This window comes from Colwellia echini, from assembly GCF_002843355.2.
Taxonomy (GTDB): Bacteria; Pseudomonadota; Gammaproteobacteria; order Enterobacterales; family Alteromonadaceae; genus Colwellia; species Colwellia echini.
On record NZ_PJAI02000002.1, the window covers coordinates 288,358 to 329,278 of the forward strand.

Genomic DNA, 40,921 nt, shown 5'->3' on the forward strand with positions numbered 1-40,921 from the left:
CTTTTGCGCACAGTAAAAAATTTATGGAACAAGAAGTCTACTTATCAGACTCATTTTAAAAGATATTAAACAATATCATTGTCAAATTTATCGCTCTGCCATCATTGTATTGGCATACTTAACTATATAAATAGCTAAACATTTACAGGAAGAAAAAGTTACTAATGTCATCACAATACAAATTTGAAATTAAGCGGATGGTACTCGTTGACTCAGCGGGATTTTGCTATGTTGAATTACCTGTAGACGAACACGCCATTTTACTTGCTGATGGTAATATTGGTAAATCGAGTATCTTAAACTCATTACGTTTATTTTTATTACCTGAAAATAACTTTAAAAATTCAAAAAATAAATTTGCTTTTAGCACGCCTAAAAATGATGGCTTTTATGATAACGAAGAAAGCTATAATCATTATTTCCCCAGCAAATACAGTTTTTTAATTTTGGAAGTAAGTCATCAACATGCAGGTAGTGTTTATAACCATTGTCAGATATTACACCCAAGTAGCGGCTATTTAACTTATAGTCGAATTTTTACCCCATTAGCGTTTGACGACATTCGTCATTTGTTCTGGCAACTTGATGGTGATGAAGACGGTATCGGCTTTCGCGCCGATAGTTTAAGCAGTAGTGAAGTTTTCAAACAACTTAAAGCTATTACCAAAGAAACAATATCGATTAAAGACACCACCAAACTCAAAGAATTATTATATGCAAATGAGCAACTTGTCCCGCAAAATATGCGCTACAGTGTTTTTCCGTTAGCCGAATGTGACGACGCTCGAATTGAATCGTTACGTACATTGGTTTTGTTATTATTTGAAATGAACTCTAGCAGTGGCGGCGTTGCTAAAGCCGTTGCCAATATTATTGAAGCAGATAAAAAGTTTACCAGCGATATTCTAGATTTTAATATCGATCAGTTTTTAGCAAAACATGATGAGCTAAAACAACAAGAACTTGAACTAACTAAAATTGCTAACTTAGAAACTAAGTACCAAAGCTTACAAGATAACTTTGTTCAGTACGCGCGTTTTCAATTAGCCGACAAAGACTTTGCAGGTTTTTATAAGTCGCTAACATTACAACTTAATGAACAAAAAATTCATCAACAAAAAGCGGCAGATGCAGTTACTGAAATTAGCAATGAGCTAACCGATCAAAAATCAATATTACAATCTATCAATGTCAGCTTAAAAGCCGAGCAAATTGAACAAAATAAACTTAATACAAAACAAACAAATTTAACCAAGGCGTTAGATAAAGCACAGTTATTATTAGCTGGCTATCCAGACAAACCCGTTACTGAAGTGATTGAATGGTTCAATGATGACATTGCCACCATGAAAGAGGATTTATCTGCGCACCAAGACAGCAACGCCAGTATCAACCGCATAGCTAAACTTGAGGCCAATATCCGTCGCAATGAAGCAGAGCAACAACGATTAATAACCCGAATTAACACCCAAGAATATTCTCTTAATAACCAATTACCTAAAACCACTTGGCAAGTTTATGCTGCGATAAATAAACGCTTAGCTTTAGCTAACCCAGGTGAAAACTTAACAGCACAACAATTAAGTGCTTTTACAAATTTCGCTGAGTTATTCACCGTAAAAAGTGATGCGGTGACTTTATTTGATGAATCCTTTTATCAGCAATCACAAGAACTTAATGATGATAGTCAATTGCGCTTAACAGATGTTGAAGCTGAACTTCGTAGTGATAAACAGTCACTGAATGCCTTAGTTGAGTCTCAACAAAATAGTGTAGCCAATGCTGGTGAAATAAAACGTTTAACACGTGATATAAAACTTGCCGAAGAAGAGTTAATCACGCTTAAAAACCTTGAATACAATAATAGGCATTTAGAGGAAGTTAAGCTAGATCTTGAAGGCGTTGAACGCCGTGTTGCGCAGATGCTTGCTGAGCAAAGTAAAGCACAAGAATATTTTGCCAGATGCCAGGAAACTACCGAGCAAGCCAAACAAAATAGACAAATTATTGCTAATCAAGTGAATGATTTAGTTCAATTACAAAAACAATCTGACAGCATTAAAACACGCTATCCTCGTTGTGTACAAGCTATCGAAAAAGGTATTTCATCAACACGAGAGTTTGAAATAACGCCAGTTGAATTAAATGAAATAGAACAACAACTTGCCTCATTAACTGAACTTAATTTACAGTTACAAAAGGGCTTATGTAATTTTGTATTAGAGCAAGTTATAGTTGATAAACAAGGGATTATGAACGAAGCGCCAAGTTTTTCAGTGGTACGAAAAACCTTTGAAGCGTTAAGTGATGTTTATACTAACCTAGCAGCACGTCAAACCATGTTAAACGAACAGATTTACGTTCATAATGAATCTGTACAAAGCTATATGAATTTACTCCAACAAAATTTTGATTATATTAAAGATTTTGAGACTGGTTTAAACCGTGATTTTGCTAAAATTAGCATTAATGATCTTGACGGTATAAGCGTACAAATTCATATTGATAAACGCTTTGAAAACCTAGTACAAGAATTACAACATGTAGATTTATATGCCGAACAATTAATCTCTGATAATTTTTATGCTAGGTTACGTGCCTTTGCCAACTCTGGTATATTCGCTAATGGTGCTAATTCAACGAGTAACCAGCGATTGACTATGGATAAAATCATTGAGAACTTATCCTATAAAACACGTAAAAAAGATCAAACGCAATGGCAAAGTAAACAGCAATCAAATTCAACTACGGCACTTATAAACCTCAAATTAGTACAAATTCTACTTAAACGCCTACGTGCTAGTGGTTATGATTTATTATTACCATTAGTACTTGATGAGATAGCAACCGTTGATATCAAACAATTTGACTGGTTACTTGACGATATTAAAGCCAGTGGTTTTAATTTATTTGCTGCATCTACACATAGTGCAAGTTCACAGCTCATATATAAAATTGGTCGTTATCATGAAATTGGCGCAATGCGCACCCAAAAGCCTTATTCAAAAGAACGTACTTTAGTTTACTGGGGCGGGGCTGAGTTGTTCAGCTCACTTGCAGATAATGGTGGAAATCAATTAGTTGGTAATCAAACTAACGAAGATCAACTTGGTTTATTAATGGGCTTAGAAGAAGGTGTATTTGAGGAAAGTGATAGTGCCTCAGAATAAAAATCAAAAGCCTCAATCGATAACAAAAATTGTGCAAAGCCCTGTAACAGCAAGCTTACATAAAAAACAGAGCGATAAAAAATTTAATACTATTGAAACGTTGCGCATTTTATTAGAGCATCCAAGTATTATGTTTAACGTTATTCGTATTATGGATAACAATAAAGTACGTTTTATAAATGAATCAACTTTAGCGCAAGAAATTTTACAATACTCAAGCAAACTCATTGATACCGAGAGACAGAGAATAACCTTAGCGTTTGATACTGATAATCTTTTGCAAAGTCATATTTTAATGGATAAAGACATTTATCAAGGAACATGTCGCTTAAGTTTTCAAGAAGGTATCATCAGTTTATTTCGTTTATGTGAAAACTCACTTTACCAAGAATTAACTGACACAAAATTAAAATCTCGACTTGCTTCGCTTTGGCGATTGCAAGAGCGAGTAAATAATGCCGAATTATCTTTTATTGATAATGATCCCGATTATTTAGAGTTTATTGATGATTTAGTTCAACAATTAAGTGAGTTATTAAGTTTATTAAAACAAAATATTGATCGTATGCAAGGACTAGGCAAAGATTTAGAAGCCATGTCGAGTCAAACGTTTACCGAATTATTAGCAAGTGATCAAAATTCTAATCAAAACGTGAATAATAATGGTGTGGATGGCTGGGATATTAAAACTAATCATCTTCTTGGTAATGAACATAAAGAAAAAATGCTAGCCCGTATTAGTCATTTATTTGAACGCCACATAAAGCCAACTCAAAATTTTTTAAACCACAGTACGCGTTTAGCCAAAGGCACAAATTTATTTGCTACTTTAAACAATTTTAAGCAAGCTTTTGCGAGTAATGATAAACATGCTCTAAGCTCACAAATGTTACGTTACAGTATGAGTTTTAGTAATATATTTGTGCCAATTACCGAAGTTGCTCACCAAGTTGACCAGTTTTTACGTAAAACACGCTCAGCATTATTGCAAAGTAATGCGATGGAACATTTTCATCAAAAACTTATGTCAGCTTATGATAAAACCTTAGATCGTAATTTAAACAAAACGAAAATTGATAATAACTTAGTAAAAGACTTTGATTTTATTAATAGTTTTAAGCGAGTTAACAAATTAAAAGATTTTAGAGTAGGGCATTCAACCAGCTATTTTAATAACTTATTTACAGAGTTATCACTACGCCTTGAAGCTTTAAATCTTGATGGATTATTAACAAGCAATAACGAAAATTTCAACTTAACCGCAGTTATTGATGATCGAGAATCAATAATATTAAAACGTGCTTTGGCCATGTTTGAACATTTAAATGTGATTAAACTTCGGGAAAGTAAAGACTTAACAGCTATGTTGCATTATCGATTAAGTGATAGTTTTAGCGATTATTGTTTAGCTGATTTAATTGGTGCGTGTCAGTTAATGCAAGAAAAGCAAAATAACTTCATATTGAAAACGGTAAACCAAAAAGCTTATTTGCGTTTTAACGATGAAATTTATATTTATCGCCGTAAAAAAGTAATTGCTAAGCAAAGCCAAGAGACAACAATATAATGAATATCGATCTTCAAAATACCAATGAGCACACTCAAAAATCAGATAACGATTCCGACAATATTGCGGAGCAAGATTTAACTGAGCAGAAAATATCAGAACAAGGCTTATCTGAACAGGATTTAGATGAGCAAGAAGATTTTGAAAATAAATTAAACAATCCAGTTCAACAATCCACAACAAGTTTTGACCTGGTAAACGCTCAACAAAGCGCGGCAATTTTTAGACAGTTCAATCAAGGTAAAGTAATTACCAAATTAGTGTTTGATGATATTAATGCTAAGAATATTGATAATGCGTTATTTACTTGTTTATTTAATTCATCACAACATTTTGAGTTGTTATATCAACATTTAGGTTACGAACTGTGTTTACACAGCGCGGGTGATTTTTATTATGTACGTGAACTTCGAGCAGACAGCAGCGATGAAGCTGATGATAATGCTTTAAAAGTACAGGCCATTTTATTACAGCTTGGTAGATATTACAGTCAAACTGGCCGTGAGCTTGAACAATTATGCCAAATACAATTTGGTTTTAATGAAACTGATTTAATGGTGTTATCAAAAGATGATGAATCTTTAGCTATATTAAAAGCCATAAAAATTGAGAATTGGTCTAAAGCGGTAGATTTTATTACGAGTAGAAACTTTGCTTATAAAACCGGTAGCAACAGTTGGTTTATTAGCTCAGCAGGAAAAGCATTCTTATTTAACTTAGTTGAACAATATAGTCAATTTGAGCAAGGTTAGTAGGAGTACTGAGTGGAACTCGTTCCCACGCTCTGCGTGGTAATGAATAGTTAGCTATAATAAGGATTAAAGCTAATACGAAGAGTAATTTATGGGCAGGGATCGCTACAAAGTTATACAAGAAAATACTCCACATTTCATTACGTTAACTGTACTGCATTGGATACCTGTTTTTACCAGGTCAGCTACTGTAGATATTATTTTTGATTCATTACGTTTTTTAATGAATCAAGGTTTAAAAGTTCACGCCTATGTAATTCTTGAAAACCATTTACACTTGGTTGTACAAAGTGAACAGATATCAAAAGATATCGCTCGTTTTAAGTCTTTTACTGCAAAGCAGTTAATTGCCTATTTAACTGAGAATAATGTTAAAACGATATTAGACCAATTAGCGTTTTATAAAAAAGCACATAAAAGTGATCGTAGTTATCAGTTTTGGCAAGAAGGTATGCATCCTGAATTTATTCAAAACGATGCGATGATGAGACAAAAAATAGAATATATCCATAATAATCCGGTTAAACGCGGTTATGTTGATAAAGCTGAGCATTGGCGTTATTCAAGTGCACGTGATTATGCTGGAGAAATTGGTTTACTGGATGTCTGTAAAGATTGGTAACTGATAAAACAATATGAATTACCACGCGGAGCGTGGGAACTAGAAAAGCTTCGCGATTTGAAATCCCGTCTACAGTAGTTTCATCTATTAAAGTACTTGAGGCTGGAACTTGTTAGCGCTTATTTTTTAGAACTCGTTCCCATGCTTTGCGTGGGAATGTATATCGGTAAAATAGATAAACGGTTAAGTTCTAACACAAATAAAATTGGTTTTGTTGTAATAGTCATAGTGCTATGAATTACCACGCGGAGCGTGGGAACTAGATTGAAGCTCAAGTTGTAAATTGGTGATCGGACGCCATTTAATGATTTTCATAATCTGGATAATGACAGGGACAACCACCCTTTAATAAAATACACTCACTATGTCCGATACTCTTCAGTATTGGACATAGTTGATATATTGATTTAAACTAGCTTTGTTCCTGTAATCATACTAATAATTTAAAATTAAGCTATTTCAAACTTTGACTTAAATTAGTATGTTTACAAGGTTAAAAACCCTTAATATAAATTTTTTACTTAACTCATGTTAATTATTTATTAAGTATTATATAAAGCTAACAAATACTCAGCAAAAATAATTATGATAACTTGGATAATATCTCTCAAATGCCATTAACTAAACCTGTTCCTTTATATCCTACTTATGTTGATCTGTGTGAATTCGATTTTGAAGATTATCCTGAGTTAACAAAGATATTCTCAGCTAACGAATCTTGGTGGCTTGAACAATTTAATTGGGGAAAATTATTTCTAGATTATATAGGTAGAAATAAATCATCGCATACTTATGAGCGCTTTCGAAATGACGTTGAACGTTTTTTGTTATGGTCGTTTATCGTTAAACAAAAACCAATTGACCAATTACGTAAATCAGATTTACTTGAGTATGCTGATTTTTGTTGGCAACCACCAGTAACTTGGATTGGCACTTCAAATCAAGAACGTTTTAAAATAACCAACGGCTATTCGGCTGCTAATGAACATTGGTTTCCATTTAAGATTCAAGCACCTAAAAGTTTAAAAGCTGATTTTGTTGTTGATAAGAAAAAATACCGACCATCTCAACAAACACTTTCATCAATGTTTACCGCTATTATCGTTTTCTATAATCATTTAATGGCTGAAGATATTTGTATTGGTAATCCAGCACAAATAGCTAAAAAAGATTGTCGCCACTTTATTATCGATTCACAAGTTAAAGAAATTAAACGTTTAACTGCTAGCCAATGGCAATACGTGCTAGATACTGCAGTAGAAATGGCAGATGAAAACCCTATGTTCGAGCGTAATTTATTTGTAATCGCAGCACTTAAAACCCTATTTTTAAGAATATCAGAGCTATCAGAACGTGAAACTTGGTCACCAACTATGGGACATTTTTGGCAAGATGACGATGAAAATTGGTGGTTGAAAGTGTTCGGAAAAAGCCGTAAATTACGTGATATTACCGTGCCAACTGACTTTTTGCCCTTTTTAGAGCGCTATCGTGCATCACGTAGTTTGTTAGGTTTACCTGCAAGTAATGAAAATTCTGTACTGGTTGAAAAAGTTCGCGGGCAAGGAGGAATGACTTCACGTCATTTACGTCGAATTGTTCAAAGTGTATTCGATCAAGCCTATGAAAATATGCGTATTTCTGAAGGTCCAAATAAAGCATTAAAACTTAAAGAAGCTTCTGCTCACTGGCTTAGACACACTGGCGCTAGTATGGAAATTGAACGTGGGCGCCCTCTTAAAGATATTTCTGAAGATCTTGGTCACGCTAGTATGGCAACAACAGACACCGTTTACGTGCAAAGTGAAAACAAAAAACGTGCTGAAAGTGGTAAAAAACGTAAGGTTGATTGATGTTTTTTATGTTAAAAAACAAAAAATCTAATTGAGCGCCCTGCTTATCAACTTTTTAGACTGCTACTAATATGAGCTATGATTTGAAATTAAGTAAACGTTTACAACAAATAAATGATTTAGCCGTACCTAGTTTTCAAGCAGACAACACGAGCTATGATCACATCTGGGATTGCTGTTGTGATCATGGCTTACTTGGCTTTTCATTATTATCATATACCACTAGTCAGAGCTCTATTAGTAAAGTTCACTTTGTCGATATTGTGCCTGAGCTTATGCAAAAGATTGAAGTAAAGCTACATCGATTTTATGCTAATTCTGATGATAAAAACAGCAAGGATAACCAACAATGGCAAGTACATTGTTTGGATGTCGCTAAACTTCCGCTGAATAATTACGCAGGTAAACATTTAGTTATTATTGCCGGTATTGGTGGCGATTTAATGATAAAATTTATTGAGGAAATTAATCAACAATACAAACATTTAACTATCGATTACTTACTTTGTCCTGTACATCATCAATATGCATTACGCGAGAAGTTAATTGCTCTCGATTTTAGTTTAAAAGATGAAGTTTTGGTTGAAGATAATCAGCGTTTTTATGAAATATTATTGTTGTCATCCTTATCCCCAGCGTCAATTTCAACGACAGCTCAAACATCAAATTCAATAGAAGGCAAAGTCTGTGCGGTAGGCGATAAAATTTGGCGTTTCGAATCAAATGAGCAAGCTGACATTACAAAAAGATACCTCACTAAAACACTTAACCATTACTTACGTATGCAACAGGGATTGCAAAAACGTGAGCAAGAAAGTCTATCAAAAAGAACAACGTCGAAAGAAACAGTGTTTGAAAAGACGTTAGAAAAATCAGTTTTAGAAAAGGAAATGGCAGAGACTACAAAAAACAACTTACGCGATGTTCAGCGTATTATCTCCGATTATAGGACTGTAAAACTATAATTTGTCACATTTTACGATGAAGTTATCGACAAATAACTTGTTCAAAGACAAATAAATATAGTGTTATTGTTGGTGTATTAATCCAGTATCTGCTCTTTCAAAACCATGACAGATATAATCAACATTAGGTCTTTTTTTCTTAGCCATTTGATGAAAGTGTTCAAAACCGACGGAAAAAGCAAATGGGTTGGCGTTATAATCGGCATAAGATTGATCATTTCCGTTCGCAGCTTCTCGAATACCTGAAGCGAAAGAGCTTAAGAAGTCATCACGGTTGTTGAGTAAAATAGTAATTTCATCGCCCTTTCCGTCGACTAATTCTAACGCCCCCAGATCAATATACTTATTAACCACCGCACGATTAAAAAAACCTCGGTATTGCTCAGTTTCAACGTCATAAAAAACAACTGAATTGTCACTCGCTTCCATTAGCGATACAAATAATTCTCTAACTTTTTTTGAAATCACAGGTACTCCTTGGTGTTTATTTTTACTTTATTTTTTCTTTTTTGAGATTTTTTTTAATGCATTAAACTTATCTGACATGAGTTGTAGATCATAACTTGGCGATAACAACTCTTCTATAAAGGCCGAGGGTTTATTAGGATCGGCAATAAGATAAACTTTTTTCTTTGCTCGAGTCAGCGCTACATAAAATAACCGGCGCTCTTCAGAGTGTTCAAAACCATCACTTATCGGCAGTAATGCTTCTAATATTGCATCTTCTTTATTCGTACTTGGAAAACCAGAATTACCACTAAATAATCCAACAATTATACAATAATCGGCTTCTAAACCTTTAGCACTGTGAAATGTCCAATAATGGATGTTATTGGAATTCTCGTGATTAAATTGATTTGACTGCTTTGGTTGATAGGGCTGATTTTTATCAACAAAATGCGAAGCCGACAATTCAGTTTTCGCATTATCAAGTAGATAACGATAACGCGCTAAAATAGCAATTTTTCCATCAGGGTCATTGTCTCGTATACGTTTAACAATTTGGCTAATGCGTGCATTTATACTTTTATCAATACCGTTATCACTAGCTTTACCTAAGTTTTTATTTTCACAGTCTATTAAGAAAACTTGTGATTGCTCAACCTTTGCGTGAGCATCTATCTGCTTAGTATATTGCTCAGGGTTTTGCATCACAAATTGCCCTGCTGTATCTGCAATACTGTTGTTATACCTAAAGGTTTTTTGAAGCGTTGTTAAACTATGGCTACCCATGTATTTTTCAAATTGAGTAATTAGATCTAACTTACCACCAGAAAAGCGATAGATAGATTGCCAATCATCACCAACCACTGTCAGTTTAGGTCGTGGCCCCTTATTAATGATTGCAGATAATAAGTGCATTCTTGCAGAAGAGATATCTTGAAATTCATCAACCAGAATATCACTCCACGGCGGAGTAAAGTGGCCATTATTTATCTGTGTAAACGCATTGCTGATCATATCGTCAAAATCAATCGCGCCTTGCTTGTTTAATTCTGAACTATAAGCTTGCACTAGAGCGTTGAGAAAATCAGCGGATTCAGTTATTTTTGCTTTGTTTACGTTATCTAAGCTAGCATTAGTATTACCATTACCATGAAATAATCGACTTTCTATTTGAGTTTTATCAAGTTGTTCAACTCTGATGGCTTGTAAATAGGTGAAACAGTTTTTAACTATTTTAGTTAATAAACCAGATGATTTTAATGCTTCGATGACTTGCTCACTACTTAAGTGAGCTCTTAAATAATCTCTAGCTAGTTCAATAACAAATTTGTCAGCCTTAAATAAAGTGGTTAAATTGAGTAAGCCTTCTAACGAACTTTCGTTTTGGCTTATAAGGTCTTCTAACCAATGAGAAAACCAACGTTCTAACAGCGCACTATCAGTAGCAAAACTTGATAATTTGGTGTTTTCATTTACCGCGTTTAATATTTTCAAGCCAAGTGCGTGAAAGGTTAAAATAGAAGGCGAATCACACCTTACGCCATAACTTGTTTTTCGTCTTTCTAATCTCTCTTTAAGCTCGCTCGCGGCAGCATTGTTATAGGCGAGGATCAAAACTTTATCTGCAGGGACTTTCAGATGAATAATTAAATGCAGCGCTTTAGCAACCATTACCGAGGTTTTACCGGTTCCTGCCGCGGCTAAAATAAGGTTGTAATCATTATTTCGTATCACGGCTAAGCGCTGCTCATTTGTCAGTGGATTAGCTTCGATACGATCAAAAAAGTCAGCATACTTACTCAATAATTTTCGTTCGTAACTTTGTCGATAACTTTCTACACTTTTGATATCGGGCAATCTTGAAATCACATCAATCTTAGATAATTGCTTTGCAGATAAAATACTTTGCCAACGTGTTTTAGAGGCTAGGTAGTTTGTAATACAAGGCGTTATTGAAAAATGTAATGCTGGAACCACTGAGTCTCGTAAGTATTGAGTCATCGCTTGTTGATGAAAAACGTCTGCATGGCGCTCTATATTATCGCTTATCTCTTTATATAAATTGAGTTTGGCTTGTTGATTAAATAAGTTAGCGCTGCGTGCATTAAGTCCCCATATTTTTGACACATGACTTTTAGTGCTTTGCTTTGAGTCCTTAGCTGAATATTTAACAGAGCTTAAATCAGCCGTTATCTTAGCTTTATCTGTAGCATAAGTACTGATAACAAGGGTTTTACCGAAAATAGTGGATTCAATAAAAGGAAAGTCTGTTAATTGGTTAACGGTGATGGTTTGAGAATTTTTATCGATATCAACTAAAGATATACCCGCTGCAGATACGGTAATACTTTTGGCTTTACCAAACCATTTACCCCAAAAATTACGGTATAAAATATATGACATCTTAAGAATACTGAACGCTGTTTAAGCGTATAGAAACGATATTACTATACCTGTAGCTGTTATAAGTATAAGAGTTAGGGTTAGGTCTGTTTTTGCTAATTAACTTGAGGTTTATTTTATGGAACATTAACTGGATCTGTATTTTATTCATCGATATGTCATTATACCTTTAAGACTGTATAAAATAACAGTACCACAATAAATTAGATTAATTACTTGAATTAGTATTCGTCTGGCGAGTAACTCACCGCTTTATTGGCAATAGTGTATGAAAACCCTTTAGAAATTAAATGCCTCATCGCTTTTTGTTTTAGTTTGATGTCTTCAATTGGCTCGTCACCAAACTTACGAATTTTGAGTATTAGTGCTTTCTCAAAATAATCGCTTTCACTAGTATTTAAAGTAGCCACACAGTCGTTAATAATTTGTGCACTAAACCCCTTTACATAAAGCTTTTCTTTGATTTTATTGACGCCGATATTTCTTTCTGACAAGCTTTCAGTTAAACGCTGCGCATAACGGCTATCATTAATAATATCACGCTCAATCAGGTAATTTAACGCGGCTTCGTTATACTGGGTGTCATCTTTAAACAGTAAATTAGCTTTTTGTAATAAAGTTTTTTCTGAGTAATCACCATAGCGCTCAATCATCCAAATCATGTAGCCTTTGACACGTTCAAATGAAATTTCTTGCGGTTTGGCATTTTGTTTTTTGTTATACATAACTTACTTTATATTGATAATAGTATTTTGATATACATATTTTAACAGTTCGTTTTGATACTTCTGTATTATTTACCAGTGCATTGGATCAACTTTATAGTAATTAGTAAGCTGATTATAAAGCTCTGGATGCTCTGTTGAGAATTGCTTCGCTTTTTCAAAAAAAACCTCACTCACAACAGCGAAAAACTCAGCTGGATTAGTTGCGCCATAGTAGTCAAATATTGATGGAATACCTAGCTGAGCTTGTTTTTGTAATAAAGTAAATTGGCTAGAAAATATTTCAGACCATGATTGATAGTTTTGCTCTTTACCTAATATAGGTGCACCATTTGCACTACCATCTTCTTGATCAAGTTGATGAGCAAACTCATGAATAACTACATTATGGCCATCATTAGGAAGCTCTGCACCATGAACACTATCCTGCCATGATAAAACTACTTTGCCAAAATCCCATGACTCGCCAGATAAAGTAATTGAATTACTTGATTGTGTGCCATCTGCTTCGCGTTGATTTTGCTGTTTAACAAACGCACTAGGGTACACTAAAATGGTTTTTAATTTAGGATAATAATTAGTTTTTCTGTTTAATAATAATAAACAAGCTTGCGCAGCAATCGTTACTCTTATTTCGTCGGTGATTTCAACACCATTACAGCCAATAAAGTTTTTTTCCGCGATAAATACCTGGATGTGTTGTTTAAGTTGTAGCTGTAAATCTGTAGGCATCTGCCTAAAATATGGCATACGTTTTTGAATAATTTGACGCCATTGTTTTGTAAAAGGTAGTTTCTTTAATTTGTCACGTTTACGCTCAAGCATGAATGGCTTGCTCATCAGATACATAATAATGCCTAAACCAACACAAATAGGAAGTAGAACAATCATGATAAAGCCTTGAATTATAATGGCGCATGTTAAGCGGATAAAAAGTTATTAATGATCTTGGTCTGTTGATGAAGTAATTCAAGTTAGATAAGAAAGTTATACACATAAATTATGTTAATATTGATAACACTTCTTCTTGTTAGCTAATAAATTATTTCCCCATATATGGCTTACTCATATACTTTTGAACATTTATCAATTAGCTTTATTTAATTAGAATTTATTAATTTAATTAAATAAAGCTAATTAAACAATGATATAGGCAAACAAAAGGCTAACTCAAATTGCTCATTTTCAGCTAAAAATTGATTTTTGCTGTAATGCACATAAGCGGGTGTTGATAACATTTTATAACCAGAATTTGGCAACCAATGCTCTAAAATATTGTTTAGCTGCGGTAATAATTCGCCGTACTTACCTTGTAGTTTAAATACCGCGTGTAAGCCTCCTGGAATGGTCATGCTATTAACAATACCGCGGCATAAAATGGGCGACTCTATTGAAATACACGCTACATAACGACATTGTTTAAGGTCTACCCAAGCAGGATTAGAATGATGCACACCAAATTGCTGCGAAAAATCACGCCCTTGTATATTTGCCCATGCTTGTAACGTTTGCCAAGCATTAGCAATTGACCGACCGTACCCTTGGTGCCTAACATAAGCAACATGGCGTTTAGGTAAAGTTACAATTTCACATTTAGGTACAGGCATATTTTGTAAACGTTCATAACAAGCCGCGATTTCACTGTCAGCCAAAAAAGGTTTGTTTTTGTGTTGTCGCTCGCTAATTCGCCATTGCCCCGGTGAGCGATCAAACATTGACTTAAATGCCCTACTGAATGAGGAAACGGATGAAAAACCAGATTTTGTAGCAATGTCTAATACTGAAGATTTTGCATCAAACATTAGTTGATTAGCTGCAAACTCCATACGTGCCCTGCGAATATAATGATGAACAGATTCGCCAACCACTGATTTAAATAAGCGATGAAAATGTTGCTCAGAATACGCTGCAATTCCCGCTAAATCTTTAGCTAATAATTCATGACTAATATCTTGATGAATATAATAAAGTACATCATTAATTCGTGATATTTGTTGGCTAGTATGAATATTGGGCATTAATAGGCTCTAAAAGCATAAATGGACAGTTATAACAGCATAAACGGACAAGAAATTAAATACAAGTTATCGTAATCTTTCCCCATCAAAAATGTGCGAATGTATTACCATGAAATTAGCTAAATCTTTACAAGAAATTCAACCATCATATATCCGAGAAATATTAAGTGCTGCGTGTGCTCCTGGTGTTATTTCATTAGCCGGTGGTTTGCCTGATGCAAAAACGTTCCCATTAGCATTAATGGCTAAATCATTAATTGATTTACCTAATCAACCTCAGTTGTTTCAATATGGTAATACCGCGGGTTATACGCCTTTACTTGAGCATTTTAGTAACTATTATCAATTACCAGCTTCACACAGCAGTATTATTTGTACCGGCTCACAACAAGGTTTAGATCTTATTGCCCGATCGTTTATTAACCCTGGTGACAGTATTGTAATGGAAGCTCCTAGTTATTTAGGCGCAATACAAGTATTTGGTCTTGCTCAAGCCAATATAGAAAGTATTTCTCAACGTGCTGATGGCCCCGATTTAGAAGAGCTAGAAAGCTGCTTTGCGACTAAAGATATTACCTTGTTTTATGCCGTACCTGATTTTCATAACCCTACAGGTGTATGTTGGTCTATTGACGTTCGTAAAAAAGTTGCGCAATTGTGCCAGCAATACAATGTTGCTTTTATTGAAGATGTGCCTTACCGTGAATTACGCTTTAAAGGTGAGTTTTTACCACTTGTTTCAAGCTTTTGCCCTGAGAACTCCTTAGTGTTACGTTCTTTTTCTAAAATTGCTACGCCAGGTATTAGACTGGGTTTAGTGACAGGTAGAAGTGATTGGATAGCGCCACTTAACAAAGTAAAACAAGCGGCTGATCTACATTCAAGTATACCAATGCAAGCGGTATTATTAAACTTATTACAGCATGATGGCTTTGAACAGCACCTTGAAGTATTGCGTGGTCTTTACAGCGAAAGATATAAAGCATTACTTGATAACATTGCTTTAAAGCTACCGGCAAGTTGTGAAGTTAATGAGGTTAACGGTGGGATGTTTATTTGGCTTTCATTGCCTGATTGTGATGTCAATGCATTAGCTCAAACTGCACTTGAGCACGGTGTTGCTGTTGTACCTAGTTCTGTTTTTTATCAAGAACGAGAAAATGTTAAACCAGCCCTGCGTTTAAACTTTACTAATGCAAATATTGATGAGCTTAGCGAAGCGATTGACCGTTTAGCCAAAGTAATAGAAATCCATTGTAAATAATTTCAGATAGAAAGCGCTAATCGAAAATAATAAAAAGCTAAACTGAATCCCCCATGAAGTTATAATTCATTAAAACATAATTAATTATAACTTCATGGGGGATTTTATAAGTTAAAAACCTAAAACCGTTATCGCTGACCCTTACCTAAGAAATATATCAAGCGCAAAGTTGCATTGTTATCGACTGTATCCTCACTAGGAGTGAAGTAAAAGCGCCAGTCTAGCTGTAACGCAAAGTTATTATTCAGTTTATAATGGCCCCCGCCTCCAGCGTTAACTGCGAACTTAGCGGTATCATCTTCTTTCATCCACAAAACATCACCAAAACCTGCGGTTAAGTAAGGTCGTAAATCACCTTTACTATTAAAATAATATTGGCTGTCTAAACTATAGTTTTCATAAGTTTCTTTGTTGTTACTGGTTTCATTGAGAAACACGCCTTTGCTATAACTTACCCTACTTGAAAAACTTGGCGTAAAGTATAATCCCAAGCTGTATTCTTTAGTTTGGCCGCCATCAACACCCCAAGTATTATCTAACTGAGCACTGCCTATACCATAACTTAAGCCAATAATTCCGGTATCAACAGGATCTGATTTTCTATAAGCTCTTTTCGGTTTATTACTAGCAATATTACCGCCATCACCTAATTGAAATTTTACGTTATAGCTAATTTGATTATCTGTTTTACCCTCACTGCCGTAAGGAATGTCTTTAATACCTACATAGCCAGTACCGGCAATAATAATTTCTTTACCAAAAATATTATTAATTCCAGCACTCATGTAATCGGCGGGATCGAGAAAGAAAAAGGCGGTATTACCAAGCATGCTTGACCCCCAAATTTCACCACCACTCTTTTTAAGCGCCATTTCTGTATTAAAAGCCCATTCACCGTAAGCCCAACCCAGTACTGGCGTAATAACTAAATCTTGTACAGAAGGGACTTCCGCAAACGCCTCAATACCATATTCCCAGTAAAATGTAGACATTAACGTAGAATAAATAAAAGCATCCCATTGTCGATAACCTGATTTACGCGCAACTTGGTAATATGCGCCGCCAAAATAAGGGTGACCAAGTAAGTTTAATGCACCTGTGTCTCTGTCCCATACTGGGCCATCGGTTACATTTTCTGACCATTTACTACCGAGGCTTTGCTCCGAATCCCAATTAGAAATATCTTCAGGTAATAACGCAATAATACCGATAACACCGAAACCATAACCAAATATAGCTTTGGTTTGTGACCAAACCCTTGCGCTATCTTCACCATTTTTAGGATCAAAAAGTGAAATTTGATAAGGTGAATTATAAAAATCAGGTCCTGGGTTTAAATTTTCCCAACGTGTATTAGTGGCATGCTCTCTATAGACATCTTTTAGATTATCGGCAGTATCAGCGGGAGATTGAGTAGTATTACTTGCTAAAGTGGTAGAGGTAAGTTCAGTTGTTGAATTACTTGATATAGAAGATGATTGTGCAGCAACCTGGCTAGATATCAAAGTCGGTAATAACAAGCTTGTTGAAACTGATACCGCTAAAGCAATTCGTTTACTTACTGGTACCTGCTTTAGGTTTTTACTAAAATCCACTTTATTCATGTTGCTTATTTATGTGCTAAATAAACAGCACAAATCCTTAATTATTTTAATAATACCAATTGAAATAATAAATAAATCATTTGAAATGGTATACATAATCAAATTCTGCGTTGCGCTTAATAACGCACTTTGAACTTGAACACATACACGCATTGAACTTTGATCCATTCTTTAATTTATTTGCTTAAATACCATACTGTAACTATGTTACAAAAATTATTTTACAATTTTATAAAAACGAAAAGCCCGTTATTGTAATAACGGGCTTTTTCTAATGTTGCGGAGATCAAAGCAAGCGGCAAAGTAATTTACTTGTCTTGTTTGAGCTTAATAATCTAACCAACATCGATTTATTGTTCTACTTAATGACGGTACACAATAAATTAACAGTTTATTAGCAAAAGTGTTATTTAATGCGTAGTTACAAAAAATCGTATTATATTAGGTTCGGGAAATGAGAGCAAGATGTTCGAGGATTAAAGGGTTTTCTTTTCAATATTTATATTTCCAGTGAAAAAATACCGATTAACTAACCTGGGTTCGGGATAATAAAATTTAAAGTATAACAATATCAACTATTTGCACTAACGAATTTACAATAGTTATTCGTAGTTTAAGGCGAGAAAACGAAGCCAATAACGAATTGTTGGGAGTTTTTATAACGAAAGAATATGGATAAATAAGGCTGTTGTAGTACTTTGCTTATCCTGAACTCAGGTTAACTATGGTAGTTAACTGCTTTGTTATGAAAGTAGATCACAAACGGGTTAATGAATACCAATTGTTCAATGATAAGGTACTAAATTAACCCGCATGGTTATAGTTATTAAACTATTTATATTTTACGTATTTACTGGGCTATTTAAGCTTCAACTTCTACTTTGGTATATTCGTAGTTAAATGCTCTAACCTTTCTGCCTGACTCGGTAACAAACTCAACGGTTGTTGAACGAGGTAATATTAATACCGCTTCAAATTCTTCACCTGCTGAACAAGTCTCAGGACCACATTTTATGTCTTGTGTTAATTTAATTAGCATTACTTCTTTTCGCCTTATTTTTTTTTGCTCTGTTGAATAATTACACGAATCATATCATTTTTTTTAGATAAAAATTAGTGCCATCATAAAAAATGTCAGATATGAGCTTAAATAGTGTTTAATTTTAAACATTTATTTATATTTCAATTATATTTTAAGCTACCTGGGGATAAGCAAAATGCTACAACCTATTCTATCCCTATGCTCTTATATTGGTTGTTAACTATAAATTACTCGTTGTTCAAGATTTAAATACCGCCCATACTCAAATACTTAATTTCCAAATAATCATCAAGACCATATTTAGAGCCTTCACGACCACTGCCAGATTGCTTTATGCCACCAAAAGGCGCGGCTGCATTTGAAATAGCACTATCGTTAATCCCTACCATACCAAATTGTAACGCTTCAGCTACGCGCCAGACTCGACCAATATCTCGTGCATAAAAATATGCCGCTAGACCATAGTCTGTATCGTTAGCCATATCAATCGCCTGTTGCTCCGTATTAAAACTGATAATTGGTGCAATTGGACCAAACACTTCATTCGTGGCAATAGGCATAGTATTAGTAACACCCGATAATACGGTTGGTTGATAAAAATTTTCACCCAGATCAGAATTACCACCCGTTAACAGCTCAGCCCCGGCTTTAATCGAATCCTCTACTAGCTGTGTAACCGTACAGGTCGCCTCTTTAGTAATCATTGGGCCAATACTAATATTGTCATCAAGACCATTGCCTAACTGTAGTGATTTAACGGCACTTACAAACTTGTTGGTAAATTCTTCTAAAATACTCTCTTGCACTAAAATTCGATTTGTACAAACACAAGTTTGTCCCGCATTTCGAAATTTAGAGCTTATGGCCGACTTTACCGCTGCATCAATATCTGCATCGTCAAAAACAATAAAAGGCGCATTACCACCCAACTCCATAGAAACCTTTTTAACGGTTGAAGTACATTGTTTAAGTAGTGTTTTTCCTACTGCTGTAGAGCCTGTAAAAGTAAACTTGGCAACATCTTTATGAGTTGTTAATACCTTGCCGAGCGTTTTAGAGTCATTACCTACCACCACGTTAAAAACACCTGGCGGTATACCTGCTTGAATTGATAGCTCTGCTAACGCCAAAGCTGATAAAGGTGTTAAGGTCGCAGGCTTAATAACAAAGGTACAACCTGCCGCTAATGCTGCTGCCGCTTTTCGAGCAATCATTGCATTAGGAAAGTTCCATGGCGTTATTGCTGCAACAACACCAACGGGCTGTTTAATTACAACAATACGTTTATCAGCACTTGGCGCTTGGATGGTGTCACCATAAACGCGTTTGCCTTCTTCAGCAAACCATTCAATAAATGAAGCACCGTAAGCTATTTCACCTTTTGCTTCGGCTAAAGGTTTTCCTTGCTCTAACGTTAAAATCGTTGCCAGTTCATCTTGATTAGCCATGATCAAATCAAACCATTTACGCAAAATGATTGAACGGTCATCGGCAGATAACGCAGACCATGCTTTTAATGCCTGTTTGGCAGCTGTGACTGCGTTTTCGGTATCAACAACATTAGCGTTGGCAAGCTTTGCCACTAGCTCTTGGTTATAAGGATTAATTACATCAAATGTGTCTTCTGATGAAAGCCATTGTCCATTAATAAAAGATGAATGTTTTACTAAACTTGAATGAATCATAATGTCTCCGCTTTTTGTTTTGAACGTGAAAACTGCTTCATTGGTAGAGTTATCATTTTTAACTTTTTTGAAAGTTTATAGTGATTAACTCATTTTCTTCTTTAAACGTGCCAATTCAATTGCATTTGAGCGTACCGTCAGTTTTATATGATCATATTCATATTCTTCTTTAGTAACGCTCATTGTAGATCTAATTTCTCCCATTATACCTTTAGCTGTGTAGGGAATAATTAGCTCTTCTTCAATCATTTCGTTTTGTGCTACATCCTTAATATATTGATGCAGCTTAACAATATCAAGTGGCTCTCGCGCTGACATCATCATAGCATCAGGAAATTCTGTTGTTAGACTTTGTTGTTGCTCAGCACTGAGCTGATCTGATTTATTTAATACCAGTAATTTTTTACTATTTTCAACACCTACTTCTCCAAGTACTTGATGAACAACATTAAGTTGGGTTCGAAAAGATGGATCTGAAGCATCAACAACATATAATAATAACGCAGCATCATGGGCTTCAGCCAATGTAGAATGAAAGGAAGCTACTAAATCGTGTGGTAGTTTTTTAATAAATCCAACCGTATCTGATACTAATATGCGTGGTTGAGTGGCTGGATAAAGCGCTCTAACCGTCGTATCAAGAGTAGCAAAAAGTTTGTTTTCACTCTCCACATCACTACCTGTTATCGCTCGCATCATTGAAGATTTACCCGCATTGGTATAACCCACCAACGCAACACAAAATAATTCTGACCGTTGACTGCGTCTCCCTTGCATTTCATTTTGAACACTCACTAACTCGCGTTTAAGTTCAGCCAATTGATCGCGAACTTTACGACGGTTTAACTCTAAAGTAGTTTCACCTGCGCCCTTACCCATCTGACGTTCTTTATCACCACTAGAAGATTCTCTAAGGCGCGGTGCTACATAATTTAGACGAGCAATTTCAACTTGTAATTTAGCGGTTTTAGTTCGGGCATGGCGACTAAATATTTCAATGATAATGCCGGTGCGGTCAAATACCTCAACCCCTAACTGGTTTTCAACATTGCGTAATTGCGACGGACTTAAATCGCAGTCAAATACCACCACATCAGCACAAGCAAAAGATAGGTTATCTGATGGCACTTCAGAAAATGATGCTTCATCCATTAAAGCTTCATTGAGTGATTCAGCGTAATTTTCAGCTTCAATATCTTCATCAACGACACCTTGATTACCCGTAAGGTGGGCTATTTCTGCTAACTTCCCTATCCCTAAGACATTAACTCTTTTGGTTGAACTTTGTCTTTGTGATTGTGTACCTACCACTTTAAAGCCTAGAGTAGTAACTAACCGTGCTAGTTCAGCCAGAGATTCCGTTGCTTCATTGCCTTTAAAATCTGGGGTGCAAATAGAAATAAGTAACGCATTAATTTTCGATGGTTTTGCGGTTAACTGCATAATTTGTGTATTGGAGCACGAAGTGCAAACCTAGTTTATATCTAAAGTAGATTGATCCTACGCTGTTATGGTTAATGTTTATAGAGCTATAACAGACTAATAAACTTTTATTAAGAATATTTGATTTAATACTTATATTATAAGGAAGTATTAAATCAAACTGTGGCGGTGAGATAAAAAATTTGAACTCTTGCATAGGTTTAGCGCTGCAAACCCAATTCTTCCATGGATCATAAAAGCAAAAAACCCGTTAATTCTTTTGAATTAACGGGCTTTTCTAAATGTGACGGTAAGATAGAGATTTGAACTCTTGAATAGGTTTAGTACTACAAACCCATTGGGTTGGCCAAAATCAAAACGAAAAAAAACCGCGACTTGTTAAAGTTGCGGTTTCTTAGAATGTGGCTGTGAGATAAAAATTTGAACTCTTGCATAGGTTTAGCGCTGCAAACCCAATTCTTCCATGGATCATAAAAGCAAAAAAACCGTTAATTCTTTCGAATTAACGGGCTTTTCTAAATGTGGCGGTGAAATGGAGATTTAAACTCTTGGATAGGTTTAACGCTACAAACCCGATTCATTTACATTGAAAAGCAAAAAATCCGTTAACTCTTGCGAATTAACGGGTTTCTCTAAATGTGGCGGTGAGATAGAGATTTGAACTCTAGAAGGGCTACAAACCCTTGCCGGTTTTCAAGACCGGTGCTTTCGACCACTCAGCCATCTCACCTGAAACTAGTAAGAAACAATGTTGCTGTTCCTCAAAAGTGCGCGAATTCTAAATACTGGGGCGCTGTTTGTAAAGACCTAAATGACATATTTATTAAATAAATTTCTATATGCTTATAAAAAGACCATTAAAGAGCTTTTATTGTATTTTATTTAGTCACTAAATTAGTTTTTTATTGCCGCCACGGGGTGCACAATCGCTTTAGTTATTTTACCAAACTGGTGCTTAACTAATGGCTCATTTAAATAGCCGTTAAACTTTCGACTACGCCATTGCGGTAATAAAGTACTCGCCTTGCTTACATTAGGTCTTGATACCGCTGACTCTACTGTTAAATTAATAATCAAACCGGTCGATTTAATCTCTTTCAGTTTATTTTTACTATAAATATTATTTTTATCGTTAGCTGCATTAATAACGGAAACTGAATTAGCAAAACTTTTTTCCCTACTTGCCGCAACAATACACACTTTATTTTCAGTAGCTCGGGCGGGTAAACTGAACTCAACCTCGATAGATTCTTGAATATCAAAAGGGACAAGTAATAAATGTGCGTTATTTATTGCTGCCACACTCACTAATTCCGCTATATTGGCATCATCAGCGGTTAACATGGCAACATTTATAGTACCTTGCTCTAAAGGCAGTGCTATTAAATTAAGTTTATCGCCAAGTGCAGTCCATTGGTAACGCTGACAAAAGTGAAGTTGTTGCTGTGAGGCAAACACCCCCTGCTCGCTTATAATAATGGCTTGGTGAGTATCATTGATAATGACACTGGTACATAGATACTGAAACGGCCTAAGCACCGCACTCACTTGGCTGATTAATTGCTGACACAAACGTGCTATTTCTGCTCTTTGCGCCGAGTCTTGAGTTAATGCTTTATCAGTAACGAAAAATAACTCAGGCAATTGAATAATGTCTGAAAGGTTATTTTCAATATAATGACAAACATCATTAATAGCTTCTTCATTGGGTTTATAAGTTGCAAATATAGCTACATTCGCTGTAGTAGGAACCCGTGAGGCTTTATCATAACTCTCTTGATTTAAGCACTGACTTTGCTGAAGGTTTGCTTTTGTAGATGCGCCATCAACCGCTGCTTGAACAGAGTAAAGCTCAGGACGGCGCTGGTTAACAATTGATGTGCCATCAGGGCGATATTTAGTATTGATACCAACTATCGATTTTGCTTCATTATCAGTCAAGTCAATATCCGCAAAAGTAAACCCCTCTTCAGTACCTCCTAACTTTGCTAATACAAGTCCTTGTGGTGATATTATTTGGCTTTGCCCTGAGCCTATCAGAAATTCTTCAATATTTTCACCAGACAAATTAGTAGCTAAAGCTTCTTCATTCATTAATGAGCCTACTTTATTAGCCGTGGCGATAAAAATGTTATTTTCACTGGCAATCGCTATGTCGTGTAACTGACTTTGATCTATCGTAAAAGTATTGTATGAATTACAAATAAGTTGTGCACCAGCTAACGCTAATGTTCGAGCAGGATGAAAGTTCATGCTTTGCTGGCCCGATAATAAACCTAATTGAGTGTTCTTTTTATGGGACTGTAGTATTGGAATAACCTGAGCCGCTTCACTACCTGTAATAAAATACTTTTGCTCAAAGCCGGATAAGGTTTGCTTGTCTTGCTGATGAATTAGTTTCCCCAGTGGAGAGAATAAACAAGAGGTTACCGTAATGTTTGATTTAGCATTTGATTCAGCCATGCTAACAGTTATGTTGCGGCTAAGATCACGCTTTAAACTAATATTAATAACTATATAACAGTTATGTACCAACGCTTGCTCAGCAATAGCTTGTAGAAATTCACCCTCTATAGACAAAGCTTGTTGCCATGCATGGTTATGATCGATGTAAGATGGTTTAAAATGACAAAATAGCGTATTACAATATTCAGGCAATACAATGATATCGGGCTTACATTCGGCTGTTTTTGCTATAATGCGTAAACAATTTGCTAAATTTTGTTGGGTATTTGCAGAGCTAGCAAACTGAGAGACGGCGACGCGCATAAATTGATTTTCCGATAATTGGCTCAAATAAGAGCAGACAAGCAAAATTAATAAGTTTGAAGAGTGATATATTTTACAGTAAAAAAGCAGTTTTTGGTTGGTTTCAGCTTATTTTAGCGTAAATAATCAGTGTTTAGCTATTTCCCCTAACTTTACTCACGCTAATATTATTCACTACAAGGGCAGCTAACTGCGGGTAAATAATTAAGCTTATTCTCAAAAAACAAGTTAAAAACAAAAGCTAATTTTAATGGTAGCTCAACTATTAACTCATGTTCATCAGCCGAGAAATTTATTTTTTCATTAGTTTCAAATAACCAACCACCACAAGCATAGCCAACTAGTGGTAACTCCCTAGGTTCAATCGACATATCTTCTGCTATTTCCAATAACCATGAAGAAGCATTTGCTTGAAAGTACCAAGAATACCCTTTAAACCTACCGCGAGCTTTGTAAATAATTGCGCTTTTAAACTGGTTTGGCCCCAAAGTTACCTGCTCGACCAAAATATTTAGCTTTATGTTAGCAAGAGCCAAATTGCCCTCCGTTAATTTTTAAAATTTATTTAACGATATTATATCTTGAATTCAAGTATTATTAACTACATCAGCACCATTTATAGTTAGCTCGACTTAAGTGATTTAAATGAGTTAAATGAGTTAAATGAGTTAAGTAACCTTAGCTTGGATTAAGTATTTTAATTTTAATTGCATAAGTTGTTAAGAAAGCCTGTGTACGAATTGATCGCCTGCTTGACAACATGACTCGTATTTCACTCGCATACAATACGTCACTTCGTTTTATATGAATAAGAGGCACAAACGCTTTATGGTCTAAACTAACGCTAGTTACGTGATTACAGTTTGCTTTGATTCTTGCTTGGTTAATATCCACGAATAAAATTCCTCTCGTTTAACGTTCCCTCATAATATGCCAATACAGATTGTTCAATTGCTTAAAGATGTACTGTAAATGTGTGTATTTGTACAACTTTAATTATTTTAAAAGTTAAATATCTAAATTTACTTACTAATTGGGCTACCTGAAACTTTTATACTAAATGTATTGAACAAATTTTTATAAGAAATTATGGGTAAATAAATTTGAATATATGATATTTCATATATATAATGTTATTTATATTTACTTTTTAAGATGTCCTATGAAAAAATCAACACAATTAAAGTCAAAAGTCTTATTCTTATGTACTGGTAATTCGGCAAGATCACAAATGGCCGAAGCCTTACTTAAACATAAGGCCGGTAATAAATTTGAAGTACATAGCGCTGGAACTCTCCCTGAGCAAGTAGACGATCGAGCAATTGAAGCCTTAAGCAAATTTGGGTTAAATTCGTCAGACTTAATTTCTAAAGATGTTTCGACTTTTACCGGACAACATTTTGATTACGTTATTACCCTTTGTGACAAAGCAAACACAGAATGCAGAGACTACCCTAACGCGAAAAAGCAATTAGCTTGGGATTTTCCTGATCCAAAAGACCGTGCAGGAAGTAACCCTTTTTCTGTCACTCTTAATGAACTAAATAACCGACTTTCAATGTTTCTTCTGGTTGAAGATAAAGCATTACGCCATAAAACCACCCCGCCATTAGATCAAGAAAACAGCAGTACAGCTTCGGTAAATAAATCTCAAGAAAACGAGAGCGAGCTTAAAGTATTTGACAGTAATGATGATAATTTAATTGATTTTATTCCTACTGATTTCTTTAAATGTTTAACAGATCAAATTCGCCTAAAAACATTAATGCTAGCTCATTATCACGGCGAGCTTTGTGTATGCGAATTGATGGAATCTTTAGATGAAGACTGCCAACCAAAAGTATCGCGTAACCTTTCCGTACTAAAAAGAGCACGCGTTATCATTGATAGAAAGCACGGCCAATGGGTGTTTTACCGTATTAATCCTGATTTACCTTTGTGGGCTAAATCTATTATTGCGCAAACAACAGAAAATAATATTTCGCTTATAAGCGAAGAGTTAATGCGATTAAATTACATGAAAAACAGGCCTGAAAGAAGCAGCTTTTGCAAGTAAAAAGTATCAAGTACATCATTCTTTTTTGTATATATAGATAACAAATTTTCCAACAAACAATAAATAAAAGGACATATCTGTGGGTGTTTTTGAGCGTTATTTATCAGTATGGGTCGGGCTTAGTATTATCATTGGGGTCGTATTAGGTTTATGGCAACCTGAAGTATTTCAAACTATTGCCAACTTTGAAATAGCACACGTAAATATCGTAGTGGCGGTATTTATTTGGGTGATGATTTATCCAATGATGGTACAAATTGATTTTTCTGCCATCAAAGATGTGGGTAAAAACCCGAAAGGATTAGTATTAACCATTGTCATTAACTGGTTAATTAAACCATTTACCATGGCGGGCTTAGGTTGGTTGTTTTTCAATGGACTATTTGCCGACTTGGTTGACCCCGCCTCAGCACAAGAATACATTGCGGGTATGATTTTACTGGGGGTTGCGCCCTGCACCGCCATGGTATTTATTTGGTCGCAGCTAACTAAAGGCGATCCAAATTACACCTTAGTACAAGTGTCTGTGAATGATGTGATCATGATATTTGCTTTTGCGCCCATTTCTGCACTATTGCTAGGCGTAAGCGATATTCAAGTACCTTGGGAAACCTTACTTATTTCTGTTGTACTTTATGTATTACTGCCCTTAACCGCAGGCATTATCACCCGTAAGAAGCTAAACAACTCTGCCAACAATAATAACGGAAAATCTCTTGAATACTTTTTAGCGGCTATGAAACCCTGGTCAGTTGTAGGTTTATTAGCAACGGTCATTTTATTATTTGGTTTTCAAGCAAATACCATTGTTGAAGACCCATTAACTATTGGTCTAATTGCTATTCCGTTAATGATTCAAACTTACGGTATATTCTTAATCGCTTTTATCGCAGCAAAATTAATGAAGTTACCGCATAACATTGCAGGCCCAGCCTGTTTAATTGGTACCTCTAACTTTTTTGAATTAGCCGTAGCAGTTGCTATATCACTGTTTGGCTTACATTCAGGTGCGGCGTTAGCAACAGTGGTTGGCGTACTGGTTGAAGTACCTGTGATGCTGTCACTGGTTTACTTTATTAATAAAACCAAACACTGGTTTAACTAATTTTTTTATTACGAATCGCACATATTTAATTTTTATATTTACATAACAGTTACATTTTAAGCATAAATTAAGGAATAACATGACAATTAAAATAGGTATTAACGGCTTTGGTCGTATGGGACGTTTATCAATGCGCGCAGCATTTGATTGGGATGATGTAGAAATTGTTCACATTAACGATCCCGCTGGTGATGCGGCAACACTTACGCACCTAATTAACTTTGATTCTGTACAAGGCAAATGGAAACACGAAGCAACCAGTGAAAAGACTACCGATGGCGAAGTTATGCTAATAAACGGCAAAACCATCCGTTGCACACAAAATGTAGCGACTCAAGATACCGATTGGTCAAAATGTGATGTAGTTATTGAAGCGTCAGGTAAAATTAAAACCAAAGCATTATTACAAGCTTACTTAGAGCAAGGTGTTAAACGCGTTGTTGTAACAGCCCCTGTTAAAGAAGACGGCGTGTTAAACGTAGTAATGGGAGTTAATGATGATTTGTATGACCAAGACATTCACTCTATTGTTACTGCCGCCTCATGTACCACTAACTGTATAGCGCCTGTAGTTAAAGTTATTCATGAAAAAATTGGTATTAAGCACGGTTCAATTACCACTATTCATAACATTACTAACACCCAAACCATTATTGATGCTCCGCATAAAGACTTACGCCGCGCACGTTCATGTGGTACTAGTTTAATACCAACAACAACGGGCTCGGCAACTGCCATCACTCATATTTTTCCTGAACTAAAAGGAAAGCTAAATGGTCATGCTATTCGGGTGCCATTAACTAATGCTTCAATTACTGATTGTGTTTTTGAAGTTGAAAGAAATACTAGCGTTGAAGAAGTTAACCAATTGCTAAAAGACGCGGCAGAGAATGAACTTAGTGGTATTTTAGGTTTTGAAGTACGTCCACTTGTTTCTGTTGATTATAAAGGTGATCCGCGTTCAAGCATCATTGATGCGCTTTCAACTATGGTAGTTAACGATACGCAAGTGAAATTATACGTGTGGTATGACAACGAATGGGGCTACGCAAACCGTACAGCCGAGCTTGCATTAAAAGTTGGTTTGGCTGATAAAAAGTAAGCAGGAATAATCATGTCTATCTCTTCACTAAAAGCTTTATCACCTCAAGTTAAACAATACTTGGTGATTACCGGTAATTATTGGGCGTTTACTTTAACTGATGGCGCACTACGCATGCTAGTTGTGCTGTATTTTCATCAGCTAGGTTACAGCCCTTTAAATATTGCCATGTTGTTTTTGTTTTATGAAGTGTTTGGCGTAATTACTAATCTTGTTGGTGGCTGGTTAGGCGCAAGGCTCGGTTTAAATAAAACCATGAACATTGGTCTAGGCATGCAGATTATCGCTTTAGCTATGCTAGCAGTACCTGCAGAAATGCTTACCGTTGTATATGTGATGATTGCTCAAGCATTATCAGGTATTGCCAAAGACTTAAATAAAATGAGCGCTAAAAGCTCGATTAAGTTATTAGTGCCACAAGAAGCAAAAGACGGTGAAGCAACCCTATATAAATGGGTTGCTATATTAACTGGCTCTAAAAATGCTTTAAAAGGTGTTGGTTTCTTTCTCGGGGGCCTACTCCTCACTTTATTTGAGTTTAAAGGTGCGGTAATACTAATGGCGTCGTTATTAGCCTTAGTGTGGATTTTTAGCTTAATTATGTTAAAAGCTGATTTAGGCAAAGCCAGTTATAAGCCCAAATTTACCGAGATATTTTCTAAAAGCCCTGCAATTAATACTCTTTCAGCGGCAAGAATGTTTCTATTTGGCGCGCGTGACGTATGGTTTGTAGTCGCACTACCTGTTTATTTAGCGGTTACCTTTGATTGGGATCATTGGTGGGTGGGCACTTTTATGGCAACTTGGGTTATCGGTTATGGCATAGTGCAATCTATTGCGCCAATGTTTACAGGTAAAAGTAAAGGCATGGTACCTTCGGGTAAAGCCGCATTTATGTGGGCAAGTTACCTTACGCTAATTCCTGCTGCAATTGCCCTCGCCCTGCATTATGATTTTCATATTCAAATATCAATCATTATTGGTTTGTTAATTTTTGGTGCTGTGTTTGCCGTAAACTCATCACTGCATAGCTATCTGATTGTCAGTTATGCAGGGAAAGATGGTGTGTCGATGGATGTTGGCTTTTACTATATGGCTAATGCTATGGGAAGGTTAATAGGCACTTTGTTGTCTGGTTGGGTTTATCAAGAACACGGATTAGCCGCTTGTCTTTGGATATCTTCTGCCTTTTTAGCTATTGCTACTTTATTGTCAGTAAAATTGCCTAATGTCAGCCAAAAAATCCAGCATTAAAGAATAAGCTAACACCAAATCAATAAAAGTAAATATCCCGAGCTCGAGATAAATAATTATCAAGTAACCTGTAAATACTATTTCAGGTTACTTATACCAAACCTTACCACCAATAAACTTAAACGCTGGCGTACCTCTAACTAAACAATCTCTCACGAATGCTTTATCACATTGCGGGCAAGTACAAGAGATTAGCGTAAAGTCTTGGCTAATTCTTTCTTTAAAACATTTTACTAAAGCGCCCTTGCCACCTTTTCTATATTTAAATAGTAAAAAATTACAATTTTTGCAGAAAATATCTATTGTTTTGTTTGGACCTTTTTTGTTGGGTTTAGCCATATTTACACATTACGTTAACTTGATTTCAAGTTTATTTTGTTTTTTGAGCGACGTTTAAAGTACCTAAAGTATCAGCCATATCTTGGGCTGCTGTTTTAGGAGAAACATCCTCATCAATTTTTATGATTTTGCCTTCTTTTGAAATATAAAAAGTCACACGACTAGCAACGCTTACCATATTAAGCACATCATAGGCTTTAGCAGCCTCTTTACTCGGATCACTTAACATTGGAAAGTCAGCGCCAGTTTTTTCGGCAAAGTCACGATTATCATCAAGCGGATCAACACTTGCCATAAAGTAACTAACATCATACTCACGTATTAAATGGCCATCTTCTGTCAATGATTTGCATTCAATGGTACAGCCTCGAGTGTTTGCCATAGGATACCAGGCAAGTACAACTGCTTGCTTATTTTTGTAATCACTCAATTGATAGTAATCGCCGTTAGTGGCTTGTAAGTTAAAGTTAGGCGCTTCGTCGCCTACTTTAAGATCAGTTGCTAGCACTGAAAAGCCAACAACACTTGCTAAACTACATAATAATTTAATTGATGTTCTCATGTTTTTTATCATTTTGTTACTCGTAAAATTAAGCGTTAATGGATACTAGAATATTATTCGTTGCAATAAATATACGTTTCAATAAATTATAGGATCACATTATTTGACCGCAGGTACCAGAAAATAAAATGTAATGAGCGAAATCACGATGAAAAAACGTTAAAATAAGTTAACAATTACAGTCGATTAATAGCCATTAATTTTCGCGTAATTGCAGGTATATCGGTTAATGACTCACCTTGATTAATAAAACTCAGCTCATCATCTATATAATCATGCTCTGGAGCATATGAATTGGCGACAACTCCGTGCTGGTTTTCATGTAGTTTAGTTTGGCCCTCACTGTGTTCAGACTCTGGTATTGGCATTAATGGTGTCTGTTCAATATCTATTATCGGTTTTGTAACTGTTTTTTCGCTAGTTATCCCCGAGCCAATAATCAATATTTCAATTTCAGATGTTAAGTTCGGATCTAACGTAACGCCTGGTACGATAAGTACTGAGCGATTAGTTATTTTTGTGCGGATATGGTCTATTAAGCCATTATAAGTAGAAAGTTTAGGCTCTGACTTACAAAACAACTGGAATATAATACCTTTAGCTGTATCAATATTAGCAATAGAAACCAGCGGATTATTAAGAGCTTGATCTAGAGCGTCGAATGCTTCTTCTTCTGAATTCGCTTTTCCTACCCCTAATATAGACTCACCTTCATAAGACAAAATGGTTGAGAAGTCATTTTTATCAACGTTAACGTAACCTGTTTCATTTAACATTTGTACCAAAGCAATAAGTAAGTTTTTAAGTACCTCATTACTTTGGTTAAACGCAGAGAATAAGCCAACACTTTCACCTAAGCCTTTCAATAACAAATCATTTGATAAAGTAATGTAAGCATGAATAGGCTCTTTTATGTCGTCGATGCCTTGTAAAGCATAATCTAAACGCTTTTGTCCTTCTGACTCAAAAGGCAAAGTAACAATTGCCAAACAGTTAATTTTTAATTCACGACAAATTTTAGCAACTAACGGACTTGCGCCAGTACCAGTACCGCCACCAAAGCCTGCCGTAATAATAACAATATCACTATCCATAATAGCATTTCGCAATAATTCCTCACTTTCTTGCGCGGCTTGAAAACCTATATCAGGATCAGCACCAGCACCATAACCATTAGTTAGGTTCTCTCCGATAAGGATCTTTTTCTCTACATTAATACTGTTTAGCGCGGCAAGATCTGTATTCACCGCAATTAAATTTACTTGCCCAGATAAGTTATTTTCATGCAGCATATTTACCGTATTGCAACCACATCCGCCAATGCCAACTACCGTGATTAATAACTCTGGATTACCGTGTAAAAGTTCTTTCATATTAGTCCTTATGAATAGCCTCATAAATAGTTAAATCAGTTGCCTAAAGCAAAAGTAAATGTCGCTAATTTATAGTGAAAACAAAGGCCGTCTTGAGCGTTATTTATTGCATTTTTCAAAACATATAATGTTCATTTATTAAGCGCTTAATCTACTTTTCTAGGTCTTATTTTTGACAGTTATTAACTAAATTATTTTGTATTTGTCTTTTCATTATAGAGATCAAATTCTACATGATCCACACAAATGATAACTCTTAGATCCCTTTTATAGGATCACTTGTAAACCAACAGTTATTTTTATTATTAAGCATTAATTTTACGAAAATAATAAACAGTAAATAAACCACAGAAAAAAAATTTAGATTAATAGTATCTATAAACCGAAGTAAACAGTTACCTACATAAAGACACCGGAGTTACTAGGGTTATTCGCACATAATGATACAGAGTTACCAGAGTTACGAACGTATTTTCTTTAGGGGTTATTGGGGTTATTTATATGTTGCACTGCAGGGTTATTGGGGTTATACTGCTTTTAATGCTGTTTAAGTGTATTTTTAGTGCTGTTAGGAGTTAAAAATGAAGTACGCAATTATGTTTATATTTGATGAAAAAAAAGACAATTATCAGGTGTCAGTTCCCGACTTACCTGGCTGTGGAATTACCACTAAAACGATTGATTTAGGGTTAGAGGAAATAACAGAATCGATAAAGTCTCATCTTGCTATTTTGGCTGAATATGGTGAAAAAGTGCCTAACGCAAACAGCTTAGAACTGCATAGAAAAAGTTACATGCAAGAAAATCCTTACACGTTTTCACAGGCTTTTTGGGCAATTGTAAGCATCGATATAACGCCCTACTTAGGGAAAAGTCATAAAATAAATGTGACATTACCTGAGTTATTGATTAGCCAGATTGATGAGAAAGTAAGTAAATCAGGAGAATATAAAACCCGTTCAGGTTTTATTGCCAGTGCCTGTTTTGCAGAGTTAGCAAAGTAGTAATATCACTTAATTAAAAAATTGATCAAAATTTAATAAGGATAAATATTCAAGTTCAAGAAGAGATTAACTAGAAGTATAAATAAAATAGTTAGATACTGGAGTGTAATTACATAAGATTGGCTGCAACGCAGCAACTTATTATTCACATACATTCTATGATTTAATTTTATAATTCATAGAATGTAAAGCAAACATGCTACTTACATCGTTAACGAATATTGCCCTTTTCACCGATAGACATTTTAACTAAGTCTCAGGTTGATCCCTACTTTTCCATCTATGATCAAGACAAGTATTTTTATATAGCTATTGGTTGGATCAATTAATCTTTCGGGGTGAAAATTTAGTATTGGACTTAGTGAAATATGAGGATTAAATATTAAATAAGGTATACAGAGTAAAGTTAGGAAACTATAGGCGCTAAGTTTATTTTGCTAGCGACTTGTTTAATTTTATCTATAAAAGATATTTTGTTACCCTGCTCATCAACATCAGCAATAAAATTGAACTGGGCAATTTTCGGTATAGGAAGTAACTGCTCAAGTTCATCAATATTTTCATTAAGATTACTCATTGAAATTTCGCTGGCGCAATTAGCAACCCAGCCAATACAAGTTAGCCCATCTGCTTTAATTGTTTCAAAGGTTAATAGCGCGTGGTTTAAACAACCTAATTTCATGTTTACAATTAGTATAACCTGATGTTGTTCAGCGATAGCAAAATCAGACAGAAATTGATAATTGCTTGAATCACTTTTGCTCTCTTGGCTTGAACTTCCTAGCGGTAAACGCCAACCACCTGCGCCTTCTGTCAAAATATAATCAACATCAACGCTTTTTGCTGCTGCTTTTACTGATTGGTAATACTTACTTATTTCAGTAATAGTTATTTTTTTGTTGTGTTTTTTCGCGGCAATATGTGGCGCAATAGCTTCTTCAAAGGCAATTGGATTAATGTTTTGAATACTTTGCCCGCAATTTGCAAACTCACTCAGTAATTTTGCATCTTCATTTATCAATTGCTCTTTAACTAACTCGCAACCTGCGGAAACAGGTTTGAATGCAGCAACTTTACATTGTCGCTTTGTTAATGAATTAACTTGCTGGGATAATGCATAAATAAGCGCACAACTAACAAAGGTTTTGCCCGCATCAGTATCTGTGGCGGTAATAAATAATTCTTTCATTACAGGCTCTTAATTATTTTTTGAAGTGATATTAGATTTTTAAAGTAGTAATACAATTGATAGATAATCGCGGGTTAACGAGTTAATAGATATCTAAAAAATTTTCTTTAAACTTGATTTAGTAATTACTTAAGAGGTTAGTGATTTAGCTTAACCACTAACCCTGAAAATAATCGGTAAGTTGCAGGATAAATTCCGTCAGGCTCTAAAAAATCTTTATAATGCTCGGTCATTTTAAACCATTTGTCTTTACCAGAAAGACCACGGTTTTTCTTTTCTGCTAAATGATTAGCCCCCAAACCTTTAAGTTCACGTGCTAAATGAATGACATTTTGATATTCGAGAATAATATCTTGGCATTTTTGTTCAATGATAGTGCTTTTATCATTATTAAATAAAGCGTTTAATTCATTAACCGTTTTAAAATCTATCACATGCTGATCTTCATCTACTTGTGCCCAAGAAGATTTAAGCTCGTGTAATGTTCCATCAACTAGGGTAGTAAATATAAGTAAGCCGCCTGGTTTTAAAACCCGCATCATTTCAGTGATAGCTTCATCCAGAGGCTCGAACCATTGGATCACTAAATTTGAATAAATGAAATCAATACTATTATCTTGTAGTGGAATTTTATGCGCATCACCTTCAACCCATAAAATACTTTCTTTACGGTTTTCTTTAGCGAATTTTAGCATTTCAATTGAAATATCTAAGCCAATAACTTGCTTATAAGTACCCGCTAATAAGTCGGTAAAAAAGCCTGTTCCTGAGCCTAAATCTAACACGGTAAGATCATGACGATTCGGCAACCAAGTCATCAAATGTTTACCCGAATATCGCTGTAGTCTTGCCGAAACATCGTAAGATTTACTGGCAGAGCCAAAGCTTTTAGCAATTTTTATTCTGTTGGTTTTTTCTTGTTCTGAATGGGGCATTATACGATAGCCTTATTAATGCATTCTGCTAAGTATTTGATATCTTGTGTATTATGATTAGCACATATTGTAACGCGTAACCTTGAGCTATTAACTGCAACTGTTGGTGGACGTATTGCAGTTAACCAAATGCCCTGTTTTTTGAGTAAATCACTTACCGCTAATGCTTTTTCTTCATCACCAATAATAATGGCATGAATCGAAGATTGAGTTGGTATTACCTCAATGGAGTCATCTAATAAATCAATAAATAACGCGCTCAATTCTTTAATTTTTTCTCGTCGCCATTGCTCTTTTTGAGCCAGTAAAATACTTGTTTTTGTCGCCCAAGCAAGCGCAGGAGAAATTGCTGTAGAATAAATATAATGTCGCGAAAAATTAACTAGATACTCATGTAAATTTTCATCACATGCTAAAAAAGCGCCACTTGTTGCAAGTGCTTTACCGAAGGTCGCCATAGTAATATCAATATTAGCAATGCTATTACTGCCCTCACCTTGGTTACCAATAACGCCAATACTGTGTGCGTCATCAAGATAAAGCCAAGATTTTTCTACTTTTGCAACCTGCGCTAAATCACTCACATTAGCTTGGCAACCGTCCATACTAAAAACACCTTCTGAGGCGATAAGTTTGTTCGGTGAAATTTTGGCGTTAGTTAATAAGCTAGATAAGTGTTCAATATTATTATGACTAAAACGTTTAACGGTTGCTTTACTTTGATAAGCTCCATCAATCATAGACGCGTGACTGAGTTTATCAAGAAAAAAGTGACTATCTGAGTTTTTACCTAACGCATTAAAAATGGCTAGGTTGGCGCCAAAACCACTTGAAAAAAGTAAACACTTGGGCTTATTGAGCCATTGACAGATTTCAGCTTCAAGCGCTTGATGGGCATAATGATAACCAGTGACTAAGCTTGAGCTACTTGCACAAGTTCCAAACCTGTCAGCGCCTTGCTGCAATGCTTTGTTTATCTCAGGATGATTATTTAATCCTAGATAGTCATTAGAAGAAAAATTGAGATAAGACTTACCATTGATAACAATTTTATTATTCTCATTATCATTAATTACGCTCTTTACGGCATAATTTCCGGTTTGAGCGCAAATCAATTGTCGATAACGTGACTTATTTTTTTGCTCTGCAATGTCGGAGCGAATAAAATCGAAAGCCATACTTTAAAATCTTCTAAGCGTAAGTTTCTGACTTAGCGAATAAAGCTACCTTTTTAAAGATACCTTTATAAGCTTGCAGCTACGTTGTCCGTTATATTTAAACCGAAGCGTTGTAGAATAAGTCGCTATTTTGTTGATCAACAATCGCGGTTTTTAATATCTTGTCTGATAGCTCAGTATCACCAACAACAGTTTCAGTATTGATACCTAACTTTTCAAACAACGCAATATCTTGATTAGTTTCTGGGTTTTCAGTGGTTAATAACTTACAACCATAAAAGATTGAGTTAGCTCCGGCAAGGAAACACATGGCTTGCATCTGCTCGTTCATTGCGGTACGACCTGCTGATAAACGCACATGACTTTGCGGCATCATAATACGAGCAACCGCAATACAACGAATAAAATCAAAGCTGTCTAAATCATCAACGTCTGCTAAAGGCGTTCCTTCCACTTTAACTAACATGTTAATTGGCACACTTTCAGGTTGTGGGCTTAGATTTGATAATTGAATTAGTAATGATGCGCGATCTACTGCTTTTTCACCTAAACCAACAATACCGCCACTACATACTTTCATACCTGCACTGCGAACATTTGTTAGTGTATCAAGTCTGTCTTGATAAGTACGGGTAGTGATAATTTGATTATAATGTTCAGGCGATGTATCTAAGTTATGGTTGTAGTAATCTAAACCCGCGTCATTTAATTGATCTGCTTGATCACCTGATAACATACCCAGTGTCATACACGTTTCCATACCAAGCGCTTTTACACTTTTTACCATATCAAGTACGTATGGCATGTCGCGCTCTTTAGGATTACGCCAAGCTGCGCCCATACAAAAACGGGTTGAGCCCATCTCTTTTGCACGTTGTGCGGCTTCTAAAACTTTTTCAACGGCTAATAAACTTTCTTTTTCTAAATCTGTTTTGTTACGCGCACTTTGCGAGCAGTACTTACAGTCTTCAGGGCAAGCACCGGTTTTAATCGAAAGCAAGGTACTTACTTGTACTTCGTTTGGATTAAAGTTTTCACGGTGAACAGTTTGTGCTTTAAACATTAGATCATTAAAAGGCATAGCAAATAATTCATTTACTTCTTTTAAAGTCCAGTTGTGGCGAGCGATAGAATTGGCTGACTGTGCTTGTGACATGTTTTGTGGCTCTTCTTATAATAGTTTGGCTATTGAGCTATGTTTACACATAAAACCCAATTGCATCTAGTTTACTTAACGGGTAGTCTAGCCTTACCTACCATGATGTCAACGATTAAAGAGATTTTTAGTTAACAAATGAGCAATAAACAAACAACCCTAACAAATTATGAACAAAACACATTGCTACAGTTTGATAAAGAAAACGTCTGGCACCCTTATACATCGATGTCAGAGCCATTACCTAGTTATTTAGTTGAAAGCGCAAATGGCGTTATGATCAATCTAGCCAGTGGTGAGCAACTCATTGATGGTATGTCTTCCTGGTGGTCTGTTTTACATGGCTACAATCACCCTGTTTTAAATAAAGCACTGCAAGATCAAGCCGCTAAAATGTCACATGTTATGTTTGGCGGTCTAACGCATCAAAGTGCAATCACCTTATGTGAAAAGTTAATACGCTTAACACCAAAAGGTTTAGACAAGGTATTTTTGTCTGATTCTGGCTCAGTAAGTGTTGAAGTCGCTATGAAAATGGCACTGCAATATCAACATGCTGTAGCCGCAAAAAAACAAATGAAATTAACTAAAACCAAGTTATTAACCGTTAAAAATGGCTATCACGGCGATACTTTTGCCGCCATGTCGGTATGTGATCCGGTTACGGGTATGCATCAAATTTTTGATCAAGTCCTAATGCAGCATTATTTTGCTCCAGCACCACGTATTAAGTTTGGTGAGACTTGGTCAAATGATGAAATGGTAGAATTAGCCAAGTTGTTTGCTGATCATCATAACGAGATAGCCGCTTTTATTATTGAGCCTATTGTACAAGGCACTGGTGGTATGCGCTTTTATCACCCCGAGTATTTAAAAGCCTGTCGCGAATTATGTGATCAATATGACGTATTAATGATTGTTGATGAAATTGCCACAGGTTTTGGTAGAACTGGAAAACTATTTGCCTGTGAATGGGCAGATATAAGCCCTGATATTATGTGCTTAGGTAAAACCTTAACCGGTGGCTATATCACACTTGCTGCCACTTTGTGTTCGAACCATATTGCAAAAACTATTAGCGATGGTGAAGCAGGCTGTTTTATGCACGGCCCGACATTTATGGGCAACGCCCTCGCCTGTGCTGTAGCCAATGCCAGTATTGATTTACTCATTGAAAACAATTGGCAAAGCCAAGTTAAAAAAATTGAAAATACATTAACCTCGTTATTATTGCCATTAGCAAATAACGCCCGTGTTGAAGATGTACGGGTGTTAGGCACTATTGGTGCTGTAGAGTGTAAACAAACGGTTAATGTAGCAAATATTCAAAAACGTTTTGTGGAATTAGGTGTTTGGATACGACCTTTTGGTAAGTTAATTTATATTATTCCACCGCTTATTATTAACGCCAAACAATTAACAAATTTGGTCAATGCCATAGCGACAGTGTTAGATGAAGATGAGTGTTTTAATCCTAAATTCAAGAATTAATAAGATACTTAACCACTGAGTTATTATATTTACAACTGCGCTGTGTTGTTTTAAAAAATAGTTACAGCCAGCGTATTGCGCAATTGCGCATCAGTTGCCGAAAAAATTTTCACCTCATTAAAAAACAATACAAAACCAATTTTTTAGCCCTAGTTGATTTGCTTGTTAGCAGCTTGTTGCTCCAATCTTTCGACTAACCAAACTTTTATAATAGATTGACGTGTTGTTCCAACACGACTTGCTTCTTTATCAAGAGAGTCAATTACCCAAGATGTAAAATCATCATTCACTCTTTTCTGTGTTTGATTGGGACGAGATATTGTTGATAAATCTAAATCATCAAGTATATCGTCTTCGTTAGCATCGAATTTTTGATCGAATTGTTCAGCTTTCATATATTGATACCTCCACTTTACGTGAGCGTCTAACTGAGATAATTCTAATAGTGTCATCACGATATGTAATAACAGCAGACCTGAATTTACCAGCAATAGTTCCGATTACTAAGTAGCGTTGTTCTCCTTCGGATTTAGCTTTTACTTGAAGTAAATCAGGATCAGCCCAAAGCTCTTGAGAATCAATGAAATTAATTCCATGCTTATCGAAGTTGGTACTACTGTTATTTGTCCTTTTGAGTGACTTGTAATATTTTTTGTACCATAATATATTATATATAGGTACTTATGAGGTTTTACATCATGGCTAAAAATACAAGCGTTACACTAGGTGATCATTTTGATCAGTTTATAAACCAACAACTTAACTCTGGTCGTTATGGCTCAGCAAGTGAAATCGTTAGAGCTGGATTAAGAGCCTTAGAAGATCAAGAAGCTAAGCTTTTAAATTTACGTAATATGTTAATCCAAGGCGAACAAAGCGGCGTTGCCGAGTACAGCTATGAAAGCTTATTGACTGAATTAGATAAAGATAACCATTAATGAATAAGTTTGTATTATCTTCGAAAGCCAAAACAGACTTAATTAAAATAGCTAAATATACCCAAATAACTTGGGGACTAGCTCAACGGAATGATTACTTAAAAGTATTAGATAAAACGTTCCATTTATTAGCTAATGATCCCGAGCTAGGTATTAACTGTGATTATATAAGAGAAGGTTACAGCAAATACCCACAAGCTAGTCATGCTATCTATTACAAAGAGTATAAAAACAGTCAAATATTTATCGTGAGAATATTACATAAAAGTATAGATGTTAACTCCGCGTTCTAGAAAATATAACGCCTTACTAGGGGACTAAAAATTGTTGGCTATAATATTGAGCGGAGCGAAAGTAGCCAACTGTTTTTAGTCCCACTTGAGTGGCTTGTTAGCAGTTGATTACACTAATGTTCCGTATTGCTTGCTGGAGCGTTTTCTACATTTAAACGAGCTTCACAACCAAAAGTAATTTCTCCGCTACTTTCTCTAACCCAAAAATCTCCAACAGCTCTTGGATCATTTGCAAACTTGGTTTTCTTACGCTTAATTAGGCGCTTCATTTCTAATTTTACGTTTTTAGGGGATGTCTCCATAAGAGACAACAACTCTGATTCGAATTTTGTTCCATTTCCCCAAGAATCCATGGCAACCGCATTCCAAGCAGTTACAACTATTTTCATTGTTGCCTCAAATTCTTCTTTAGTATAATTCAAAGGTAATCCTGCGATTATACCTTTCCCAAACTCTAAAACAGTTTGAGATATTTTTTTACTCGGAATCATATTACCTACAATGTTTAAACTGCTAACGCCCTGTTAATGGGCAAATTATTGTTGGCTAAAATAAGCGACGCAGGAGATGTATGGACTCCTCCCCCTCGCGGGAGTTTTGCGGTATAAAGTAAAAAG

Annotated in this window: 37 protein-coding genes and 1 tRNA gene (1 of these 38 cut by a window edge); 16 read left to right on the forward strand and 22 right to left on the reverse strand. The window is 35.5% G+C overall.

The features are described 5' to 3' along the window. From CWS31_RS03780 to CWS31_RS03810, 7 genes are all read left to right on the forward strand, one after another. On the forward strand, positions 1–59 hold the 3' portion of the coding sequence (locus tag CWS31_RS03780; protein WP_101344431.1) for a hypothetical protein. It extends 775 nt beyond the left edge of the window; only the last 59 of its 834 coding nucleotides appear in the window; its start codon lies off the left edge, out of view; it ends in the stop codon at positions 57–59. Between the two features lie 105 nt (positions 60–164). After that, positions 165–3,170, forward strand: a complete 3,006-nt coding sequence (locus tag CWS31_RS03785; RefSeq protein ID WP_101344430.1) for a coiled-coil domain-containing protein — start codon at positions 165–167, stop codon at positions 3,168–3,170. Further along, entirely contained in the window at positions 3,157–4,737 is a 1,581-nt protein-coding gene (locus CWS31_RS03790; protein ID WP_101344429.1) for a hypothetical protein, read from the forward strand. Before CWS31_RS03785 ends, CWS31_RS03790 begins: the two co-directional genes overlap by 14 nt. Next, complete coding sequence (locus tag CWS31_RS03795; protein WP_101344428.1) at positions 4,737–5,489, forward strand: condensin complex protein MksE; 753 nt, start codon at positions 4,737–4,739, stop codon at positions 5,487–5,489. Before CWS31_RS03790 ends, CWS31_RS03795 begins: the two co-directional genes overlap by 1 nt. Positions 5,490–5,580: 91 nt before the next feature. Continuing rightward, positions 5,581–6,111: an REP-associated tyrosine transposase gene (locus CWS31_RS03800; protein ID WP_101344427.1), complete on the forward strand. Its 531-nt coding sequence runs from the start codon at positions 5,581–5,583 to the stop codon at positions 6,109–6,111. Between the two features lie 611 nt (positions 6,112–6,722). Continuing rightward, positions 6,723–7,964, forward strand: coding sequence for a tyrosine-type recombinase/integrase (locus CWS31_RS03805; RefSeq protein ID WP_101344426.1), 1,242 nt, complete (start codon positions 6,723–6,725; stop codon positions 7,962–7,964). 83 nt (positions 7,965–8,047) lie between these two features. Further along, positions 8,048–8,929: a tRNA (adenine(22)-N(1))-methyltransferase gene (locus CWS31_RS03810; RefSeq protein WP_246143333.1), complete on the forward strand. Its 882-nt coding sequence runs from the start codon at positions 8,048–8,050 to the stop codon at positions 8,927–8,929. Positions 8,930–8,992: 63 nt separating this feature from the next. On the opposite strand, the gene CWS31_RS03815 is transcribed toward CWS31_RS03810, so the two are convergent. The 5 genes from CWS31_RS03815 to CWS31_RS03835 all read right to left on the reverse strand — a co-directional run bounded on the left by CWS31_RS03815 (position 8,993) and on the right by CWS31_RS03835 (position 14,522). After that, positions 8,993–9,397, reverse strand: coding sequence for a hypothetical protein (locus CWS31_RS03815; RefSeq protein ID WP_101344424.1), 405 nt, complete (start codon positions 9,395–9,397; stop codon positions 8,993–8,995). Between the two features lie 27 nt (positions 9,398–9,424). Next, positions 9,425–11,779, reverse strand: coding sequence for a UvrD-helicase domain-containing protein (locus tag CWS31_RS03820; RefSeq protein ID WP_101344423.1), 2,355 nt, complete (start codon positions 11,777–11,779; stop codon positions 9,425–9,427). Positions 11,780–12,000: 221 nt separating this feature from the next. Continuing rightward, positions 12,001–12,504, reverse strand: coding sequence for a regulatory protein RecX (locus CWS31_RS03825; RefSeq protein WP_101344422.1), 504 nt, complete (start codon positions 12,502–12,504; stop codon positions 12,001–12,003). 72 nt (positions 12,505–12,576) lie between these two features. Continuing rightward, the gene (locus CWS31_RS03830; RefSeq protein ID WP_170252757.1) at positions 12,577–13,398 is read right to left on the reverse strand and encodes a M90 family metallopeptidase; all 822 of its coding nucleotides are present in this window, start codon (positions 13,396–13,398) and stop codon (positions 12,577–12,579) included. 239 nt (positions 13,399–13,637) lie between these two features. After that, on the reverse strand, positions 13,638–14,522 hold the full coding sequence (locus tag CWS31_RS03835) for an AraC family transcriptional regulator (RefSeq protein WP_101344420.1): 885 nt from the start codon (positions 14,520–14,522) through the stop codon (positions 13,638–13,640). A gap of 109 nt (positions 14,523–14,631) precedes the next feature. Between CWS31_RS03835 and CWS31_RS03840 the strand changes: the two genes are divergently transcribed. After that, positions 14,632–15,786, forward strand: a complete 1,155-nt coding sequence (locus tag CWS31_RS03840; RefSeq protein ID WP_101344419.1) for an aminotransferase-like domain-containing protein — start codon at positions 14,632–14,634, stop codon at positions 15,784–15,786. A gap of 128 nt (positions 15,787–15,914) precedes the next feature. Here CWS31_RS03840 and CWS31_RS03845 read toward each other — a convergent pair whose 3' ends face one another. The 7 genes from CWS31_RS03845 to CWS31_RS03870 all read right to left on the reverse strand — a co-directional run bounded on the left by CWS31_RS03845 (position 15,915) and on the right by CWS31_RS03870 (position 24,865). Beyond that, positions 15,915–17,390 (reverse strand): DUF3943 domain-containing protein, encoded by a 1,476-nt coding sequence (locus CWS31_RS03845; protein ID WP_101344418.1) that lies wholly within the window; start codon positions 17,388–17,390, stop codon positions 15,915–15,917. A gap of 862 nt (positions 17,391–18,252) precedes the next feature. Then, entirely contained in the window at positions 18,253–18,429 is a 177-nt protein-coding gene (locus CWS31_RS17530; protein ID WP_170252756.1) for a hypothetical protein, read from the reverse strand. 248 nt (positions 18,430–18,677) lie between these two features. Continuing rightward, positions 18,678–20,117: an NAD-dependent succinate-semialdehyde dehydrogenase gene (locus CWS31_RS03850; protein ID WP_101344417.1), complete on the reverse strand. Its 1,440-nt coding sequence runs from the start codon at positions 20,115–20,117 to the stop codon at positions 18,678–18,680. An 84-nt stretch (positions 20,118–20,201) separates the two neighbouring features. Further along, on the reverse strand, positions 20,202–21,560 hold the full coding sequence (gene hflX, locus CWS31_RS03855) for a GTPase HflX (RefSeq protein WP_101344416.1): 1,359 nt from the start codon (positions 21,558–21,560) through the stop codon (positions 20,202–20,204). Between the two features lie 639 nt (positions 21,561–22,199). Next, positions 22,200–22,290 (reverse strand) — tRNA-Ser (locus CWS31_RS03860). Positions 22,291–22,454: 164 nt separating this feature from the next. After that, complete coding sequence (locus CWS31_RS03865; RefSeq protein WP_101344415.1) at positions 22,455–24,329, reverse strand: carbon-nitrogen hydrolase family protein; 1,875 nt, start codon at positions 24,327–24,329, stop codon at positions 22,455–22,457. A gap of 167 nt (positions 24,330–24,496) precedes the next feature. Beyond that, positions 24,497–24,865: a hypothetical protein gene (locus tag CWS31_RS03870; RefSeq protein ID WP_101344414.1), complete on the reverse strand. Its 369-nt coding sequence runs from the start codon at positions 24,863–24,865 to the stop codon at positions 24,497–24,499. 626 nt (positions 24,866–25,491) lie between these two features. Here CWS31_RS03870 and CWS31_RS03880 point away from each other — a divergent pair. The 4 genes from CWS31_RS03880 to arsJ all read left to right on the forward strand — a co-directional run bounded on the left by CWS31_RS03880 (position 25,492) and on the right by arsJ (position 29,846). Further along, positions 25,492–26,385, forward strand: coding sequence for a metalloregulator ArsR/SmtB family transcription factor (locus tag CWS31_RS03880; protein WP_101344412.1), 894 nt, complete (start codon positions 25,492–25,494; stop codon positions 26,383–26,385). Positions 26,386–26,464: 79 nt separating this feature from the next. Beyond that, positions 26,465–27,490, forward strand: a complete 1,026-nt coding sequence (arsB, locus tag CWS31_RS03885) for an ACR3 family arsenite efflux transporter (protein ID WP_101344411.1) — start codon at positions 26,465–26,467, stop codon at positions 27,488–27,490. Between the two features lie 79 nt (positions 27,491–27,569). Further along, the gene (locus CWS31_RS03890; protein ID WP_101344410.1) at positions 27,570–28,592 is read left to right on the forward strand and encodes an ArsJ-associated glyceraldehyde-3-phosphate dehydrogenase; all 1,023 of its coding nucleotides are present in this window, start codon (positions 27,570–27,572) and stop codon (positions 28,590–28,592) included. 12 nt (positions 28,593–28,604) lie between these two features. Then, the gene (gene arsJ / locus CWS31_RS03895; RefSeq protein ID WP_101344409.1) at positions 28,605–29,846 is read left to right on the forward strand and encodes an organoarsenical effux MFS transporter ArsJ; all 1,242 of its coding nucleotides are present in this window, start codon (positions 28,605–28,607) and stop codon (positions 29,844–29,846) included. Between the two features lie 87 nt (positions 29,847–29,933). Here the strand turns inward: arsJ and CWS31_RS03900 are convergent, their stop codons facing one another. The 3 genes from CWS31_RS03900 to CWS31_RS03910 form a co-directional block, all read right to left on the reverse strand. Beyond that, a complete protein-coding gene (locus CWS31_RS03900; RefSeq protein WP_101344408.1) occupies positions 29,934–30,185 on the reverse strand; it encodes a hypothetical protein in 252 nt (83 codons plus the stop codon). A 31-nt stretch (positions 30,186–30,216) separates the two neighbouring features. Beyond that, complete coding sequence (locus tag CWS31_RS03905; protein WP_246143335.1) at positions 30,217–30,747, reverse strand: peroxiredoxin family protein; 531 nt, start codon at positions 30,745–30,747, stop codon at positions 30,217–30,219. A gap of 176 nt (positions 30,748–30,923) precedes the next feature. Continuing rightward, on the reverse strand, positions 30,924–32,120 hold the full coding sequence (locus tag CWS31_RS03910) for a cell division protein FtsZ (protein WP_101344406.1): 1,197 nt from the start codon (positions 32,118–32,120) through the stop codon (positions 30,924–30,926). 581 nt (positions 32,121–32,701) lie between these two features. On the opposite strand from CWS31_RS03910, the gene CWS31_RS03915 reads away from it, so the two are divergent. After that, positions 32,702–33,124: a type II toxin-antitoxin system HicB family antitoxin gene (locus tag CWS31_RS03915; RefSeq protein WP_101344405.1), complete on the forward strand. Its 423-nt coding sequence runs from the start codon at positions 32,702–32,704 to the stop codon at positions 33,122–33,124. Between the two features lie 406 nt (positions 33,125–33,530). Here the strand turns inward: CWS31_RS03915 and bioD are convergent, their stop codons facing one another. The 4 genes from bioD to bioB all read right to left on the reverse strand — a co-directional run bounded on the left by bioD (position 33,531) and on the right by bioB (position 37,582). Next, entirely contained in the window at positions 33,531–34,313 is a 783-nt protein-coding gene (bioD, locus tag CWS31_RS03920; RefSeq protein ID WP_101344404.1) for a dethiobiotin synthase, read from the reverse strand. 137 nt (positions 34,314–34,450) lie between these two features. Further along, positions 34,451–35,248 carry a malonyl-ACP O-methyltransferase BioC gene (gene bioC, locus CWS31_RS03925; protein ID WP_101344403.1) on the reverse strand — a complete coding sequence of 266 codons (798 nt, stop codon included), beginning with the start codon at positions 35,246–35,248 and terminating at the stop codon, positions 34,451–34,453. Further along, positions 35,248–36,426 carry an aminotransferase class I/II-fold pyridoxal phosphate-dependent enzyme gene (locus tag CWS31_RS03930; protein ID WP_101344402.1) on the reverse strand — a complete coding sequence of 393 codons (1,179 nt, stop codon included), beginning with the start codon at positions 36,424–36,426 and terminating at the stop codon, positions 35,248–35,250. The genes bioC and CWS31_RS03930 overlap by 1 nt, the downstream gene beginning before the upstream one ends. A gap of 97 nt (positions 36,427–36,523) precedes the next feature. Then, complete coding sequence (gene bioB, locus CWS31_RS03935; protein ID WP_101344401.1) at positions 36,524–37,582, reverse strand: biotin synthase BioB; 1,059 nt, start codon at positions 37,580–37,582, stop codon at positions 36,524–36,526. Positions 37,583–37,720: 138 nt separating this feature from the next. On the opposite strand from bioB, the gene bioA reads away from it, so the two are divergent. Then, positions 37,721–39,073 (forward strand): adenosylmethionine--8-amino-7-oxononanoate transaminase, encoded by a 1,353-nt coding sequence (gene bioA / locus CWS31_RS03940; RefSeq protein ID WP_101344400.1) that lies wholly within the window; start codon positions 37,721–37,723, stop codon positions 39,071–39,073. A 149-nt stretch (positions 39,074–39,222) separates the two neighbouring features. Here the strand turns inward: bioA and brnA are convergent, their stop codons facing one another. After that, on the reverse strand, positions 39,223–39,468 hold the full coding sequence (brnA, locus tag CWS31_RS03945; protein WP_101344399.1) for a type II toxin-antitoxin system BrnA family antitoxin: 246 nt from the start codon (positions 39,466–39,468) through the stop codon (positions 39,223–39,225). Beyond that, complete coding sequence (locus CWS31_RS03950; RefSeq protein WP_342780217.1) at positions 39,458–39,748, reverse strand: BrnT family toxin; 291 nt, start codon at positions 39,746–39,748, stop codon at positions 39,458–39,460. Before CWS31_RS03950 ends, brnA begins: the two co-directional genes overlap by 11 nt. Positions 39,749–39,771: 23 nt before the next feature. Here CWS31_RS03950 and CWS31_RS03955 point away from each other — a divergent pair, with 23 nt between their 5' ends. Both CWS31_RS03955 and CWS31_RS03960 read left to right on the forward strand, forming a co-directional pair. Next, positions 39,772–40,011 carry a type II toxin-antitoxin system ParD family antitoxin gene (locus CWS31_RS03955; RefSeq protein ID WP_101344398.1) on the forward strand — a complete coding sequence of 80 codons (240 nt, stop codon included), beginning with the start codon at positions 39,772–39,774 and terminating at the stop codon, positions 40,009–40,011. Next, complete coding sequence (locus CWS31_RS03960; RefSeq protein ID WP_101344397.1) at positions 40,011–40,304, forward strand: type II toxin-antitoxin system RelE/ParE family toxin; 294 nt, start codon at positions 40,011–40,013, stop codon at positions 40,302–40,304. Before CWS31_RS03955 ends, CWS31_RS03960 begins: the two co-directional genes overlap by 1 nt. A gap of 113 nt (positions 40,305–40,417) precedes the next feature. Here the strand turns inward: CWS31_RS03960 and CWS31_RS03965 are convergent, their stop codons facing one another. Beyond that, a complete protein-coding gene (locus tag CWS31_RS03965) occupies positions 40,418–40,795 on the reverse strand; it encodes a hypothetical protein (RefSeq protein WP_101344396.1) in 378 nt (125 codons plus the stop codon). Positions 40,796–40,921: the final 126 nt, after the last annotated feature.

What these genes read in the sequence shown, in the direction of transcription:
- CWS31_RS03965 (WP_101344396.1), bottom strand. Translation starts at nt 40,795, where the DNA reads ATGATTCCGAGTAAAAAAATATCTCAAACTGTTTTAGAGTTTGGGAAA.
- CWS31_RS03905 (WP_246143335.1), bottom strand. Translation starts at nt 30,747, where the DNA reads ATGAGAACATCAATTAAATTATTATGTAGTTTAGCAAGTGTTGTTGGC.
- CWS31_RS03800 (WP_101344427.1), top strand. Translation starts at nt 5,581, where the DNA reads ATGGGCAGGGATCGCTACAAAGTTATACAAGAAAATACTCCACATTTC.
- CWS31_RS03785 (WP_101344430.1), top strand. Translation starts at nt 165, where the DNA reads ATGTCATCACAATACAAATTTGAAATTAAGCGGATGGTACTCGTTGAC.
- bioB (WP_101344401.1), bottom strand. Translation starts at nt 37,582, where the DNA reads ATGTCACAAGCACAGTCAGCCAATTCTATCGCTCGCCACAACTGGACT.
- CWS31_RS03805 (WP_101344426.1), top strand. Translation starts at nt 6,723, where the DNA reads ATGCCATTAACTAAACCTGTTCCTTTATATCCTACTTATGTTGATCTG.
- CWS31_RS03825 (WP_101344422.1), bottom strand. Translation starts at nt 12,504, where the DNA reads ATGTATAACAAAAAACAAAATGCCAAACCGCAAGAAATTTCATTTGAA.
- CWS31_RS03795 (WP_101344428.1), top strand. Translation starts at nt 4,737, where the DNA reads ATGAATATCGATCTTCAAAATACCAATGAGCACACTCAAAAATCAGAT.
- CWS31_RS03820 (WP_101344423.1), bottom strand. Translation starts at nt 11,779, where the DNA reads ATGTCATATATTTTATACCGTAATTTTTGGGGTAAATGGTTTGGTAAA.
- CWS31_RS03960 (WP_101344397.1), top strand. Translation starts at nt 40,011, where the DNA reads ATGAATAAGTTTGTATTATCTTCGAAAGCCAAAACAGACTTAATTAAA.
- CWS31_RS03915 (WP_101344405.1), top strand. Translation starts at nt 32,702, where the DNA reads ATGAAGTACGCAATTATGTTTATATTTGATGAAAAAAAAGACAATTAT.
- CWS31_RS03900 (WP_101344408.1), bottom strand. Translation starts at nt 30,185, where the DNA reads ATGGCTAAACCCAACAAAAAAGGTCCAAACAAAACAATAGATATTTTC.
- CWS31_RS03910 (WP_101344406.1), bottom strand. Translation starts at nt 32,120, where the DNA reads ATGAAAGAACTTTTACACGGTAATCCAGAGTTATTAATCACGGTAGTT.
- hflX (WP_101344416.1), bottom strand. Translation starts at nt 21,560, where the DNA reads ATGCAGTTAACCGCAAAACCATCGAAAATTAATGCGTTACTTATTTCT.
- CWS31_RS17530 (WP_170252756.1), bottom strand. Translation starts at nt 18,429, where the DNA reads ATGCTAATTAAATTAACACAAGACATAAAATGTGGTCCTGAGACTTGT.
- CWS31_RS03880 (WP_101344412.1), top strand. Translation starts at nt 25,492, where the DNA reads ATGAAAAAATCAACACAATTAAAGTCAAAAGTCTTATTCTTATGTACT.
- arsJ (WP_101344409.1), top strand. Translation starts at nt 28,605, where the DNA reads ATGTCTATCTCTTCACTAAAAGCTTTATCACCTCAAGTTAAACAATAC.
- bioA (WP_101344400.1), top strand. Translation starts at nt 37,721, where the DNA reads ATGAGCAATAAACAAACAACCCTAACAAATTATGAACAAAACACATTG.
- CWS31_RS03840 (WP_101344419.1), top strand. Translation starts at nt 14,632, where the DNA reads ATGAAATTAGCTAAATCTTTACAAGAAATTCAACCATCATATATCCGA.
- CWS31_RS03845 (WP_101344418.1), bottom strand. Translation starts at nt 17,390, where the DNA reads ATGAATAAAGTGGATTTTAGTAAAAACCTAAAGCAGGTACCAGTAAGT.
- bioC (WP_101344403.1), bottom strand. Translation starts at nt 35,248, where the DNA reads ATGCCCCATTCAGAACAAGAAAAAACCAACAGAATAAAAATTGCTAAA.
- CWS31_RS03850 (WP_101344417.1), bottom strand. Translation starts at nt 20,117, where the DNA reads ATGATTCATTCAAGTTTAGTAAAACATTCATCTTTTATTAATGGACAA.
- CWS31_RS03890 (WP_101344410.1), top strand. Translation starts at nt 27,570, where the DNA reads ATGACAATTAAAATAGGTATTAACGGCTTTGGTCGTATGGGACGTTTA.
- brnA (WP_101344399.1), bottom strand. Translation starts at nt 39,468, where the DNA reads ATGAAAGCTGAACAATTCGATCAAAAATTCGATGCTAACGAAGACGAT.
- bioD (WP_101344404.1), bottom strand. Translation starts at nt 34,313, where the DNA reads ATGAAAGAATTATTTATTACCGCCACAGATACTGATGCGGGCAAAACC.
- CWS31_RS03930 (WP_101344402.1), bottom strand. Translation starts at nt 36,426, where the DNA reads ATGGCTTTCGATTTTATTCGCTCCGACATTGCAGAGCAAAAAAATAAG.
- CWS31_RS03835 (WP_101344420.1), bottom strand. Translation starts at nt 14,522, where the DNA reads ATGCCCAATATTCATACTAGCCAACAAATATCACGAATTAATGATGTA.
- CWS31_RS03955 (WP_101344398.1), top strand. Translation starts at nt 39,772, where the DNA reads ATGGCTAAAAATACAAGCGTTACACTAGGTGATCATTTTGATCAGTTT.
- CWS31_RS03865 (WP_101344415.1), bottom strand. Translation starts at nt 24,329, where the DNA reads ATGCGCGTCGCCGTCTCTCAGTTTGCTAGCTCTGCAAATACCCAACAA.